At 65.7% G+C, this 57,671-nt stretch carries 51 protein-coding genes (1 of these 51 running past the window's edge); 32 read left to right on the plus strand and 19 right to left on the minus strand.

Translation table 11 applies throughout. The features are described 5' to 3' along the window. Nucleotides 1-133 precede the first annotated feature (133 nt). Nucleotides 134-313, plus strand: coding sequence for a hypothetical protein (locus ABEA50_RS17620; RefSeq protein WP_345496634.1), 180 nt, complete (start codon nt 134-136; stop codon nt 311-313). Next, nucleotides 310-684, plus strand: coding sequence for a PIN domain-containing protein (locus ABEA50_RS17625; protein ID WP_345496635.1), 375 nt, complete (start codon nt 310-312; stop codon nt 682-684). The genes ABEA50_RS17620 and ABEA50_RS17625 overlap by 4 nt, the downstream gene beginning before the upstream one ends. A 129-nt stretch (nt 685-813) precedes the next feature. Here ABEA50_RS17625 and ABEA50_RS17630 read toward each other — a convergent pair whose 3' ends face one another. Both ABEA50_RS17630 and ABEA50_RS17635 read right to left on the minus strand, forming a co-directional pair. Then, the gene (locus ABEA50_RS17630; RefSeq protein WP_345496636.1) at nt 814-1,266 is read right to left on the minus strand and encodes an ArsR/SmtB family transcription factor; all 453 of its coding nucleotides are present in this window, start codon (nt 1,264-1,266) and stop codon (nt 814-816) included. A 19-nt stretch (nt 1,267-1,285) separates the two neighbouring features. Beyond that, the gene (locus ABEA50_RS17635) at nt 1,286-2,308 is read right to left on the minus strand and encodes a serine hydrolase (protein ID WP_345496637.1); all 1,023 of its coding nucleotides are present in this window, start codon (nt 2,306-2,308) and stop codon (nt 1,286-1,288) included. A gap of 453 nt (nt 2,309-2,761) precedes the next feature. Here ABEA50_RS17635 and ABEA50_RS17640 point away from each other — a divergent pair, with 453 nt between their 5' ends. Further along, nucleotides 2,762-4,225 carry an MFS transporter gene (locus tag ABEA50_RS17640; RefSeq protein ID WP_345496638.1) on the plus strand — a complete coding sequence of 488 codons (1,464 nt, stop codon included), beginning with the start codon at nt 2,762-2,764 and terminating at the stop codon, nt 4,223-4,225. 218 nt (nt 4,226-4,443) lie between these two features. After that, nucleotides 4,444-7,215, plus strand: a complete 2,772-nt coding sequence (locus tag ABEA50_RS17645; protein ID WP_345496639.1) for an AAA domain-containing protein — start codon at nt 4,444-4,446, stop codon at nt 7,213-7,215. 157 nt (nt 7,216-7,372) lie between these two features. Here ABEA50_RS17645 and ABEA50_RS30995 read toward each other — a convergent pair whose 3' ends face one another. Next, a complete protein-coding gene (locus ABEA50_RS30995; protein ID WP_425577668.1) occupies nt 7,373-7,510 on the minus strand; it encodes a helix-turn-helix domain-containing protein in 138 nt (45 codons plus the stop codon). Between the two features lie 84 nt (nt 7,511-7,594). Then, nucleotides 7,595-8,527: a LysR family transcriptional regulator gene (locus ABEA50_RS17650; RefSeq protein ID WP_345497133.1), complete on the minus strand. Its 933-nt coding sequence runs from the start codon at nt 8,525-8,527 to the stop codon at nt 7,595-7,597. Nucleotides 8,528-8,693: 166 nt separating this feature from the next. On the opposite strand from ABEA50_RS17650, the gene ABEA50_RS17655 reads away from it, so the two are divergent. From ABEA50_RS17655 to ABEA50_RS17680, 6 genes are all read left to right on the plus strand, one after another. Next, nucleotides 8,694-9,248, plus strand: coding sequence for an NADPH-dependent F420 reductase (locus ABEA50_RS17655; protein ID WP_345496640.1), 555 nt, complete (start codon nt 8,694-8,696; stop codon nt 9,246-9,248). A gap of 76 nt (nt 9,249-9,324) precedes the next feature. Continuing rightward, nucleotides 9,325-10,395 (plus strand): LLM class flavin-dependent oxidoreductase, encoded by a 1,071-nt coding sequence (locus ABEA50_RS17660; RefSeq protein ID WP_345496641.1) that lies wholly within the window; start codon nt 9,325-9,327, stop codon nt 10,393-10,395. Between the two features lie 112 nt (nt 10,396-10,507). Further along, nucleotides 10,508-10,894, plus strand: a complete 387-nt coding sequence (locus ABEA50_RS17665) for a GNAT family N-acetyltransferase (protein WP_345496642.1) — start codon at nt 10,508-10,510, stop codon at nt 10,892-10,894. Nucleotides 10,895-10,998: 104 nt separating this feature from the next. After that, complete coding sequence (locus ABEA50_RS17670) at nt 10,999-12,285, plus strand: glutaminase (protein WP_345496643.1); 1,287 nt, start codon at nt 10,999-11,001, stop codon at nt 12,283-12,285. A 140-nt stretch (nt 12,286-12,425) separates the two neighbouring features. Beyond that, nucleotides 12,426-12,899: a carboxymuconolactone decarboxylase family protein gene (locus ABEA50_RS17675; protein ID WP_345496644.1), complete on the plus strand. Its 474-nt coding sequence runs from the start codon at nt 12,426-12,428 to the stop codon at nt 12,897-12,899. Further along, the gene (locus ABEA50_RS17680; RefSeq protein WP_345496645.1) at nt 12,896-13,891 is read left to right on the plus strand and encodes a pirin family protein; all 996 of its coding nucleotides are present in this window, start codon (nt 12,896-12,898) and stop codon (nt 13,889-13,891) included. Before ABEA50_RS17675 ends, ABEA50_RS17680 begins: the two co-directional genes overlap by 4 nt. Nucleotides 13,892-14,047: 156 nt before the next feature. Here the strand turns inward: ABEA50_RS17680 and ABEA50_RS17685 are convergent, their stop codons facing one another. Next, nucleotides 14,048-14,644, minus strand: a complete 597-nt coding sequence (locus tag ABEA50_RS17685) for a TetR/AcrR family transcriptional regulator (protein ID WP_345496646.1) — start codon at nt 14,642-14,644, stop codon at nt 14,048-14,050. A 100-nt stretch (nt 14,645-14,744) separates the two neighbouring features. On the opposite strand from ABEA50_RS17685, the gene ABEA50_RS17690 reads away from it, so the two are divergent. Next, nucleotides 14,745-15,065, plus strand: coding sequence for a hypothetical protein (locus tag ABEA50_RS17690; protein ID WP_345496647.1), 321 nt, complete (start codon nt 14,745-14,747; stop codon nt 15,063-15,065). 29 nt (nt 15,066-15,094) lie between these two features. Continuing rightward, nucleotides 15,095-15,358, plus strand: coding sequence for a transposase (locus ABEA50_RS31000; protein ID WP_425577657.1), 264 nt, complete (start codon nt 15,095-15,097; stop codon nt 15,356-15,358). A gap of 590 nt (nt 15,359-15,948) precedes the next feature. Here the strand turns inward: ABEA50_RS31000 and ABEA50_RS17695 are convergent. Continuing rightward, nucleotides 15,949-16,332, minus strand: coding sequence for a hypothetical protein (locus tag ABEA50_RS17695; protein ID WP_345497162.1), 384 nt, complete (start codon nt 16,330-16,332; stop codon nt 15,949-15,951). Between ABEA50_RS17695 and ABEA50_RS17700 the strand changes: the two genes are divergently transcribed. Together ABEA50_RS17700 and ABEA50_RS17705 are read left to right on the plus strand one after the other, a co-directional pair. Then, nucleotides 16,304-16,807: an LGFP repeat-containing protein gene (locus ABEA50_RS17700; protein ID WP_345496648.1), complete on the plus strand. Its 504-nt coding sequence runs from the start codon at nt 16,304-16,306 to the stop codon at nt 16,805-16,807. The two genes, ABEA50_RS17695 and ABEA50_RS17700, sit on opposite strands and share 29 nt — an antisense overlap. A gap of 33 nt (nt 16,808-16,840) precedes the next feature. Next, nucleotides 16,841-17,305 (plus strand): NUDIX hydrolase, encoded by a 465-nt coding sequence (locus ABEA50_RS17705; protein ID WP_345496649.1) that lies wholly within the window; start codon nt 16,841-16,843, stop codon nt 17,303-17,305. A 166-nt stretch (nt 17,306-17,471) separates the two neighbouring features. Here the strand turns inward: ABEA50_RS17705 and ABEA50_RS17710 are convergent, their stop codons facing one another. After that, nucleotides 17,472-17,648, minus strand: a complete 177-nt coding sequence (locus ABEA50_RS17710) for a hypothetical protein (protein ID WP_345496650.1) — start codon at nt 17,646-17,648, stop codon at nt 17,472-17,474. A gap of 383 nt (nt 17,649-18,031) precedes the next feature. On the opposite strand from ABEA50_RS17710, the gene ABEA50_RS17715 reads away from it, so the two are divergent. Genes ABEA50_RS17715 through ABEA50_RS17730 form a run of 4 tightly spaced genes read left to right on the plus strand, consistent with a single transcriptional unit; the run spans nt 18,032 to nt 21,939 of the window. Further along, complete coding sequence (locus ABEA50_RS17715; protein WP_345496651.1) at nt 18,032-18,658, plus strand: TetR/AcrR family transcriptional regulator; 627 nt, start codon at nt 18,032-18,034, stop codon at nt 18,656-18,658. After that, nucleotides 18,621-19,370 carry an ABC transporter ATP-binding protein gene (locus tag ABEA50_RS17720; RefSeq protein WP_345496652.1) on the plus strand — a complete coding sequence of 250 codons (750 nt, stop codon included), beginning with the start codon at nt 18,621-18,623 and terminating at the stop codon, nt 19,368-19,370. The genes ABEA50_RS17715 and ABEA50_RS17720 overlap by 38 nt, the downstream gene beginning before the upstream one ends. 5 nt (nt 19,371-19,375) lie before the next feature. Continuing rightward, complete coding sequence (locus ABEA50_RS17725) at nt 19,376-21,727, plus strand: ABC transporter permease (RefSeq protein ID WP_345497134.1); 2,352 nt, start codon at nt 19,376-19,378, stop codon at nt 21,725-21,727. 26 nt (nt 21,728-21,753) lie between these two features. After that, entirely contained in the window at nt 21,754-21,939 is a 186-nt protein-coding gene (locus tag ABEA50_RS17730) for a hypothetical protein (protein WP_345496653.1), read from the plus strand. Nucleotides 21,940-22,065: 126 nt separating this feature from the next. On the opposite strand, the gene ABEA50_RS17735 is transcribed toward ABEA50_RS17730, so the two are convergent. Then, nucleotides 22,066-23,403: an alpha/beta fold hydrolase gene (locus ABEA50_RS17735; protein ID WP_345496654.1), complete on the minus strand. Its 1,338-nt coding sequence runs from the start codon at nt 23,401-23,403 to the stop codon at nt 22,066-22,068. A gap of 182 nt (nt 23,404-23,585) precedes the next feature. Here ABEA50_RS17735 and ABEA50_RS17740 point away from each other — a divergent pair, with 182 nt between their 5' ends. The 4 genes from ABEA50_RS17740 to ABEA50_RS17755 all read left to right on the plus strand — a co-directional run bounded on the left by ABEA50_RS17740 (nt 23,586) and on the right by ABEA50_RS17755 (nt 28,334). Beyond that, complete coding sequence (locus tag ABEA50_RS17740; RefSeq protein WP_345496655.1) at nt 23,586-24,254, plus strand: TetR family transcriptional regulator; 669 nt, start codon at nt 23,586-23,588, stop codon at nt 24,252-24,254. A 64-nt stretch (nt 24,255-24,318) separates the two neighbouring features. After that, the gene (locus tag ABEA50_RS17745; protein WP_345496656.1) at nt 24,319-24,924 is read left to right on the plus strand and encodes a hypothetical protein; all 606 of its coding nucleotides are present in this window, start codon (nt 24,319-24,321) and stop codon (nt 24,922-24,924) included. 187 nt (nt 24,925-25,111) lie between these two features. After that, the gene (locus ABEA50_RS17750) at nt 25,112-25,666 is read left to right on the plus strand and encodes a hypothetical protein (RefSeq protein WP_345496657.1); all 555 of its coding nucleotides are present in this window, start codon (nt 25,112-25,114) and stop codon (nt 25,664-25,666) included. Between the two features lie 292 nt (nt 25,667-25,958). Next, nucleotides 25,959-28,334 carry an FdhF/YdeP family oxidoreductase gene (locus ABEA50_RS17755; RefSeq protein ID WP_345496658.1) on the plus strand — a complete coding sequence of 792 codons (2,376 nt, stop codon included), beginning with the start codon at nt 25,959-25,961 and terminating at the stop codon, nt 28,332-28,334. 37 nt (nt 28,335-28,371) lie between these two features. On the opposite strand, the gene ABEA50_RS17760 is transcribed toward ABEA50_RS17755, so the two are convergent. Together ABEA50_RS17760 and ABEA50_RS17765 are read right to left on the minus strand one after the other, a co-directional pair. After that, a complete protein-coding gene (locus ABEA50_RS17760) occupies nt 28,372-29,688 on the minus strand; it encodes an alpha/beta hydrolase-fold protein (RefSeq protein WP_345496659.1) in 1,317 nt (438 codons plus the stop codon). A 377-nt stretch (nt 29,689-30,065) separates the two neighbouring features. Then, the gene (locus tag ABEA50_RS17765) at nt 30,066-32,297 is read right to left on the minus strand and encodes an MMPL family transporter (RefSeq protein WP_345496660.1); all 2,232 of its coding nucleotides are present in this window, start codon (nt 32,295-32,297) and stop codon (nt 30,066-30,068) included. Between the two features lie 259 nt (nt 32,298-32,556). Here ABEA50_RS17765 and ABEA50_RS17770 point away from each other — a divergent pair, with 259 nt between their 5' ends. The 3 genes from ABEA50_RS17770 to ABEA50_RS17780 are packed head-to-tail and all read left to right on the plus strand — an operon-like array spanning nt 32,557 to nt 41,064. Beyond that, the gene (locus ABEA50_RS17770; RefSeq protein WP_345496661.1) at nt 32,557-38,955 is read left to right on the plus strand and encodes a type I polyketide synthase; all 6,399 of its coding nucleotides are present in this window, start codon (nt 32,557-32,559) and stop codon (nt 38,953-38,955) included. 28 nt (nt 38,956-38,983) lie between these two features. Continuing rightward, nucleotides 38,984-40,381 (plus strand): condensation domain-containing protein, encoded by a 1,398-nt coding sequence (locus ABEA50_RS17775; RefSeq protein WP_345496662.1) that lies wholly within the window; start codon nt 38,984-38,986, stop codon nt 40,379-40,381. Next, nucleotides 40,378-41,064: a hypothetical protein gene (locus ABEA50_RS17780; protein ID WP_345496663.1), complete on the plus strand. Its 687-nt coding sequence runs from the start codon at nt 40,378-40,380 to the stop codon at nt 41,062-41,064. Before ABEA50_RS17775 ends, ABEA50_RS17780 begins: the two co-directional genes overlap by 4 nt. A 96-nt stretch (nt 41,065-41,160) precedes the next feature. Here the strand turns inward: ABEA50_RS17780 and ABEA50_RS17785 are convergent, their stop codons facing one another. The 4 genes from ABEA50_RS17785 to ABEA50_RS17800 form a co-directional block, all read right to left on the minus strand. Then, nucleotides 41,161-41,364 (minus strand): cold-shock protein, encoded by a 204-nt coding sequence (locus ABEA50_RS17785; RefSeq protein ID WP_345496665.1) that lies wholly within the window; start codon nt 41,362-41,364, stop codon nt 41,161-41,163. A 188-nt stretch (nt 41,365-41,552) separates the two neighbouring features. Next, nucleotides 41,553-42,659, minus strand: coding sequence for a hypothetical protein (locus ABEA50_RS17790; protein ID WP_345496666.1), 1,107 nt, complete (start codon nt 42,657-42,659; stop codon nt 41,553-41,555). Nucleotides 42,660-42,661: 2 nt separating this feature from the next. Next, the gene (locus tag ABEA50_RS17795) at nt 42,662-43,819 is read right to left on the minus strand and encodes a phosphotransferase family protein (protein ID WP_345496667.1); all 1,158 of its coding nucleotides are present in this window, start codon (nt 43,817-43,819) and stop codon (nt 42,662-42,664) included. A gap of 159 nt (nt 43,820-43,978) precedes the next feature. Continuing rightward, nucleotides 43,979-44,941: a GlxA family transcriptional regulator gene (locus ABEA50_RS17800; protein ID WP_345496668.1), complete on the minus strand. Its 963-nt coding sequence runs from the start codon at nt 44,939-44,941 to the stop codon at nt 43,979-43,981. Nucleotides 44,942-44,950: 9 nt separating this feature from the next. Between ABEA50_RS17800 and ABEA50_RS17805 the strand changes: the two genes are divergently transcribed. The 5 genes from ABEA50_RS17805 (at nt 44,951) to ABEA50_RS17825 (ending at nt 48,779) form a co-directional block, all read left to right on the plus strand. Then, nucleotides 44,951-45,706, plus strand: coding sequence for a DJ-1/PfpI family protein (locus tag ABEA50_RS17805; protein WP_345496669.1), 756 nt, complete (start codon nt 44,951-44,953; stop codon nt 45,704-45,706). Between the two features lie 26 nt (nt 45,707-45,732). Then, nucleotides 45,733-46,314, plus strand: a complete 582-nt coding sequence (locus ABEA50_RS17810; RefSeq protein ID WP_345496670.1) for a TetR/AcrR family transcriptional regulator — start codon at nt 45,733-45,735, stop codon at nt 46,312-46,314. 82 nt (nt 46,315-46,396) lie between these two features. Beyond that, on the plus strand, nt 46,397-47,491 hold the full coding sequence (locus tag ABEA50_RS17815) for an ABC-2 transporter permease (RefSeq protein ID WP_345496671.1): 1,095 nt from the start codon (nt 46,397-46,399) through the stop codon (nt 47,489-47,491). Between the two features lie 135 nt (nt 47,492-47,626). Continuing rightward, complete coding sequence (locus ABEA50_RS17820) at nt 47,627-48,244, plus strand: TetR/AcrR family transcriptional regulator (protein WP_345496672.1); 618 nt, start codon at nt 47,627-47,629, stop codon at nt 48,242-48,244. Between the two features lie 28 nt (nt 48,245-48,272). Continuing rightward, nucleotides 48,273-48,779 carry a nitroreductase family deazaflavin-dependent oxidoreductase gene (locus ABEA50_RS17825; protein WP_345496673.1) on the plus strand — a complete coding sequence of 169 codons (507 nt, stop codon included), beginning with the start codon at nt 48,273-48,275 and terminating at the stop codon, nt 48,777-48,779. Between the two features lie 152 nt (nt 48,780-48,931). On the opposite strand, the gene ABEA50_RS17830 is transcribed toward ABEA50_RS17825, so the two are convergent. After that, nucleotides 48,932-49,861, minus strand: coding sequence for a MerR family transcriptional regulator (locus ABEA50_RS17830; RefSeq protein ID WP_345496674.1), 930 nt, complete (start codon nt 49,859-49,861; stop codon nt 48,932-48,934). A 69-nt stretch (nt 49,862-49,930) separates the two neighbouring features. Here ABEA50_RS17830 and ABEA50_RS17835 point away from each other — a divergent pair, with 69 nt between their 5' ends. Further along, nucleotides 49,931-50,581 (plus strand): maleylpyruvate isomerase family mycothiol-dependent enzyme, encoded by a 651-nt coding sequence (locus ABEA50_RS17835; protein ID WP_345496675.1) that lies wholly within the window; start codon nt 49,931-49,933, stop codon nt 50,579-50,581. 189 nt (nt 50,582-50,770) lie between these two features. Here the strand turns inward: ABEA50_RS17835 and ABEA50_RS17840 are convergent, their stop codons facing one another. From ABEA50_RS17840 to ABEA50_RS17855, 4 genes are read right to left on the minus strand one after another with little or no spacing between them, the layout of a single operon-like run. After that, nucleotides 50,771-51,649, minus strand: coding sequence for a potassium-transporting ATPase subunit C (locus ABEA50_RS17840; protein ID WP_345496676.1), 879 nt, complete (start codon nt 51,647-51,649; stop codon nt 50,771-50,773). A gap of 1 nt (nt 51,650) precedes the next feature. Then, nucleotides 51,651-53,795: a potassium-transporting ATPase subunit KdpB gene (gene kdpB / locus ABEA50_RS17845; RefSeq protein ID WP_345496677.1), complete on the minus strand. Its 2,145-nt coding sequence runs from the start codon at nt 53,793-53,795 to the stop codon at nt 51,651-51,653. Then, nucleotides 53,792-55,465 (minus strand): potassium-transporting ATPase subunit KdpA, encoded by a 1,674-nt coding sequence (gene kdpA, locus ABEA50_RS17850; protein WP_345496678.1) that lies wholly within the window; start codon nt 55,463-55,465, stop codon nt 53,792-53,794. Before kdpA ends, kdpB begins: the two co-directional genes overlap by 4 nt. After that, nucleotides 55,462-55,551, minus strand: coding sequence for a potassium-transporting ATPase subunit F (locus ABEA50_RS17855; RefSeq protein WP_345496679.1), 90 nt, complete (start codon nt 55,549-55,551; stop codon nt 55,462-55,464). The genes kdpA and ABEA50_RS17855 overlap by 4 nt, the downstream gene beginning before the upstream one ends. Nucleotides 55,552-56,054: 503 nt before the next feature. Between ABEA50_RS17855 and ABEA50_RS17860 the strand changes: the two genes are divergently transcribed. Then, nucleotides 56,055-57,671 carry the 5' portion of a sensor histidine kinase KdpD gene (locus tag ABEA50_RS17860; RefSeq protein ID WP_345496680.1) on the plus strand. It continues 927 nt past the right edge of the window, so only the first 1,617 of its 2,544 coding nucleotides appear in the window; it begins with the start codon at nt 56,055-56,057; its stop codon lies beyond the right edge, outside the window.

The following is a 57,671-nucleotide window of genomic DNA, read 5'->3' on the forward strand; positions in this document are numbered from 1 at the left end:
TCAACAAGGCAAAACACTGGCGTGGCGTCGCCACACGCTACGACAAACTCGCCCTGACCTACCGTGCGGGATTCGTCATGGCTCTTACCGTGGAATGGCTCAAACTATTGGGAGACGTGCCCTAGCGCCCTCCGTGTCGGCGTGGTTCGCCACCCTGGCCCAGCGCGAACCCGATTGGGCGACTGCCAGGGAGATCATCGCCGAGCTTGCCTCCGAGGCAGGTGTCACCGACGCTGACCGTCACGATGCGGATGCCGCTCTCGATGCCGCCGAGCGTGCGGCCGCCGACGAATCTCTCGGTGGAGCCGCATGATCGTCCTCGGCTCCGGGGCGTTGATCGGGCTGGAGAAGGGCAACCCGAAAGCCGTTGCCATCCTCGACCGAGCTCTGTCTCGGGAAAACGAGATCATTGTGCCCGCAACGGTTTTGGCGCAGTGCTGGCGCAACGACTCTCGGCAACACGCGCTCGCGCGGCTGCTGAAATCCCGCACGGTCCGCGTCGTCGACCTTACGGAAGCGCACGCCCGCGCGGTCGGTGTGCTGCTGGGTTCCGTCGGCGGTGCGGATGTGGTGGATGGTCATGTGGTGGTGCTGGCGCGGGCGCTGCGGGCAGCCCTGGTGGTCACCTCGGACCCCGACAACCTGGCGACGCTCGATCCGGCGGTACGGCTGTACGTGGTGTAGTCCGTCCGTTGTCGCCGCGATGGTCGCAGGCCAGGTGAGCCACACAGCATTTGACGCAGCCTGGTAAGTCGGCGCCGTACGAGGTCGTCGGGGAGCGGTGGGCCAGCCTTGCGGTGGAAGGTGGGCGCCTCAGCGCAGGGCTTCGGCGATATCGGCGGCCGCGGTCATGATGATCAGGATCGGGACCAGTTTCGGGGCCGGGATGTGGTAGGCGCCGCGGCCGTGTTGTTCGATCACTTTTGCCGATGTCAGTGCTCGCATGTGGTGATACAACTGCCCTTGGGATGTGAGGCCCACTGCCTGCGCGAGTTCCGAACCGGCGCGGGGGCCGTCGAGCAGGGCCTCGACCAATGCCCGCCGGACCGGGTGGCCCAGGGCCGCCAGCACGTCGACACGGTCTTGCGCGGGAAGATCGCGCACGGCGACCGCGCTGTAGCGGATCGTCCAGTCCACCGGTCCGCCGAAATCGACGCTGCCGCTGTATTCGACGAAGCCGCGCTCGCCGGGCTCGGCTCGTGCCGATCCCTCGAGCGCCGCGACCCGCACCTCGAGCGCGGCCAGCTCGGCGGCGATATCGGTCACGGCGCCGCAGGGGTATCGGTCATACGGCGCATGCTAGTCGGCGCGACATCTCCGGGTCGGTCATGGCCCCGAGCAGTACTTTCTGTTCGGTCAGTGTCGTCATCGCCTCCGCCCAGACGTCGAGGGGCATGCGATGGTTGAGCAACACGGCCGTGGCCACCGTGCCATCGGCGGCACGCAAATAGATGGCGTCGGCCAGTACCCCGGCGTAGGACCCGCCTTTGAAACCGATCGCCTCGTACCCGGGCGGGGGCTGTTGCCATTCCAGCTGTGCACGGGCGATATCGGCGCCGGCGCCGAATCCGCCGTCGGCGATGGCGCGGTGCATCGAGGCGAGCTGGCTGGCGGAAGCCGTGGCGGTGGTTTCGGCCCACCGCGTCTGCGCGTCTGCCGCGGGCAGCGGCCGCGACCGCAGATCTGCGCGGTATGCGGCGTCGTTCGCGTAGCGGCGGGCGGTCGCCCACTCGTCGCCGCCGGGATCGAGCATTCGGATGATCTCACCGAGCTTGCTCGAGGGCTTGTACCCCTCCCAACCACCGGCCGCCGCGGCGTTGATCAGCGCCTGGTCACCGAGGCGATCGCGCAGGTAATCGGGAGCCGCGTTGTCGCTTTCCCTGATCATCGCACTGACCAGCTGGTCCAAGGTCACGTCCTTCCCGCCGAGTCGGGCCAGCGCCTGATCGTGGGCTCCGCCATCGGTTCCGGGTAGATACCATCGCTCCCACTCGGCGAGCGGCACTCGCTGCTGTGGATCGAGTTCTCCGTCCGCGACCGCTCGCGCATAAGCCGCCAGCGCCACCACCTTGTTCGCCGACGCCACCGGTCGCGGCTCGTCGGCCCCCCGTTCCACGACATGCCCTCGCCCATCGTCCACGTGCACGGCAATGGTCTCGGGTTCCGCGGCGATACGCCCCAGCCAGCCATCGGTCGATGTGACGCCCGGCTCCGGCGTCGGCCCGCATGCCGCTGCCGCTGGCTGTGTTTCCGAACATCCCGTGGCCAGCGGGATCAGTATTGCGGCCACCATCATCCGAATCCGCATCATATTCTTTCTTATTCCGGAATTACGAAATTACGAACAAAGTCGACTGTACCTCGGACGTCGGCGCTACAACGACCGATCGCTGGCTGGGGCGTGACGCTCGCGGCGCGTGCCTCGAGATCCGGCTGGTGATCCGGTCCGACCACGGGAGCACCCGATGACCGTGAACCCCTTCGGAGCCGACCTGTGGTGCTTGCGCGTGACGGGGGTGAGCGGGCGTGCGCTCTCCTTGCGCCGACGCCGCGGTTCGCTTCGAACGCGACTGCCACGCCGCTGTCGCGGCGGCAGCACCGGAGGGTCGAATTGCCCGCTGTGGCAAGAGGGTTGGCGATGGTGTCTCGTACTATCCGATGACCGGTCCGGTGCCGGTGTTCGCGTCGACGTGAGAGGACTGAAGTAGTCCGGTATTTCGGGCGGGGATCCCGCTCCGCATGCCCAACGAGGTGCATTCTCATGAACAAGACGACGGCGCCGAACGAAGTGGCGGACAACCACGATCCGGTTTCCGGCGCGAAGACCCGCATCACCGCACGTGGAAAGGTGCGTCCGCGGCTGGTGCTGGCATCGCTCGTCCTCGCCATCGCGAGTTTTCAGCTGAACTCCACGATGCTGTCGCCCGCGATCGGTGACATGTCCGCTCGGCTCGGAACCTCGCCCGGTTTCATCGGGTGGAGCTCGACCGTTTTCCTCGCCGTCGCTGCCGCGTTGTCGATCCTGCTGCCGCCGTTCGCCGACCAGATCGGCCGCCGCAACGCGCTGCTCGGCTCCGTCGCGGTGATGATCGTCGGCACCGTGATCGCCCTGGTGTCGTCCGATGCCCTGTGGCTGCTCGTCGGCCGTGCGCTGCAAGGGTTCGTCGGCGCCGCGTTCGCGCTCTCGAATCTCACGCTGCGCTCGATCCTCGAACCCAGGAAGTACGGGAGCTATCTCGGCCTGATGGCGGCCGTGAACAGCGGAATCGCGGGTGTCGACACCCTGCTGGGCGGCATCATCGTCGACGCCGTCGGGTACAAGGGGATTCTGGCGGTGATCCTCGCGGTAGCGGTGTCGGCCATGGTGACGCTGTTCGCCTGGACGCCGGAAACCAGGATCGCCGAGACCGGACGTATGGACTGGTCGGGCGCACTCACCATGACCGGCGCACTGTGGGGGTTGAACATGGTGCTGACCCTGGGTTTCGGCACGGCGGGCTGGGCGAATCCGGTCACGGTGCTGTTCGCGGTCGGTGCGATCGGTTGTGGCGTGGGTTTCTGGTTCGCAGAGTCGAGGACGGCGCATCCGCTCATCCCGCTCGCGGTGCTGCGTCAGCGTCAGACGTGGGGTTTGCTCGTGACCACCTTCTGTACGCTCGCTTCGGCATTCGCCACCCTGCTGTTCACGCTTCCCGCGCTCTCCCAGGACGCGGACAACGGTTTCGGCATGACAGGAACCGCGTCGGCGTTGCTATACCTCACACCGTTCTCGCTGCTGGGCTGGATACTCGCGCCGCTCGCCGGAAAGGTGGCGCCACGCGTCGGCTACCGCCTGGTGCTGCGTTTCGGTTTGGCGGGAAGCCTGATCTGCCTCGTCGCAATGGTTTTCGCCACGCACGACCGCTGGCTGCTCTTCATACTCGCGCTCCTGATCGGTGCCACGTACTCGGCCGCGTCGAACACCACACTCAACGGGCTCGGCGTCCTCTACAGCACACAGCGGCGACCAGGCGTCCTGCCGGGTTTGAATTCGGCGGCATTCAACATGGGTGCGGCGGTGGGCATGGGACTCATGTCTTCCCTGGTCATTCGGGCGCAAGTCGATGGAGCCGCCGCACACGGCTATTCTCTCGCCTTGGTGGTCGGCGCGGTCTTCGCCCTTCTCGCACTGGTCTTTTCGTTTTTGCTCCCGGGTCGGACATCCGACAGCGCGGAAGTGATATGAGCGTTCGTCCCTACCGCCGCGATGCGCTCTGGGCCGCGGCGTAGCACGCGCTGTGAGCGGGCGGCCGAGGGAATTCCATGGCTCCGGCGTCCGCGGTGCTGCGCCAGCAGCGATTCTCGCCGTCTGATCGGCGACCGAAGGCAAAGTGCCGCAATGGAAGACGGGAGTTCCCGGAGCGGGTAGGGTCCTGATCCGACAGTATCGGGAGGGGGACCGTCATGCTGGACCCACGGGGCGTCGCGGTAGTGATTCTGAACAAGCAGGATCGGACACCGCAGGACAAGACGCTGGAGATCACCCAGCTCGAACCTCTGCCCGATCAGGTTCGGGTACGGTTCAGTGGGCCCAAGGATTATTGGTTCCGGTGGGATCGAATCACGATTCTTCAACAGTCCGAACATGTTTCGCTGGGGCGGCAGGCGAAGCTGCTCGTCGATGGCTCCCCCGTCGAGGCGACCGAGGCATATCGATTCGTCGGTCCGCCCGGGGTCGGCGCATGGTGGCACGTGTGGCAGGGACGATGGAAGGCACACAGCGACAGCGCGATCCGGGTGGTGCCCAACGCCGCGATCACTGCCCGATCCTCGAGTGCGCTGAGCTATTGGCGTGCGGTCGTCCAGTTGCAGACCGGCGATGCGGGCAAGGTGCTTCAGCGAAATTACCAGCGCCTGGACCATATCCATCGCGACAGCATCTTGCCTCGGATTCTCGAAGCCGGAGATATCGAGGCGCACCCGGACGAGCGGATCCCGCAGCCGCTGTACCCGTTCAAGACCAACATTTGCCAGAGCGCGGCGGTGGACAACGCGCTGAGGTACCCGATCTCGGTGATCGACGGTCCGCCAGGCACCGGTAAGACGGAGACGATCCTCAACATCATCGCCTCGGTGATCTGCCGACCGGGCGTGACGGTCGGACTGGTGTCGTTCAGCAACGCCGCCGTGGACAACGTCCGCGACAAGCTCGCAGAGAAGGGCTTCGGCCTGGTCGCGGCCAATCTGGGCCGCAAGGACAAGAAGGACAAGTTCTTCGACACGCAGGGGCCTCGGAACAACGCCGTCGATGCGATGCTCAGAGTGGCCGCCCCTTCGGACCCGAAAACCGCGACCGAACTCGCCAAGCTGAACGAGCGCATGGGCAGACTGCGCGAATTCGAACGCGAACGCGCGGTCGTGCAGCACAGGCTGAACGGATATCGCCTGGAACAACACCACTTTCAGGCACACTTCGAACGTCACGAAGTACCGGAGAACCTGCCCCTCCTGCACCGCTACAGTGCGAACAAGTTGCTCGACTTCGTCGCCGACACCGACCCGAGGTGGCTACGAGACCACGGCTGGGCACGGATCGAGGACGCTGTGAACCGCTACGTCAAATATCGGGCGCTGCGCAAGGTCGACGCCGACGATGTCGATGTCGTCCTCGGAATTCAACGCCTGTACTACGAGAAGAAGATCGCCGAACTCGAACGGCAGGTCGCACGACTGGACGGCACACTCGCACGCAAGAATTTCGACGACCTGTTGAACAAGCAGGCACGCTTGTCCCAGCAGATACTGCGTGACGCACTGTGCGCGCGTTACGCCTCGCTGCCGCGGACGACCTACGCGGGGCAGACATACCGAAAACAGTTCGGAAATTTCATGATCGACTACCCGTTGATCCTGAGTACCTGTCATTCGCTCCAGAACAGCATCGGCGAATCGGTTCTGCTGGACTACCTCATCATCGATGAAGCCTCACAGGTGGACCTGGTGACAGTGGCGCCCGCGCTGGCATGCGCGCGCAACCTCATCGTCGTCGGCGACCTTGAACAGTTGCCGCCGGTCACCACCGAATTGAGCGGCCTGCCAACGTCACCCGATCCAACCTTCGACCACGCGAACAGCATCCTGAATTTGATCGCCCGACAGTTCGGTGATCGCCTGCACCGGGTCATGTTGCGGGAGCACTATCGGTGCGATCCGGACATCATCGAGTTCTGCAATCGAAACTTCTACGGCGGCAAACTGATTCCGTACACGAGCAGCACGCCGGGATACGCCGCGATGACCGTGGTGCGCACGAAACCCGGTAATCACATGCGCCGTACGTACAAAGACGACGACCCGATGTCCAAGGGTCGCAGCAATCAGCGCGAACTCGACGTGATCCAGCACGAGGTGATCCCCTGGGTTGTCCCGAATATCGAACCCGAGGACATCGGTATCACCACACCGTATCGACGGCAGGCGAACAAGGCCGCCAAGGAGTTCGTCGACGCGATCGAGTCCGACACCGTGCACAAATTCCAAGGCAGACAGAAGGATGCGGTGATCATGACCACCGTCTTGGACGACTCGGACAGCGGTCGAGACGCCTTGGCATTCGCCGACGATCCGAAGTTGATCAATGTGGCGGTCTCCCGAGCAAAGCGGCTGTTCGTCCTGGTCACCCATCCATCCGAGCTGCCGAAGAGTCTCCACCTGCGCAACCTCATCGGCTACATCCGGTACCGGGACCCGAACCACGCGGTCGTGGACAGCGACATCGCCTCGATTTTCGACCTGCTGTACGCCGACTACGCGGAACGCAAACGCCGCAGAATCGGCGGGAAACGCACCGCGGTTCCCTCGGAAGACATCGTCCTGACCATGCTGGAAGACCTACTCGACGACCCCGCGTACCGTCACCTCGGAATACACCGGCAGGTCTCGTTGAAGAACGTATTCCAGGGCGGCTGGGACCAACTCACCGCCCGCCAACGCGAGTTCATGGAGCACCGTTCGACATCATTCGACTTCTTGTTGTACAACCGCATCACCAGCGCCAACCTCGGTGCGATCGAAGTCGACGGATTCCGTTACCACGAGGCGGACCCCGCGCAGCTCGCCCGCGACGAAATCAAGGACGGGATCTGCGCCCACTACGAGTTCCGCATACTCCGACTCCCCACTACCGGCAGTAACGAAGTCCCCGTGGTCCGAAGGTTTTTGGACCGAATGCGTTGAGCTCCTCGGAACCGGACCTGCCGCCTGCGACCGCTAGGTGGTCGAGCCGCGCGCTCGCATCCGGAGACAAAGCGAAGCGTGGATACGGTGACTGAAGGCCGTAAAACTGGTGGAGCAGATCAAGGCTCTCGCAGTTTCAGGCTGTCTTCGCATCGGTCTATAGGTCCTCGCGCAGTTGGCTCGGTGTGGTGTCGAAGCGTCGGCGGAAGGCTTTGTTGAAGCTGCTGGCCGAACCGAAACCCAGGTCCGAGGCGATATCGGTGATGCTGCGGCGCTGGTAGGCGGGGTTGCGCAGGTGCTCGTGCGCTGCTTGGCATTAGGCTGCGCGCTACCGCGGTTCGGGCCGCTGTGCCCGAAAGTTGTTTGTCGCCACCTTATATCACCGCGCGATCGGATCGCGCAGCCAACCGTTGCGTTCAGCGCATCGGCGCGCGGTGGTGAGGACACTCGCAATGGCGGGGGCGGGGTCGTTCGCGGGCCACAGCACCGAGAGTTCTGCCTGAATCGGCGGATCGACCAGGTCGCGATGAACGATGCCGGTGCCGGGTCGTGCCGCGTTTTCGGCGAATGACGCAGGGGCCAAACCGATGTCGCGTCCGCCGGCGACGCGGGCGAGCATGGCGTTCACCGGTGGTTCTTCGAACGCGCAGATGTCGGGGGAGAAGCCCGCTTCGTGGCATGCGGCGACGATGGCGTCGTAGTACGCGGGGGCGAGACGGCGTGGGAACAGCAGGAGGGTTTGGTCGCGCAATGCTTTTACCGGGACCGTCGGTTCGGCCGCGAGGTGGTGGCGGGTGCTCAGGAGCGCGGAGACGGGTTCTTTGCGGAGGGGCTCGCCGGCGACTCCGCTGATCGGTTGGGGTGAGAGGGCCAGGCCGATGTCCAGGTCGCCCGCGCAGAGAAGTTCGGGAATCTCGGCGCTGAAGTGTTCTCTGGCGTCGACGGTGAAACCGGGATGGTCTTCGTGGAGCGCGTTCATCAGCTTCGTGAGCGTGTCGAAGCTCGTCACCGGGGTGTAGCCGAGTCGGATCGTCGTCGCGACCCCTGCCCCGGCCAGTCGGGTGAGTTCCACGGCTTGGTCCAGGGCGGCCAGTGCGATCGGCGCCTCGCGAATCAGTGTCCTGCCCGCGGCGGTGAGCTGTACTCGGCGGCTCGAACGCACGAACAGTGCGGTGCCGAGGGTCTCCTCGAGCTTGCGGATCTGATGACTCAGCGACGGCTGGGTGATGTAGAGACGGGTTGCCGCGCGGCCGAAGTGGAGTTCCTCGGCGACGGCCACGAAATAGCGGAGAACCCTGGGGCTGATATCGATAGTCGAATTCTATCGTTGCGTGGACGAACAAGTCTTGGACGCCCGCCCGGCAGTCGCCGTACCGTCGTCCTCAGGACACGGGAGACGTGCTGAGCTGCCCAATCGCACCTGTTCGGAGCCGGTTGACTCCGCCTACATCGCATATCGGATCGGCAAGGAGCCAAGCATGAACATCACCGTGATCGGACGAGGCAACCTCGGCGGCGGGCTGGCCGACCTCTGGGAACGGGCCGGGCACCAGGTGGCGCGGCTGGGTCGAGACGGCGGCGCCGTCGGCGCCACGGAAACGGTGCTGCTCGCAGTCCCCGGAACCGAGGTTGCCTCGGCTCTGTCGTCGGTCACCGGCCTAAAAGGCAAGACGGTGCTCGACGCGACGAACCGCTACGGCGATGCCCAGCCGCCAGCCGGATTCTCCTCCAACGCCGAGTATGTGAAGTCGGTGACCGGCGGGCCGACGGCGAAGGCGTTCAGCACCAATTTCGCCGCTCTCTTCGGGCAGATCGCCGAGGCGAGGGTACGTCCGAGCAATCTGTGGTCCGGCGACGACGGCGCTAGAAGCGTTGTCGCGCAGCTCAGTATCGACGCGGGATACGACGCGGTCCGCTTGGGCGACCTGAGCATGGCGGCCACTCAGGAAGGCATGGCCGCGACGATGTTCGCGATCGCGCAGTCGGGGCTCGGCCAGTTCGTCTACCGGATGGCAGCACCCGAACAGCTCTGACTTTCGCCGCTGGCGCTGGTCGATAGCGACGGTGGCCGATAACCCAGCAACAACGCCTCGGAGGAATGGCACACACATGGATGTTTCGCAGCTCGAGTTCGGCATCGATAGCTTCGGCGACCGGCCGCGCGATGATCGGGGTGAGCTCGTCTCGCATGCGCAGGCGATCCGCGCCGCGGTGACCGAGGCGGTTCTGGCCGACGAGGTCGGCATCGATGTGGTCGCGTTGGGTGAGCATCACCGGCCGGAGTACGCGATCTCCAGCCCGGAGACGGTGCTGGCGGGAATCGCGACCGCCACGAAACGTATTCGGCTCGCTTCGGGTGTGACGGTGCTGTCCTCGGACGACCCGGTGCGGGTGTTCCAACGGTTCGCGACCGTGGACGCGCTGTCCAACGGTCGGGCGCAGGTGATCCTCGGACGCGGTTCGTTCACCGAGTCGTTCCCGCTGTTCGGGTACGACTTGAAGGATTACGACGTGCTGTTCGAGGAAAAGATCGACCTGTTCCACCGGTTGTTGGACGAGGTGCCGGTCACCTGGGAGGGGACCACCCGTGCCGCGCTCCAGGGCGCGGAGGTGTTCCCGAAGACGGAATCGGGGCGTCTGGATACCTGGGTCGGCGTCGGTGGATCACCACAGTCCGTACTCCGCACCGCGCACTACGGTTTTCGGCTCATGCTCGCCATCATCGGCGGCGCACCCGACCGGTTCGCTCCCTATGTCGAGCTGTACCGGCGGGCGCACGAGCAACTCGGCACCGCCGCGCAACCGGTCGGGATGCACTCGCCGGGGTTCGTCGCGGCGACCGACGCCGAGGCGAAAGCACTGTTCTACCCCGGCTTCAAGGAGACTCGCGACCGGATCGGGGTGTTGCGTGGCTGGCCGCCGATCAGCCGGGAAGAATTCGACGCCGAAGTGGAACACGGATCGCTGTATGTCGGGTCGGTCGAGACGGTCGCGAAGAAGATCGCCGAGGCGGTCCGGGTGTTGGATGCGGGGCGGTTCGACATGGTCTACTCGGCGGCGGGCACCGTGTCCGCCGATGCGCGGTTGCGTTCGGTCGAGCTGTACGGAACCCGGGTCATTCCTCGTGTCCGCGAGCTGCTCGCCGAAAAGTCCACTGCCACAGCGGGAGCGACGCAATGACCACGATTGTCGGCACCTCGACCGGCCGCGGAACCGTCACTGGCCTGTTCCGCGCTTCTCACACGACAACTCGTCAGCGCTGCCGCACCGCCACTCACGAAAGGACACCCAGATGGCCGAGGGATTGATCGACAAAACCGGCGCCGCCGTGACGGTCACGCTCGACGTCGGCGACCCGATCAGCGCCTACGTCGTGCGCCTCGCCGACGAATCACCCGCCGGTCGAGCTGAGTTCATCAACTCGCCAGCCGAGGAGCGGATCTTCTTCCACACCGAAGTAGACGAGGAGTTCGGTGGACGAGGTCTGGCCGGACTGCTGGTGCGGGAGGCGCTGGCGGACAGCATTCGCAAGAACCGCACCGTCGTGCCCGTGTGCCCGCTGTTCGCGCGTCATCTACGGACACACGGCGATGAATTCAGCGCGGACGGCGGTGCTTTCCGCCGCCCGACGCCTTCGGACATCGCGCTGGTTCAGCGTGCCACCGGAAGTGCGGCATAAGATTTGCGCACCCTCGCCTCGGCACCGTGACTCGGTGAGCGCCTCGAGATCTCCGCGCCGAGATGACCAATCAGAAGCTCGTCCCTCTGCGTGAAGGAGCACGAATGCGGTCGGTCGTCCCCGACTACCTGATCGAGGCGCTCGGCGATGCGCGGGCCGATACCTCCGGCGCGCTCGCGGCCTATATCCCCGAACTCGCGGCAGCCGACCCGGAGCGCCTCGGCGCGGTTTTCGCCACCGTCGACGGCGAGGTGTACGGCGCGGGCGATATCGATACCGAGTTCACGATCCAGTCGATCTCCAAGCCGTTCGCCTATGCGCTGGCATTGGCGGATCGCGGTTTCGACGCCGTGCTCGCCAAAGTCGGTGTCGAGCCGTCCGGGGAGGCGTTCAATCAGATCTCGTTGGAGAGCGATACCGGTCGTCCGCTCAATCCGATGATCAACGCCGGTGCGATCACCGCGCACTCACTGGCGGGTTCGGCGGAAATGACCGCGGCAGAGCGCGTGCAGCGCGTGGTCGACGGTCTTTCGGCGTTTGCCGGTCGTCAGCTGACGACCGATACGGCGGTGTGCGCGTCGGAGTTGGAGCACGCACACCGCAACCTCGCGATCGCGCACATGCTGCGCAGCCACGACATCCTCACCGAAGACCCGAGGACAGTCGTCGACGGTTACACCCGTCAGTGCTCGGTGCTCGTCACCACGCGAGATCTGGCGATGATGGCGGCGACATTGGCCAATCGCGGGATCAACCCTGTCTCGGGTGCGCGGGTGATCCACGAGCCGGTGGTGCGTCAGGTGTTGAGCGTCATGTCGACCTGCGGAATGTACGACGCGGCCGGTGACTGGGCCACCCAGGTCGGCATTCCGGCCAAGAGCGGCGTGGCCGGAGGGCTGATCGGTGCGCTGCCCGGTCAGATCGGCATCGCGACGTTCTCGCCGCGACTCGACCGCCATGGCAACAGCGTGCGCGGGGTGTCGCTGTTCGAGCGGTTCTCCTCCGATATGGGCCTGCATGTCATGGAGGTTCCGGCCGCCGCGCGCGCGGTCGTGCGATCCAACCATGTTGTCGGCGCTGGGCGGGATGCGATTCGGGTCCTCGAATTGCAGGGCGGGGTCGGCTTTTCGGCCGCCGAGCGAATCGTTCGAGAAGCAGTCGACACCGCACCCACCGAAGTCGGGGTGGCGTTGGACCTCACCATGGTCTATTCGATCGACGATGTGGGCCGGCGCATGCTGCTGGAGGTCGTGCGCCGACTCACGCTGGACGGCCACGAGGTCTACCTCGTCGACCCCGAAACGCTCGTGCCCGACCCCGATCCTGGCGATGGTGGTCGAGTCACCGTCGTGAAAACCCTTGAACAAGAACAGAATTCGAGCGATCGGTAGCCCGAGACGCCGACCGCGCTAGCAAGCCACCTGCGGGTCGTGGACGCAGCTCGATGTGATACGCCGCTGGCGTCGGACCAGATGGACTCGAGAGCGCACGACAGGGCTGCGCTGTCGCCGTGGGAAAAAGGAGACACAGAATGCGTCCGTCCTTGGACAAGGTCATGCCCGAGGCGTGGAAAGCCGCGGAAGCGTTCGCGTCCGCGATCCGCGAGACGGCGTCGCAGCGGGGACTCTCGGTCCAGGAGTCCGAGCTCATCAAGTTGCGTGTGTCGCAGATCAACGCGTGCGCGTTCTGCGTGGATCTGCACGCGCGCGCGGCGAGGCGAGCCGGGATAGCGCAACAGCGGCTGGACCTGCTACCCGCGTGGCGGGAGACCGAGTTGTTCGATGATCGGCAGCGGGCGGTGCTCGCGGTGGCCGAAGCCGCGACGCTGCTGCCCACCACCGATGAGTCTAATGCCGATCTCGTTGGCGCCCAATCGGTTCTCGGCGAGGAAGCATTCGTCGCGGCCGAATGGGTTGCGGTCACGATCAACGCGTTCAACCGCATCTCGATCCTCAGCCAGCATGCTGTGCGTCCCCGCGATACCGAAGGAAAGATCATTCGATGACCAACCTCGACACACACCCCGAACTGGAAGTGCTGGATCACGGGCAGCCGTGCACGGCGATCGAGATCCTCGAGCCGCGCCTCGTGCCCCTCGGCGGCGTGCGGGAGATGACCGTGTACCGGACCCTTCCGCAGCGTCAACGGTCGTTGGTGGGGGCCTGGTGCTTTCTCGATCACTATGGCCCCGACGATGTTTCGGTGACCGGTGGCATGGAGATGCCACGACACCCACATACCGGCCTCGCGACCGTGTCGTGGCTGTTCTCCGGCCGCGTCGAGCACCTCGACTCCGGCGGCAACGCGGCCTCGGTGGTCCCCGGCGAGCTGAACCTCATGATCGCCGGACGTGGCATCACCCATCAGGAGATCAGCGACCCCGAGACGCGCACGCTGCACGGTGTGCAGCTCTGGTACGCCCTGCCGGACGAAACTCGTTTCAGTGACAACGCATTCGCGCACTACGCCCCCGAGCCGGTGACACTGCCCGGCGTGCGGGCGCGGGTATTCCTCGGAACACTCCTCGGATCGACCTCCCCGGTCGACACCCGGACGCCCGACCTGCTCGGTGCCGAACTGGTCCTCGCCCCCGGTGCCTCGGCCCGGCTCACCGTACGGCCCGACTTCGAACACGCCGTCCTCGCGGAAAACACTGAGGTCACGGTGAATTCATCCATCACAGCCCAGCGCTCACTCGCCTACATCCCTCCCGGATCCGACACCTTGGTCATCACCGCAGCCGACACCGAAGCCCGAGTGATCCTACTGGGCGGCGTCCCGCTGGGGGAGCGGATCGTGATGTGGTGGAACTTCGTCGGCCGCGACCACGACGAGATCGCCGAGTACCGCCGCCGTTACCAAGCCGAACTCGGTTTAGCAGCACCCGACCCGAGCGACGCCGACAAGCCAGCCCTGTTCGGCGAATTCCCGCCGAACCAACTGCCACCCTTGCCTGCTCCACTGTTGCCGAACGCCAGGCTCGTTCCGCGCGAGTAGGGCGTGGCCTGGGTCGCGTTCGTGCCTGTTCAGTGCTGTCAACGGCGAATCTTGTCCCAGGTGACCCGCCCCGGTCGGCGGCATGCCCTACCTTCTCGAGAGCAATACCTCGGATGAGGTGGCCACTCTGGGCTGTCTCGGAATTCGCCTCCGAGTTCAGTCGGTGTCGCGTCCGTCGGGGGGCGACAGCAGCTTCAGTAGCGCGTCGAAGGTGGCGACCATGTCCAGGTCGGGGTCGAGCAGCCATTGGGTTTGTAGGCCGTCCATGACGGCGATCAATAGGTGGGCGAGCGCTTCGGTATCGATGTCTGAGGTGAGTTCCCCTGCCGCACGGGCACTTTCGATGCGTTCGGCGATGAATATCCGGGCGTGGCGGTAGCGGTCGGCGAAGTACTGGTGTGCGGGGTGGTCGGGGTCGGTGGCCTCGGCGGCGAGCGTGGTGAACAACTGGGTGAGGCCGCGGTCGCCCGCGCTGACGCTCACCTGGGCGCGGAGTCGGTCGGTGTGTGTCGAAGCCTCGCCGGTGTCGAGCGCGGCGCGGTCCTCGTCGCGGCGGCGCAGGACGGCGATGAGGAGTTGCTCCTTGCTGCCGAAATGGTGCAGCACACCTGCTTGGGTGAGGCCCGCCCGCTCGGCGATCTCGCGGAGCGAGCCGCCTCGGAACCCCTGTCGTCCGAAAACCTCCATGGCGATGTCGAGGATTTGCTGACGCCTACCTGCTGTCTTGGCGTACGGGCCACGGGGCTGGGACATGTGCCCATTCTAGAGTGGTGTCGACGAAAACCTAGTGGGTGTTTAGTTTTGGATATGGAGCGGGTGATTCGATGTCCGCGCCGAAAAGGGAGAGTGTCACGTGCGGTTTTCTCGACGGACGCTGGTGCACGGCTCGGCACTGGCCATCGCCGGCGCGGCGGTCGGCGGCGGTCGCGCGAAGGTCGCGCGTGCCCAAGGGATGCGGTTGCCGCAGGGTTTCCGGTGGGGTGTGGCCAGTCCAGGGTTTCAGTCGGAAGGGTATGCGCCCGACAGCAATTGGGTGCGCTACGGGGCGAGTTCGACGCGCCCGAAGCGGCTGTACCGCGACTCGGTCGACTTCTTCCGCCGTTTTCGTCAGGATGTCGAGTTGGCCGCGGGGTTGGGGGGTGGACCGTTCCCGGGTCGGTGGACACGGGGGTGAAAGTCGCTCGGTAGTACGGGAGTTCGTAGGTGGGTTCGACGCGGCGGAGTTTTACTGAGGAGTACAGGGCGCAGGCGGTAGCATTCGTTGTCTACGAGGGTCGGCCGGTGGCCGAGGTGGCACGCAATATCGGTGTGCACGAGATGACGTTGAGGAAATGGGTGGTCCGGCGGGCGACGTTCGACTGGATCGAGAACTACTACAACACCGATCGGAGGCATTCAGCGCTCAATTATTTGGCGCCACGAGAATATTCGTTAGGGTACAGAGAAATCAGTCAGATCGCGGCTTGAGCCCGTGTCCACTCAATCGGGGACGCTCCAGAAGATGTCGGGGAAAGCCGAGAAATAATATTATTTATGAAGAACGACAGCGAGTACCGACGAAACGGGGCATACGATGAAATGGTGAGTTTCTTTTACCACGTGAACCCACCCTTGCCTCCGCTTCGACGGTGAGTGCGCTGGCTATTGGCCGGATTCAGTCGGGTGAGAATCCGCCTAATTCGAAGCTAATTACGGCTGCGGTGAATCCTCCTCCAATTATCGCTGCTGCGAGTAGGTACCCGATAGCTACTCGGCGGGTACGCGGAATCACTGCCAAGATGAGTGTCGGTGCCAGCAGAACGCCGAGGGCGATCCCCCAGGAAATCCAGTAGGAAGTGGCGACTTCGGGCGGTTTGCTCCGGATATGCGCCGGGGTCGGATTGATCGGGGGAACGTCCATCACATGTTGGAGGTGGAAGGCTCCAGGGATGAAAGCGAAGAGCGCGATCAAGAACCCTGCGCCCACACCCCACGCCGCGCTCCACCGTGGTGACGTGCGTGCGTGGGGTGTGTTCACTTGGCTATCGCTTTCGTCTGACTGGCATTTTCGGTCGGTCCTACCGGATCCCGGTCCAGGACTTCACAGTTCCCGAACCGTAGTCCAAAAACGGTTTGGCAATGCCGAGTTGCTGGGCTTCGACCGCTATGTTGACGGCGTGCTGCGCGAGGTTGCCGTAGTCGTCGCCCGAGTGGAAATCGTACACGTCGTAAACGCGTGACTCCTGGCGAAGCTGAATGGGGTGCCCTCCGGCAGGTCCTGGCTGTGCGATTACTGCGGTGGTCGAACACAGGCTGTAGCGTCCGAGTGCCTGGACTTGGTCGGAGTTGTCACCTGCCACGACTTTCCATTCGGTACTGATGATCACCTTCGATTCCTGACCAGTGCGGTCGGCTTCGGCGATCGCCCGCGCGATGGCGTCCTCCCTGTTCGAATCAACCACCGTCGCCGGTGGTCAGGAATTCCAGCACTCGACGATCTATTGGTTCGCGTTGACCGGGGCACACAACGTTCAGGGTGCGATCCTGGGCCTGTTCAATGACACTGGCGCAGAGCAGGGACCGCTCGGCTATCCGGACGTCCTCGATGCGAGCACTGTGGACGCCTTCACACCAGGTCGCAACTTTTTTTGCGAACGCGACCTGCATCTTCAGCTCTGCGTTCTCCGCACTGCCGCCGGTGGTTGCTCCGAGGTACCCATCAGACGGACTCGTACCGGTGAAGAGCGGCGGAGCAGGCCGTTTCCGGCTGGGCTGGGTCTCCCAGGCGAGATGAGCGACCGGGTAGTCGGTCACGTGGTTCGGCCGACGCTATGTCCATCGATGGCGCAGCGGTATGCGTGGGGCGTATGGTCCGGTCCTGCGCCGATGAATAGGGTCGTTTCATTTCATCCGATTGTTCACGAATCCATGCAGTAGACCACCGTATCGAGGCGGAAGGTAGGTGTGCATATGAGCGTCGCGACAACATCTGGAGCGCGGACAAAACCCCAGCGGCACAGGGTAACTGGCGATGTTCACCTTGTCCTGCGCAGCGGTAAGGAGGTGTTGTTCGGTCAGCGTCGGAACACCGGTTTCAAAGACGGCTCTTGGCATCTGCCGTCTGGTCATCTCGAAGCCGATGAATCCGTGGTGGCCGCGCTGCTTCGCGAAGCCGAGGAAGAGATCGGCGTTGTCATTGCTGCCGATGACGTGCAGTTCAGCCACGTCATGCACAATTCATCGTCCGGGGGACGGATGGCGTTCTTCTTCACCGTCGACTCCTGGCAAGGAGAACCGAACAACCGCGAGCCCGACAAATGCGGCGAACTCCGGTGGTTCGCGATTGATGCGCTGCCCGACCATATGATCGGGTACTGCCACGCCGCGATGGCATATATCGCAGCAGGACAGCCATTTTCGGTCTACGGCTGGTAGTCAAATGACAGCTGCACGGATGGTTCCGTCGTCTGCGTCGGTTACCTCGCGCTCGCCGAATTCGGCGAGCGGGGCGCTTCGGTGCGCACGACACCAGAGCGCCCCACTCCCGACCCTGGCGGATCTCGAAGCGTTCATCGATGCTTATCAGTGGGATGCGGCTGGGTTAGAGCACATCCCATTCAGACAGGCGTGCGGTTAGTTCACGGAGCCGTTCCGGTGTCATTCGCTTCTGACGTGCCTGTTCCGCGGATTCTTGTCGGGCGCCGTACTGCCACCAGGCTTCTCCGGTCTTGCGGTCCATGACCAGGAACCGGTCCTTCACCGCTGGGCCGCGCACCACCAAGGAGACGGTATGTGGCTCGGCGCCAACGCCAGGTTCGCGGCGCTGGCCCGGCATCGCTGGACTCGGTGTGCCGCAGTGGCTGGACCGGTGCGGCCGACGCCCCGAGCCTGATGCCCGGATGATCGACCGAACCCGGACGAGACCGATGTCCCGCCCCGAGTTGATGTCGGCCAGGCACTGACCGTGCTCATCGGATCCCGTGTCATGGTCTCGGCTCGGGTCAGGCACCTACCCGGTAGCGGGTCGACCGGCCCTCCATCATGCGGGCGTCGACGTGGCCCGATGAATTGCCTATAGCAACTATTGCAGTGTGCCACTATTGGGGTTAGATTGGGCATACGCCCTAGGCGATTGTCCAATCGCTCGACGAGAGGGACGTGATGGTCACGGCAGCTGAGCAGGGCAAAGAGACCCGCGCGCGATTGATGGCGGCGGCGACCGACTCGATCGCCGAATTCGGCTGGGGTGCGGTGACCACGCGGATGGTGGCCGAACGCGCGGGATTACGCCCCGGGCTGGTGCACTATCACTTCCACTCGGTGACCGACCTGCTGATCGATGCGTCCTTACAGGTGGCACGCACCGAATACGCGAATGTAATGACCGGGGTATTCGCGGCGTCCGGACCGGCCGCGATGGCCCAGATCCTCGCCGCCATCGGCTCCTACACCGCGACCGATCCGACGACCGTCGCCATGAGCGAAATGATGCTGGCCGCCACACGGCACGAACGACTGCGCGACGAACTGCGCCGATTCGTCGTGGAAGCCAGGACCGCGCTGACGGATTGGTTCCGCGACCAGCGGCTCGTCACCGATCCGGAGGCCACCGCGACGGTGGTATTGGCGCTCATCGACGGACTGATAATGCACCGACTGATCGACCCCGCCCTGAGGTCGGTGGATGTGACGGGCCCATTGCTGCGGGCGACCGGGCTGACCGAAAGCGGTACGAGCGAAGGGAACTGCGATGCCCACACATCAGCAGGCAAGCGCAACCGCGACTGACCATGCCCGGGGCGGAATCACCCTGCGTGGAGTGTGCAAAACCTACGGTGCGGGCGAAGCCGCAGTGCACGCCCTCACCGATATCGACCTCGACATCGCACCAGGTGAACTGGTCGCGGTACTCGGGGCCAGCGGTTCGGGGAAAACAACCCTGCTCAATGTCGTCGGCGGTATCGAAGCCGCCGACAGCGGTTCGATAGTCGTTGCGGGTCAGGATATTTCAGGATCTCATCCGGCATCCCTCGGTGGATTCCGGCGCGCGCACGTCGGGTTCGTGTTCCAGTTCTTCAACCTGATCTCAACCCTCACCGCGCGCGAGAACGTGGAAGTGATCATGGAACTGACCGGTCGCGGTGACCGCCGCAAGGCGCCCGAACTATTGGCGGCGGTCGGATTATCAGACAGGGCCGAGCATTTCCCGGCGCAACTGTCGGGCGGACAGCAGCAGCGGGTGTCGATCGCGCGGGCATTGGCAACCGATCCGAATCTACTACTCGCCGACGAACCAACCGGCGCACTGGATGTCGCGACCGGCCGCGGAGTACTCGGACTCCTCCAACAAACCAGCCGTGCCGGACGCGGCGTGGTCATGGTCACCCACAACGAAGTCGCCGCGAAGATCGCCGACCGCGTCGTACGCATGCGCGACGGCCGGGTCGTATCCAGTGATGTCAATGCCGAACCCGCCGACGCGGCCACGATTCGGTGGTGAGTGCGATGTTGGCGCCTTCGAATCGGGTGCTCGACAAGAAGATTCTGCGTGACCTGCGGCGGCGCGTCGCGCAGGTGGCCGCGATCGCGGTGACGGTATTGCTCGGTGTGCTGTTGTATGTGGCGAGCTACGACTCGTTCCGCAACCTCGAAACCTCCTATCGACAAACCTATGACCGGCTGCACCTGGCCGACTACACCGCGCTCGGTGGTGACCCGACAGCCGTCGCCGCCGCGGTGCGCGCCGCCGACGGCGTGGACCGCGTCGCGGCGCGCACCCAGGCGGATGTGCCGATGTCGATCGGCGGCACCAAGCTGGTCGGTCGAGTCGTGGGACTCCCGGGAGCAGGGGCTGGCGGTGTCGACGACATCGATCTGACTGCGGGAACCGTGCCCGATCGGCCCGATCAGGTTGTCGTCGAGCACCATGCCGCCGAGACATTCGGCCTGACGCTCGGCAGTCGCTTGCAGGTCTTCGACGGCAGTGCCTGGCAGCAGGTGAGGGTCAGCGGAGTCGCACGATCGGCGGAGTACCTGTGGCCCGCCCGCAGCCGCCAGGACGTCCTCGGCGACCCACACGCATTCGCGGTCGTGTTCGCGCCACAGGCCCACGCACAGCGTCTGTCCGGACAACCACAGGCGAATCAGACGCTGGTCGAAATGTCCTCCACCGCAACGACCGCAGACCGGGACCGGGTGGTAGACATGCTGCGCTCGGCCGGTGCCGGTGCGGTAGAGCCGCAGGACGAGCAACCGTCCAACGCCGTGCTGCGTGAAGACCTCAATGGGTTCTCCGAAATCGCCGTCGGATTCCCGGCGATGTTCCTGGTGGCAGCGGCCATCGCCGAATACGTGCTGATCACCAGGCTGGTTCAGGCCGAACGCCCGCTCATCGGCACCCTGCTCGCGATGGGTGCGCGCCGCCGCGGCGTGATCGGCCACTACGTGCGCTATGGCCTCCTCATCACCGGCATCGGTGCCCTGATGGGAGTTCTCGGCGGCTTCCTCGCCACCTCCGCCGTTACTGCCGCTTACACCAAGGAAATCGGAATTCCCGACACCGTCGTCGACCACCGAATCCCCACCGCACTCATCGGATTCACGCTCGGACTGATCACCGGAGTCATCGCCGCCCTGGCCCCCGCCATTGCCGCCGCCCGCACCGCACCCGCGCAAGCGATGCGCGGCGACGGGTTGCAGTCCGCACAGGCGGGACGGCTCACCCGACTCTCGGCGCGCTGGCATCGCCTTCCGGTTGTAGGGCGGATGGCGTTGCGGTCGTTGATCAGAGGCAGGCGCCGCACGCTGGCGACCATGACGGGGACCGTGCTGGCGCTGGTGGTGATCCTGGCTTCGGTCGGCATGCTGACCAGCATGCGCACCATGCTCGACATCCAATTCGGGCAAGTACAACGTGAAGACGCCACCGTTCTCGTCGCATCCGGAACCGACGATCTCACCTCGCGACTTGCGGCGCTCCCCGCAGTCACCGGAGTCGAGCCGAGCACACTGCGGCCCGTCACCCTGACCGCAGGCGACCGGTCCTACACGACGACGCTGACAGGATTGCCACCGAAGACCACGATGCACGGCTTCCGAACCCCCGACGGCGACACACCGAGCCTGTCTGAGGACGGGATCCTCGCCGGGGCCCAATTGGCCACAAAACTCCGCGTCCGGATCGGCGATATCATCACCGTGACACCAACTTTCGGCACCCCCCACCCAGAACGTCTGGCCGGTTTCCTCGACGAACCACTCGGCACATTCGCCTACGCGACCGATACCACCGCACACGAGATCGGCGGGATAGCCCAAACCGGATACCTGCTCCGCTTCGACAATGGCGCCGACCGGAAGACTTTACGCGCCACCATCACCGATGAACCAGGCGTCGTCGCCTATACCGACACCCACGCCCTACAAGACCAAGTCGACAAATTTCTCGGACTGCTCTGGGTATTCATCGCGGTCATGCTGATCCTCGGCGCAACCCTCGCCTTCACCGTCATCTACGTGACGATGACCGTGAACCTCGCCGAACGCATCACCGAACTGGCCACCCTGCGCGCCGCGGGTGTCTCCGTGCGCCGACTCACCGCGGCACTGGCGATCGAAAACCTCGCCGCAACGCTGCTTGCCGTGCCCATAGGAATCGCCGCCGGAATTTTCGCCGCGTGGATGTTCCTGCGCTCATTCCGCAGCGACATGTTCGACATCAGCCTATCCATCGGCATAACACCACTGCTACTCGCCGCAGCAGCCGTGCTCGCGGCCGCCGCCCTCTCACAACTACCCGCCGCCCGTCTCGTCCAACGTATCGATATCGCCCGCGTCGTCCGCGAACGAGCCCAATGACCCAACTTCCCTCGCGGAGCAGCGACGTGACCGACATAAACCTCGCAACACGGATCGGCGCCCGCGTGTTGCAGACACGATGGCTGGTCCGCGCCCCGATCTGGCTTTACCGGGCCGGACTCGGATTCCTCGTCGACTCCCGCGGCGAGGGCGCGCTGAAGGTAACCATGCACCTTGTCGGACCGGCACCACAACCAGGACATTCCGCTTGATGTCCGGCAATTCGCTCCCGGTGCCGTGCTCACCCGGGGACGGCCTCGCTCGTGACGCACGGGTCTCGTCGTCCCGAGGGTAGACGAGACCCGCTGTGGCCGAATGCGACTGCGACCACCCGGCGGTCAGTCGAATGTGCAGCCGGGGCTGATCGGCTTGTCATCGAGCCGATCAACCAGGTAAGACACGGCGTTGTTTGTGCCGAAACCGTCGATGATTTCGGGGCCGAAGTGGTTGGCGATGGTGGTGCCGGGCAGGATCGGCGGCAGGGGGTTGGTGCGGAAGGTGACTGTCGCGTCCTTGGCGCACCAGTCTTCGGCCAGTTGCCTGGCCTGGCCGTAGGGGACGGTGTCGTCGTTGCGGCCGCTGGTGATCAGGACCGGAGCCTGCGGGCGCAGTGTGCCGATGCGTTGATCGGCAAGGATCTGCTGTGCTTCCGGGATGGCTTGCAGATGGTCGAGCAGCGGCCTGCCGTCGATGGTGAAGGAATTGGTGCGCAGGAATGGCTGTTTGAAGATGATGTCGCCGATGCACTCGGTGCCGATGGTGTCGAGGGTGGCGCGACCGGCGGGGGTGGTCAGCTCCTCGAGCGTTGCGCGCAGTGCGGGATAGCGTTCGACGAATCCGTTGATGGCGAAGCCGATGGCGCCGCCGATGAGGTTGCCGTCGATTTGGCGAACCACCTCGGTGAGATCGGCGGTGGGGCCGCCCGCCCATGTGCCCTTCAGGTTCAGTTCCGGCGCGTAGTCGGGTTGCAGTTCGGAGGCCGCGGCGGTCGCGCCACCGCCCTGCGAGTAACCCCACAGGACCAGCGGTGTGTCCGGGCCTGTGCCGGAAAGGTTTTCGGCGGCGCGGGCGGCGTCGAGTACCGCGTGTGCTTCCTCGACGCGGTTGACGTAGGTGTGGATACCCGGAGTGCCGAGTCCGATGTAGTCGGTGACGAGCACGCGCGCGCCGAGACTGTTCCACGCCGCGGCCGAAAGCGCCTCCTGATTCGCCGACACCGACGGCGGATCCGCCGACAAGGCGACGCCGGTGGAGAACGCGACCGATGCGGCGCACTGGTCGCCCTGTCCGGTGGTGCCGGGAGCGATGACGACCGTCGGCCGTGCTCCGGGGCCTTGCCACGGCTGGGTCGGTTCGAGGTAGGTGCCGCTCACCGCGACGGGCGACCCGTCCTGGGTGCGCGAGGTGTACATCACCAACTGTGCGGTCTGTGGCCACGCGCCGCCCGCGCCCGGTGGCGCCGCGAAGACCGGCATGGGTTGGGTCTTGACGATCGCGCCGGGCTCGGCGGGAAGGTCGGCGGGCGGAGTGTAGAACGCGCTCACCGGCGCCGCTTCGGCAGCGGGTGCCACGAGGCCGGTCGCGGCGAAGGTGACCGAACAGGCGATCGTTGCCAGCGTCGCGGTGCGGCGGCGTCGGGTTGCCGGATGGGGATGCTGGCGGGGCAGGTGTTGCATTGTCTTCTCTCCGTGCGGAATCCACTCGTGCATCGGTGCGCGAGTGCGATCGAGCGGTCCGACGCTTCCGACGATGGGTTCTCGCGTGGTCGCGTCCGTCCGCCGTCGTGCGAGCAACTGCTGTGCGTCTTTACTGCTCAGTAGTAACTCGGTAACTGCGATAACCGGGTTACCGTAGCGAAGTGGGTCGGATACGGGAAGAGGAATCGTCGAAACAGATCATCGCCGTTGTGCTCGAACTGTTGGAGTCCGACGGTTACGACGCCGTTCAGCTGCGCGAAGTGGCGCGCAGAGCGCGGGTTTCCATCGCGACGATCTACCAAAGATTCGGCGCGCGAGACGAGTTGATCGTCGCCGCGGTCGAGCAGTGGATGGCCACCAACACTTACGCCGCGGTGGAGCCGCCGAGCCGAGGTGAGTCGCTGCACGACGGATTGATGCGCATTCTGGGGTATGTGGTCGAGCCGTGGGAACGCCATCCGAGGATGCTCGAGGCCTACCACCGTGCGCGGACGGGGTCGGGTGGTCAGCGGCTCGACGAGCAGGGGGTCGGTGCGATCCTGCCCGCCGCCGCCGCGCTCTTCGCCGACGCGGACCCCGACTACGTGGCCGACATCGGGCTGGTCCTCGCCAACATGTTCTACGCACTGATCGGTCGGTTCGTCGATAGGAACCTCGCGATCACCGAGTTCCTGCCGATCCTGGAGCGCGCGGTGTTCCGATTGACCAGCGACAACGAATCACTCGCTGCCGCAGCATGTTCGGATGACTCCGCACGGCAGGGCGCTCCGGTCCGGCCGGTGGATCCCACGCTCGTCGGCCCGTACGGGCCGCGCGACCGACGGCGGTAAACCCGCCGCGGACGGCTGTTGTCAAGGGGTCCTTCGGCAAAATCTCAGGAAAAAACTATATTGCGTGGTTATTCCGGTAAACCCCCAGTTCGAGGTTGGTTTTCGGGCGGTATGTACCCCCGGTTGTTCGATTGACATTACCTTCTCTTTACTTAACATTGACTTTGTCATTGATTGCGTGCGAGCGCACGGACAAAGGGGCAATGAGGCCATGGGACAAGCACTTTCGGTTCGACGGACCGAGACGACCGCGAAGCGGCGAAGAGCGGGCGCCACCCGTTACGACAAGACCGGGGGTCATCGGAACCGGTGGCCCGCGGTGTTCACCATTCTGCCAGCGGCAGTGTTCGCGGCGACCACGGTGACGGCGGGAGTCGCGGTCGCCGAACCCGGCCGTCTCGACAGCGCGCGCAGCCAATCCGACCGCGATCGCGGCGACCGCGACAACACCGGCTGGCGCCATATCGACCCGCGCGGCCACCACCATTCCGATCCCGACCCGCGCCGTTCCGCCGAGTATCGCGACAACCGGCGTCGGTACTTCGATCAGCAACGCGAGTCCGCCGAAACGCCGCCGAACAGCGGCGAAGGCACGCAGACCTGGACGCGGCAGGCGCGACCGGACGGCGACGGCTGGACCGTCTGCAAGCCGCACGCGAAATTCTGCTGAGCCCAGCGCATTCGGCATGTCGCCGCGGTTCGCTTCGGTCGGCAATCGAGCCCGCATGCGGCCGGGCGAGTAGCACCACCCCGCGGGTACCGCACCGTCAGCTCGCGACCAGCGGACCTGAGCGATTCCTCGGGGTTCGCGCGGTCGCACCCATGTATTCCGGACACCGCCACGAAAGGCGAAGACGATGAACACCGGGACCAGAATCCATTCCCCGACCAGACGCCAGGCATCGAAAGCGCGGCAGACTGCCGTCGCGTTCATATCGGGCGCCGCGCTACTGACCGGCGCCATAGCGAGCGCAGGCACAGCCACCGCGAGCACCGGCCACCCTGCCCCGCCCTGCCTGTGGGCAGGAAACGCGCACGCGCCCGGCACCACCGTCTCGGCGGGCGGGTGGAGCTTCACCTGTGACACCGAGCGTCCCGACGCGCCGCGATGGGTCCGCGGCGGCCCCGTCGACGGCCCGAGCACGGTCGAAAACACCGGTGCCACCCGCAACCCCACCGGCCTGTTCAGCAGCGGCGCTTGGCAATTCGGCACCGACTACACCGACTACTGCGTCGGAAGCCAGCTGATCGAGGGACGCGAGGACGTGTACACCGTCGTCGTCGACGCGGCCGGCATGCACTACTGGAAAGCCGCTGCGCCGGTGAGTGATTGGCGTTTCGAGTCCGATGCCGAACAGCCGGGACCCTCGTGGCGCTCGGTAAGCCTGTGTGACGCGGGCAATCTTCTCTGACCATCTGACCACCCGTGACTTCTCCGGGGCGGCCATCGGTGCCGTATTGCGTGCGGGTGGTCGATTCCCTTCGGCCAAAAGCGACGAGCCGTTCGTCCACCCCATCGGCGGTGCACCCGTCGCCATGCGGACAGCGCGCGGCGCGCGGCGGAGAACCCGATCTGCGGCCAGCACGGCGAAATGCCGAGTTCCTGGGCAAACCGGCCTCGGCGTGGGAGGCTGAGGCTACGGAGCGCTGATGTCTGTATCACCGTTCGGCCGCGCGCCGGACGACTGAGGAGAGGTCACGGGTATGCGCGGAAACCACGAGAAGCGGGACTACGACGAGGCCGACCTGGAGGTCAGAGCCCCCAAGGATCACGCGGTGGGGGTGCCCGCGGTCGCGGTGTCGCTGACACGCTCGTTCGAGAGTATGGGTGTGGTTCGCTCCGCGGAGACGCTGCGCGAGCTGAACCAGGCCCACGGTTTCGACTGTATGAGCTGCGCGTGGCCGGACCCCGAACCCGGCGAACGTTCCTTCGCCGAGTTCTGTGAGAACGGTGCCAAGGCGGTCGCGGAAGAGGGCACGCGCACTCGCGCGACCCCTGATTTCTTCGCAAGACACAGCATCGCGGATCTCGACAGTCACACCGAGCACTGGCTCGGTCGACAGGGCCGCATCACCCACCCGATGGTCAAATGGCCAGGCGCCACGCACTACGTCCCGATCGGCTGGGACAGGGCGAGCGCGCTCATCGGTGCCCAATTGAACGCGCTGGAGCGCCCGGACCAGGCGATCTTCTACACCTCGGGCCGTGCGTCGAACGAGGCCGCGTTCACCTACCAACTGTTCGCGCGGGCGTTCGGCACGAACAATCTGCCCGACTGCTCGAACATGTGCCACGAATCCACGAGTATCGCGCTGGCCGAGTCGATCGGTATCGGCAAGGCCAGCGTGACGTTGGACGACGTCTACGCCGCGAAACTGATCGTTCTGCAAGGTCAGAACCCCGGCACCAATCACCCCAGAATGCTGACCGCGCTGGAGCAGGCCAAACGCAACGGCGCCAAAATCCTGACGATCAATCCGCTGCGTGAGGCCGGTCTGGTGCGGTTCAAGAACCCGCAGGCCGCGCGCGGTGTGATCGGTTCTGGCACCGACCTTTCCGATTTGCATCTTCCGATCGCGATCAACGGCGATCTCGCGTTGTTGCAGGCATTCGGCGCGCTGCTGGTGGAGTGGGACGCCCTCGACCACGAATTCCTCGACCGATACACCTCGGGATTCGAGCAGTGGCAGGCGCATGTTCGCGAGATCGACTGGGAGGTGGTTACCACCACGACCGGACTTTCGCGTCGGCGGATCACCGAAGCGGCACGCATGCTGCGCGATTCCGAGGCGACGGTGTTCTGCTGGGCGATGGGACTGACACAACACCGCAATTCGGTGGCGACGATCAAAGAGGTCACCAATATCGCACTGGCACAGGGCAATATAGGAAAGCCCGGTGCGGGTTTGCTGCCGGTGCGCGGGCATTCCAATGTGCAGGGCGATCGGACCATGGGCATCTGGGAGCGAGTGCCCCAACATTTCCTCGACGCCATCGAGCGGGAATTCGGATTCGACCCGCCTCGGGAAAACGGTTGTGACACCGTCGATTCCATTCGTTCGATGCGCGACGGTAGAGCGCAGTTCTTCCTCGGTCTCGGCGGCAACTTCGTGCAGGCGGCACCCGATACGGCCGTGACCACCTCGGCGCTGCGCAAGACGAAGATGACCGTGCACATCTCCACCAAACTCAATCGTTCGCACCTGGTCTGCGGGGAGACCGCGCTCATCCTGCCGACCAAGGGTAGGACCGAGCAGGATATTCAAGCCGGTGGGGCGCAATATATTTCGGTCGAGGACTCGACCTGCTCGGTACACGCGTCCCGAGGGCCGTTGACTCCCGCCAGTCCGCACCTGGAATCCGAGGTCGGCATCATCACCCGCATCGCGGAGGCGACGCTCGGTGATCGTTACGGCATCGATTGGCGGGGGATGCGCGCCGACTACGCCACCATCCGGGCACACATTTCGCGGGTGGTGCCCGGTTGCGAGGGGTACGAGGTCAATGTCCGTCGGCCCGGTGGTTTCGTTCTTCCGCACCCCCCGCGCGACTCGCGCACCTTCGAAACAGGTTCCGGTCGTGCCGAATTCGCGGTATCGCCGATCGAGGTGCTCCAGGTGCCTCCCGGCCACGTGATCTTGCAGACCTTCCGAAGTCACGACCAGTTCAACACCACCATCTACGGGTTGAGCGACCGCTACCGTGGCATCGAAGGTGGCCGCCGCGTGGTGTTCCTGCACCGCGACGACATCGCCGCCCTCGGCTTCGACGACGGCGACATGGTCAACCTGGTGACCAGATGGGATGGCGACACGTGTGTGCGCCGAGCGCCCTCGTTCAGAATCGTGGAATACGCCATCCCGCGCGGCTGCGCCGCCGCCTACTATCCGGAAACCAATCCCCTTGTGCCACTGGACTCCACCGCGATAGGCAGCAACTGTCCTACCTCGAAGTCGATCGTCGTCGCACTCGAACCCGTGGGCGCCGAGCACAGTCCCGCACCGGAAGAACTCGGCCAGAGCGACCTCGGCGCCGACTGGTCCCACAAATCGGTCCCGCAGCTACACCACCTGTCCTGAGCACTGCGCGAACTCGGGTGGCCGTCCGTGCCGCGCCTCAGCGCCGCAACAGAGCGGGAAGAGCGTGTTCGATCACTCGGTTCACGTTGACGAAGTCGTGCCCTCCCGGCTGCTCGCGATAGCCGACGAGGTCATATCCCTTGCGCAGGACGAGGTCACGGAAATTCCGGGCCGCCTTGATCATCGTCAGCGGCTCGGGACCTGGGACCGGGAGCGCAGAATTCTCCAGCAGGCCGACGGACACGAATAGGCGTACATCGACAGTCGGCTTGCTGGCGTAGCGACGGGTCAGCCACTGTGGCTGTTCGGGTTCTTCGTCAGGGGAGGTGGGTGCGGGCGCGAACCACAGCGATGGTGAGAGGGCCAGTGCGGCCCCGAAAGCGTCGGGCCGCTCCAACGCCAGCCAGGCCGAGGCCAAACCGCCGAAGCTCATCCCCGCGATGGTGACATCCTCGCGAGAAGCGCTGACCGCGTAGTTCTCGCGCAGCCACGGCAACAACTCGTCGGCGATGGCAGTCGGCAAGGCCGGGTCGCATGCCATCTCCGTCATGCGGGAGACGACCGTGAGATTGGCCCAGAACACCCCGATCACCGGTGGGATCGTCCCGTCCGCGATCATTCGGTCCAGCTGCTCGTCGAGGCGCCCCGACCGCAACGCCATCTCGCCGTCGAGCAGCACGACGACCGGCAACGCCGTCGAACCGTCGTATCCCGGAGGGGTGTAGACGCTCACGGTTCGCTCGCCCGGCAACGCCTGCGCGTTCAACGAATGGGTGTCGAGCTTGCCGCGCAGCGGCCCGCCGTCCAGGGAGGAAAAAGTTTCGGCGTCGGGCAGCGTCAGGACCGACTCCCACCGGTCCGCGGTGGCGACACCTTCGGGGTCGCCACCGAGCAGACCCGCCAACGGGTAGACGCGGTCGGGGTTGAAGGGGTCGGCTCGTCCGGAGTCGAAGGTCGCCTTCATGTATGCCGCGAACCCGGTCTCATCGCTCATGAGCGCGATGACCTGCGCCAAATCGGTGCCGATCGAGGGGGGATCCAACTGGAATTGGTAGGGCACGCTGTTGCGGGGGTCGGCGAGGATGCTCGCGTACCAGACGCCCGTGTCCTGGATTCGGCGCAGCTCTTCCACGATTTTGATGGGTGGGGACACCGGGAACAGCTGACAGGCCAACGACACCGAGTCGGCCTCCCCGATATAGACGAAGCTCACCCGCACCTGGTCGGTCCCCTCGACCTGCTCGACCAGAGGTCCCTGAGCCGCCCGCAGATCCGCGACCAGAGCGTCGAGCGCGGCCTCGGGGTCTCGTGCGTGCTCGGCGATGAACCGCTCGATACGTGGACTGTCGGCCATGGCCACTCCCGATGTCGTTGATCTGCGAACCGTGCACCCGCATGATGTGTCGCGCAAGCTCATACAGCTGTCGGACGACGCCGTATTACTCGGTGCTCCTCCGGAACTCTAGGCAAGGTCGGGGAGGGGCACCATAAGATGCCGACGGATCGGCCCGGTAGCTTGCCCGTGCTCTGCCACCGCAGACAGTTCCGCGTGCGGATCAGCCCCGCCAGTTCGACGGAGTCCAGGACGCGGGTTTCGCACGCGCTCACAGAATTTCCGCACGGTGCCGCTGCCACCGACGAAACCGTTCGCCATCTGTGCTGTGCTTATCCGAAGGCGGCAACCGACACCGACTGCCACTTGTTCCAGGTGGCGGCCGGTCGCGTCCCGTATTACCGGCGTCGACCCGTTTCGGCCAAGGGCTTGTTGTGTTTCTCGGCCGATTCGTCGGATTCCGCGCGGGGCGGCGGGGATTCGACTGTCTCGGTGGATGCTGTGGTGCGGCGTAAGAACCGTGGTGCCCACCAGGAGAAATCACCACACAGCCGCATGGTTGCCGGGACGAGGACCATGCGCAGGATGGTCGCGTCGATGAACAGGGCCGCGACCATGCCGATGGCGATGTATTGCATCATCACCAGGTCGGAGAGGGCGAAGGCGCCGCAGACCACGAGCAGGATGAGGGCGGCGGCGGTGATGATCCAGCCGGTGCGGGCGATGCCGGTGCGGACGGCGTCGGTGGTACTCGCGCCGTTGGCTCTCGCTTCGACGACGCGGGCCAGCAGGAACACCTGATAGTCGGTGGAAAGGCCGTAGATCACCGAGATGATCAGCACCAGAACGAGTGCCATGATCGGCTGCGGGGTGAAACCCAGCAGGTCCGCGCCGTGTCCGTCGACGAAGATCCAGGTGAGAATGCCGAGGGTGGAACCAAGGCCGAGCAGGTTCAACAACCCGGCTTGTAAGGGCAGGATCAGGGAACCGAAGGCCAGGATCATCAGCACCGTGGTGATCAGGAAGACCAGTGCGACGACCCACGGCATCCGGTTCAGCAACGCGTCGACGCTGTCGCGTTCGGCTGCGGGCTGGCCGCCGACCAGCGCGATCGCACCGTCGGGCAAGGGCATAGCGCGCAGATAGTCGATGGTCTCGCCCGCGTCGTGCGCGTCCGCGACCACGGTCGAGGTGGTGAACACGCCCAGTTGCGAGGGTGAAGCGAAGGCCGAGGGGAACGGTGCCTGTAGTCCCGGTGCCTGGTTGGCGGTATCGAGCACCGCGTCGATATCGGCGGAGGAACGGGTGATCACCACCAGATCGACCGGACTGATCTGACGCAGCGGGAAGGTTTCATCGAAGTGCTGTTGCGCCATCCGAGTCGGGTGGTCCGGGGGTAGGAAACGTTCGGAGATACCACCGAAGGCGACGTCACGGATCGGGGCGATGAGCAGCACCAGGATCGCCACCACCGGCACCGCGACGGTGATCGGCCGGCGCATGACCCAGCCCGCGACCCGCCCCCAGGGGTTGGCGCGTTGGTCGGTGTCCGCGCGGCGGGAATGGAACCGATTGAGCCCCAACCAGTCGACGCGTCGACCGAGGACAGCCAACATGGCGGGCAACACCGTCACCGAGATCACCGCCGCCAGCAGCACCGTCACCATCGCGCCGTAGGCGAACGAGCGCAGAAACCCCTGCGGGAACAGCAGAATCGCACCCGAGGCGACCACCACGATGGTCGCCGAGAACGCCACGGTGCGCCCCGCGGTCGCCACCGAACGCCGCACCGCCGCGGGTACCTCGTTGCCCGCGGCGAGTTCCTCGCGGAACCGGCTGACGATGAACAACCCGTAGTCGATCGCCAGGCCGAGGCCGATCATCGAAACCACGGGGGAGACGAAGGAGTTCACCTCCATGAAGGTGGTGAGGAAACGGACGACGCCCCACGCGCCGAGGACGGTGAGCCCGCCGACGATCAGCGGAAGTGCCGCCGCCACCACCCCGCCGAACAGGAAGAACAGCAGCACGGCCACGGCGGGGATCGCGACCAGTTCCATGCGAAGCTGGTCGTGGGCCATGGTGTCGTTGAGCGCGCGCGTCACCGGTTGTCCGCCCGCGATTTCCATGTCGACGCCGGGAATCGGCAGGCTCTCGGCGACATCGCGATAGTTGTCGAGCACCGTGGTGTCGTCGTTGCCGCGGATGGCTACCGAGGCGAAGGCTTGATCGCGTTGCTCGGTGCCGAAGATGTCCGGTACGGCCAGTCCGGTTTTCGTCTCCCAGTAGGTGCCGTTGATCCGTTCGATCTGGTCGGGGAACCGTTCGGGCAGGCTGTCGAGATGGTCCACGACGGTCGCCGCGAAGTCCGGGTCATCGATGGTTTTTCCGGCGGGCGCGTGGAACACGAGGAGTAGGTCGGCGACATGATCGGCGCCGAACGCCTGGTCGCGGAGTTGGGCAGCGCGCGCTGATTCCGAACCGGGGTCGTCCCATCCGCTGACGCTGAGGTGCTCACCCAGCCCCAGCCCGTAGCCGCCGAGCGCGAGCAGGCTCCCGACCACGACTATCAGGACGGTGAATCGCCGTCGGACAATCAGATCGATCCAACGGCTGAACTCGCCGAACACTGTCGTCCTCTCGATGGGAAATGCTGGCCGGGCACCGGGGTGCCGGACACCTGAACGTAAGCAATCGTCATCGATTACGCACAGAGATTGCTCGACAGTTCAATAATCCACAATCCTACTGTCGTGGATTTGTGAGTTGTCCGATCCATGTAGCGCGGATCTGAAACGCGCGTTTACGATGCGGTCTATCGGCGAATCTATATTCACGTGTCGCCGAAAAACTGTGGCGCACAATCTGATCCGGCTCGGGAGGAACTAGATGTCGGACATCGCAATTGTCGGGATAGGGTGTCGATACGCAGGCGGAATCGACTCGCCGGACTCGTTCTGGGACTTTGTCCTCGACAAACGTGACGGCGTGGTCGAGATGCCAGCCGATCGCTGGGACTACCGTCGCTACTACGACCCCGAACCCAGAACACCCGGCCGTAGCTACACCAAGCACGGCGCGTTCATGACCACCGATCCGTGGGAGTTCGACCCGGATTTCTTCGGCATCTCGCCGCGTGAGGCCACCGTGCTCGACCCGCAGCAGCGCTTGATGCTGGAGGTCACCTGGGAGGCCTTCGACGACGCCGGGATCGCGCGCAACGCGGCCGGTAGTTCCGTCGGTGTGTACGTGGGCGGTTTCGTGGTGGACCAGTCGGTGATCGGCGTGGTCGGACCCGCGCTGTTCCACACCGATATGCACACCCCCGCCAGTGCGTCCTACACGATGCTGTCGAACCGAATCGCGTACGCACTCAACCTGGTCGGTCCGGCCATCACGGTCGACACCGCGTGTTCGTCGTCGCTGGTCGCCTTCCACCTGGCCTGCCAGGGGCTGGCGAACGGCGACTGCGATGTGGCGATGGCGGGTGGCGTCAATGTGATGCTCCAGCCGGAGACCTTCGTCCTGATGTGCAAGGGTGGCTTCCTCGCCACCGACGGTCGTTGCAAGTCCTTCGACGCTTCCGCGGACGGTTACGGCCGTGGTGAGGGCGCGGGCATGGTCGCGTTGAAGCGGCTCGAGGACGCCGAACGCGACGGCGACCGCATCTACGCCGTGGTGAAGGCGACCGGTTCCAATCAGGACGGCCGCACCACCGCGATCACCGTGCCCAACGCGGATTCGCAGGAGTCGTTGGCGCGCGCGGTGTGTGTCAGGTCCGGTTTGCCGCCGGAGTCGATCACCTATGTCGAGGCGCACGGCACCGGAACCCTGGTCGGTGACCCGGTCGAATTGCGTGCGCTCGGTAAGGTTTTCGGGGCGCCTTCCGGTCGAACACAATCGTTGGGTGTCGGCTCGGTGAAGTCGACGATCGGTCATACCGAGGCCGCCGCGGGTATCGCGAGCGTGATCAAGGCCGCGCTGGCGATCCGGCATCGCACCATTCCACCGCAGGGTTGGATCGACAAGCCCAACCCGGATATTCCCTTCGACGAGTTGGGCCTGCACGTGCAGGTGGACGCCGAGCCGCTGGCCGAAGACGCCGCACCGATGTCGGTGGCGGTGAACGGTTTCGGCTACGGCGGCACCAACGCGCACGCCATCTTGCGGGAGTATCAGCCGAGCACGGTCGTCGAGGCCGCAAAGGAGCCGAAACACTATGGTGTGCTGCCGATCTCGGCACGCGGCACCGGTGCGGCCCGCGCGCTGGCCGGGCGGTTCGCCGATCTGATCACCGCGGGTGCGCAACCGGAGCGTCTGGCCGAGGCCGCGTGGACGCGGATGGCCCACCACCACTACCGCACCGGCATGCTGCTCGGTGACACCGACGACCTCCTGCACGAGTTGCGTGCCTTCGCCGGTGGCGAGGGGCGCGACGCGGTTCGCACCATCGTGGCGCGCACCACCGAGCCGGTGTTCGTGTTCTCCGGCATGGGCCCGCAGTGGTGGGGCATGGCGCGCGGATTGCTCACCACCGAAGGGGTTTTCGCCGACACCGCCAAGCTGATCGACGACGAGTTCCGCGCGGTCGCGGGTTGGTCGATCATCGAAGAACTGCGCAAGCCTGAAGAAGAGTCGCGGGTCACCAGCACCGAGGTGGCGCAGCCCGCGAACTTCCTGGTGCAGGTGGGATTGGTGCGCGTGCTCGCGCAGTACGGTGTGGAACCCGCGGCGATCGTCGGCCACAGTGTCGGCGAGGTGTCGGCGGCCTACATCGCGGGTGTGCTTTCGCTGAGTGACGCGGTGCTGGTGGCCTACCATCGTGCCCGGCTCCAGGCGACGACCGCGGGTACCGGCGGCATGCTCGCGGTGGGTATGTCGCCCGAGCAGGCGGGCGAACTCATCGCCGACGACGACCGAGTGGACATCGCCGCGATCAACAGCAAGAGCTCGCTGACGCTGTCCGGCGATATCGACCGGCTCGACGAGATCGCCGAAAAGCTCACCGAGGACGGCATTTTCGCACGCCGCCTGCGCGTCGAGGTGCCCTATCACAGCCGACTCATGGACCCCATCCTCGATGAGCTGCGCGAGGTACTCGCGAAACTGGATCCGCAGCCGCCGACCATTCCCCTGATGTCGTCGGTGACCGGCGCCGAGGTGACCGCGGGCGACTGGGACGCCGAATACTGGTGTGCCAACGTGCGCGAGCCGGTGCGTTTCGCCGACACCATCGTCGAGTTGAGCGCGCAACGTCGGGTCTTCCTGGAGGTCGGCCCGCACCCGGTGCTGTCGGGCAACATCAGGGAAACGCTGCTCGGTGCGGACGTCAACGGCACCACGGTGCCGACACTGGATCGCAAGCAGGAGGATGCCGACAGCGTGCGCCGCTCGCTGATCGGTCTGTACAGCGCGGGCGTACTCGACCTCGACACGCTGTTTCCCCCCGAGGATGGTGCCACCGCGCACGTACCGCTGCCGCGCTACCCGTGGCAGCGCACCAGGTTGCACTCACCGTTGCCGATGTTCGAACAGGCCAGGCTCGGCACGCCGGGCGGCTACGCCATGCTCGGCGACCCGGACATCGAGGGCAGACCGGATTGGTTGCTGCAGGTCGGCACCGAATTGCTGCCCTGGCTGGTCGATCACGTGGTCAACGGGGTCAAGATCATGCCGGGTGCGGCGTATCTGGACGCGGCGCTCAGCGCCGCCGCGAAACAACTCGGTGTCGAGCGCGTCGGATTGGAGCAGGTCCGTTTCGTCGCGCCGTTGATCATGGGCGCGCCCGATGTGCCGCTGGTCGCATTGACCGTGGAGGAGGCGAGTGGGCGCTTCCAGATCCGTTCCCGCTCGGCCACCGGCACCGCGTGGACCCTGCACGCGTCCGGGCGCACCTTGACCGGAAGCCACAAGCAGACCAAGGTCGCGCTCCCGGACATCGGTGCCGACGCGGGGATCGACGTCGACCCCAAGATGTTCTACACCGGCCTCGCCGCGGCCGGATTGCAGTACGGCCCGTCCTTCCAGCGCGTGCTCACCGCGCGGGTCGGCCAAGACGCGGTGATCGCGACGGTCGATGCCAGCATCGCCGTGGACTCCGGTCACCTCGCCCACCCGGCAGTGGTGGATGCCGCGATGCAGACCGCGGCCCTGCTGTTCGCCGAATCCCGGATCGACGAGGGCACTTTGGTGCCGGTCGGTGTGGGGGCGGTGCGGTTGGTCGCGCCGCTGCCCGAGCGGATCACCGTGGTCGCGCGGCGCGATCCCCGGGCGAAGCTGCGTGCCAACGTCGACCTGCTCGATGACGAACACAACCTCGTGATGCGGTTGAGCGGCCTACAGATCGGTGCGCTCACCCCCGGCCAGGACCCCCTGCGCCGGATGGCCGACTTCTTCTACACCGAGACCATGCAGCAGCGCGACCCGCTCGATCCCGCAGCGCTACCGCAGGATTCGGTGAGCACGGTGGTGGTCGCACTGGGCAGTGCCGAGGGTCGCGCGCAGGCGTTGGCCGAGGCTGTCCCCGGCGCCCGGCTGCACCTCGCGGGCCGAGCGGGCCAGGAACCGGCGGCGGGACTTACCGAGACGTTGACGGCCGCGAAGTCCGACGACACCGACCGCTTGCACGTCGTCGTGGTCGCGGGCGCCGTCACCGACGATGTCGCCGACCTGTGGACATTGGAGCAGGTCGCGGTCGCCATCGACGCGTTCGCGCACCCCGAAGCCCCCGAGCAGGGGCCGAAGGGCGTGTTCGAGGACGGCGAATGCCACGCGACGCTGGTCACCGAGCACGGATTCACGGTGCCCGACCACCCCGCCTCGGCCGACACGAAGCAGGCCGCATTGGTCGGCGCGCGTCGCGTGCTGCTCAACGAGCAGACCGCGCTGCGCTGGCGGCTGATCGACGTGGAGTCCGCGACGACGACGGCCGAACTGATCGCCGAACTCGCTGTGCCGGGCGCATTCTGGACCGACAACACCGATGAGGTGGCGTTGCGCTCCGGTGTCCGGTGGGCACCGTTGGTGACCAAGCCGCTACCCGACCGGCTGGAGGAATTGGATACCGCGCAACCGCTCGCCGACCCGGAGGTCAACTTCGAGATCGAGATGCCGCGCAGCAGGGTGCTTTCGGCGCTCGCATGGCGGCAGGCTGTGCGCCCCGATCCGGCACCGGGCCAGATCGAGGTGCGGATGAAGGTCGTCGGCCTGAACTACAAGGACCCACTGAAGGTCATCGGGTTGCTCGGTGAGCGTGAACTCGCGCCGACCTACTTCGGCACCGTCCCCGGTATGGAGGGTGTCGGCGAGGTCGTTCGCATCGGATCGGGTGTCACCGACATCGCGCTCGGTGACCAGGTCGCGATCGCCACCAAGGGCATGATGAAGCGCTTCGTGCTGGTCGATCGACCGCGCGCGATTCCGCTGCCGCCCGACATCGATCCGGGATACTGCACCAGCACCATCGCGTTCGGTACCGCCGAATACGCGCTGCACGATCTCGCTCGGCTGGAACCGGGGGAGACGGTGCTGATCCACGGTGCCGCCGGTGGTGTCGGCACGGCCGCGATCCAGGTCGCCAAGGAGCGGGGCGCGCGCATCATCGGCACCGCGAGTACCGACGAACGGCGTGCGCACGTGCTCTCGCTCGGCGCCGATTACGCGATCGACTCACGCTCGCTGAACTTCGTCGACGACGTGCTCGAGTTCACCGACGGCAAGGGCGTCGAGGTGGTGGTGAGTAGCGCGCCCGGCGAGATCCTGCGCCAGAACTTCAACGCCGTGGCCGAATTCGGTCGCATCGTCGAGGTCGGCAAGGCCGACATCTATACCGGCGGGCTGTTGGAGCTGGCCAACTTCGACAAGAACGTGGCGTACTTCTCCATGGACCTCGACCGCTTGGTGGCGGTCGACGCGCAGCGGTTGATCGCGTTGCTGCAGCGGGTCTACGAGAAGGTGTTGGCGGGCATCTACAAGCCGCTGCCGTTCCGGGCGTTCGAGACCGACGATGTGGCCACCGCGTTCGAGGAGACCATCCGCTCCACCGGTCTGACCAGGATCGCGCTGCGGATGGATTCGGCACTGCCCGCGGTCCGGCCGTCGTTGCCGGATGTCGAGATCGACAGCGCGGGAACATATCTGATCACCGGTGGTTTCGGTGGTTTCGGTATGGCCCTCGGACGCTGGCTGACGTTGCGCGGTGCGCGACGGCTGGTCCTGGTCTCGCGCAGCGGCGCGAACACCGAGGAGGCGCGACGGCAGGTGGAGGCTTGGCTGGCCAACGATGTCGAGGTGATCGAGGAGCGCGCCGACGTCACCGATCCGCAGGCGGTCGCGGCGCTGGTCGCTCGGGCGCACACTGCCGAGCATCCGTTGCGCGGGGTGTTCCACGCCGCGGGTTCGGTCGCCGATAATCGACTGGCCGCCATGACCTTCGAGGAACTCGACGTCGTCTACCGACCCAAGGTGCACGGTGCCAGGGTGCTGCACCAGGCGGTGGCCGACGCCGCAATCTCGCTGGACATGTTCGTGCTCTGCTCCTCCGGCGGTTCCATGTACGGCATCTACGGTCAGTACAACTACTGCGCCGCCAATATCGCGGTGGAGACCATGGCCCAGGAATGGGCGCGGGCCGGGGAGCGTGCGTTGTGTGTCGGATGGGGTCACCTCTCCGGTGCCAGCGGCGGCATGGCCGCCGACGAGACCGCGGTGAAGTATCTCGACCTGGTCGGCTTCGACCCGATCGACATGGGTGACGCCACCGCCTACCTGGAACAGGCGCTGCGCCTCGATGTTTCCCGCGCGGGCATCATCCCGACCGACTGGGCGAAGCTGACCGGTACCTTCCCGCAGCTCACCCGCACCGGTCGCACGATCGACCTCGCACAGGTTTCCGCCAAGGACACCTCGGAGCTGGCGCAGCTGCGTGCCGAGGTGGCCGCGATCGAGGAGGGCAAGCGCGGAACGTTCGTGGCACGCAAGATGGCCGAGGAATTGGCTGTTGTCATGGGTGTTCCGGTCGACTCGATCGACATGACGGTCCCGGTGCCGGAGTTGGGCCTGGACTCGTTGATGGCGGTGGAACTCGGTGCCCGCGTCACCAAGTCGCTCGGCATCGACCTGATGTCGCTGCAGATGGGCCGGTCGTTCAGCTTGGATCAGGCGGGTCCCAAGGTGGCCGAGTTGATCCTCGCCGCGGAATCCGCCAACGGTCATTCGGCGCCCGACCCGGCCGCGCTGATCGCCGACGCGTCCGCGACAGCGGCGGTGCCGGTGGGGGCCCCGGCGTGACCGACAGTCGTCGAAACGAGGTTGTGGCATGGTCGATTTCGGCCTGATCGATGAGTGGGAGCCGCCGCCCGGCCGCCTGACCAGCTGGGTGGCGTCCCAAGATTCGATCGCACGCGCGAGGTCGGCACCGGTGCACCCGGCGCCACCCTCGCACCAGCAGGAGCAGTACCTGCGGGCGGCCGCCCAGCATTCCGCCGCGGAGTTTCGATACTCCGGGTTGTGTCTGGTCACCGCCGAGATCCCCGGTGAGGTGAATCTGGAGGCGATGACCCGTGCGGTCAACGCGTTCGTCCTGCGGCACGACACTTTTCGTACGTGGTTTCGCCTCGGTTCGGAGGGCGAGGTCGAGCGTCATCTGGTTCCCGAAGCCGATGTCGAGTTCGTGCCGATCGAGCACGGCTGGGTCGATGACCCGGGCACCATCCGCGACCACGTGCAGAAGACGACGCCCGGCCTGTTCGATTGGGACTGTTTCACTTTCGGCGTGCTGGAGCGGGAGGAGTCGACCACGGTCTACCTCGCGATCGACCACCTGCACACCGACGGGTTCGGCCAGTACCTGTCCGGGTTCGATCTCGCGCTGCTCTACTCGCGCGAGGTCTGGGACGAGACGCCGGAGGTGTTGGAACCCACGGCCAGCTACCTCGACTACTGCACCAACGAGCGGGCATTCACCGCGCAGATGTCGCTGACCTCGCCGGGGGTGCAGAAGTGGCTGGAACTGATCCGCGGCAACGAGGGTCGACTGCCGTCGTTCCCGCTGGATCTGGGCAAGCGCACCGATGTCTACAACCGCAGTGCGCACCGCACGGTCACCCTGTTCGACGAGGATTCCGCGTCGCGGTTCGAGCGGCGGTGTCGTGCGAACGGCGCGGAGTTCGTCGGCGGCATCTTCGCGGCGGCGGCGATCACGGAAGCGGAGCTGGTCGACAGCGACTACTACTTCGGCATGACCGCGGTGACCACCAGGGCCACCGCGGCCGAGCGCGGCTCGGTGGGCTGGTACGCGACCTTGCTTCCCGTGGCGTTCCCGCTCGGTGCCACCTCGTTCGACCGGGTGGTGAAGCGAGCCCAACACGCCTACGAGAACGGGTTGCGGCTGACCCCGACCTCGTTCCAACGCGTGGTCGAATTGTTGCCCGCCGACTCGGATCTGGATCTGCAACCGGGCTGGTCGTGCCCGATGATCTCGTATGTGGATGCCAGGGAACTGCTCGGCAACGAGTTCTTCGACTCGGCGGAGATCGGCGTGTACGCGAATCGCGCGGCGTCCGAACAGGTGCTGATCTGGATCAACCGACTGGCGACGAAGACCACGCTGAGCGTCATCTACCCGGATACTCCGGTGGCGCATTCCTCGGTGGAACGCTATGTGACGCGGCTACGATCGATTTTCGACGCGGCCGCGCAGGAAGGGACCCGATGAGCGACACCGTCTTTCGCGATCCGGGCATCCCCGACGGGGAGAAGTCCGTCTACGCGGTGAGTATCGCCGACCAACGGCCGACCCTCGATCTGGTCAGCGTGATCGGCCACGACCGTGACGGGTACCGGTCGATCATCGAGGCGGGTTCGGGAGACGGCAATTTCTCGATCACCATCGAGCAGCGGTTCGAGCGTGCTGGCGATCGTCTCCTCGCGGCCAGCTACCGGGCCGAAACCCGTTCTCGTGCCACGGTGGTGAGCCGGGAGGAGGCCAATTTCCTCGGTACGGCGCACTTGCAGATCGGTGAGGGTGTCGCGCCCTTTCCCACCGATCTCATGCCGCTGGCGGGTGGTATCACGCTGTTGCGCGGCCTCGACCTGGTGGCGGGGGCCGAGGCGAATATCGCGATGTGGCTGGCATTCTCGGTGCACATTCCGCTCGACGTGAAGGTCGAGCATCGCGGCGTGATCGAAGTGCCCGCCGGCGGAATCGACTGTTGGCAGATTAGGCTGCGGCCGCGGCTTTCCGGGCTGAACAACATGCTGGCGAAGGTGCTCAGTGGATTCCTGCCGCCGGCGGTGGTGCACATCGAGGATGCCGCGCCGCACCGACTGGTTCGCTTCGCCTTCCCGACCGGTCCGATGCCGTGGGATCCGCGTGGCCAGATGGAACTGGTGACCTGAGTCTCGCGGAACGCGTTGCTACACAGAACTTGTTGCTACACAACGAGAAAGGCCCCGCACCGAAAGGTGCGGAGCCTTCTGCAAGTCACGCTGAGACTAGATGACGCGGACGTCCTGGGCCTGCGGACCCTTCTGGCCCTGGCCAACCTCGAACTCCACGCGCTGGCCCTCGTCGAGGGACTTGAAGCCGGTCCCGCCGATAGCCGAGTAATGCACGAAGACGTCAGGGCCGCCTCCGTCTTGGGCGATAAAGCCGAAGCCCTTTTCGCCGTTGAACCACTTCACACTGCCTTGAGCCATGTTTTTTACAACTTCTTTTCTGTAGGTGAGCCGCGCAAAATTCTTTGATAAGCCCGGTCTCGAAAGACCACTATGCCACGAATCCCGCAACTTGCCCACTCGACCGGGCCGGTCAGCGCACTTGCGGCAGTGTCCGTGGCCGGTCAGCGATGGCATGAGACTTCGGACACGTCCCCCGCGGCGGGGGTTCAGGGTGCCACGGCGGTCCAGTCGGCGAAGCCGGTGGGGTCGTGGCGGCCGAGGCTGGCGTGCTCGAACAGGCCCCAGCCCTCGGCGCCCTGGCAGCGGGCATGGGCGACGTGGTCGATGACGCCCCAGGGGATGCGGCCCGCGACGGCGGGTTCGGTGAGATCGTACGCGTCGCTGGCTGACCAGGCGGGGCCCTTCCATTGGCCGTGCCCCCAGTCCGGGTCGCCGCCGTAACCGCAGCCGATGTGTAGCGGGAGGTAGGTATGGGTGGTGATCTCCACCTCGAGTGGCTTGCCGTCGGGAGTGGTCAGAGTCAACCGAGCTGCGGTAGGAATTCTGGTGCCGCGGCGGTACTCGATGTGAATGCGCGGCCAACCGAGTTGCTCGACCCGACCGTCGGGCCACACCCGCACCGCGTCGTTGAGGGTGCGGTAACCGTCCGGGTTCTCCTGGGCGATCACCACGAGGGCGAAATCATCGAACCGCAGTGGCACGTACAACCACCAGAACCCGCCCGCACCTTCGGCATTGGCACGACCCGCCGGTTCGGTCTCGCCGACCGGACGAATACCCCACGAACGATCCCTGGTGCCGGTCCACACCTCAGGATCGACGGTGATGTCGGTGCCGTCCACACAGAGGGTGCCCGACCACGAACCGACCTGCGCGAACCGGGAGGCATCGATGATCGGTCGATTGCCCGCCAGAATCAGATGGGGTGGTTCCTGAACGGCGGGGAAGGCGCCGGTCCAGGTGAGGTCGATGCCGAGATCGTCGTGCTCGCACAGGATTCGGAGGCGGTGTAGCGGCTCGATGACTTCGATGCGATAGCCGCCGACCCGCTGGTGCAGGTCACGCTCGCGCAACGCGTCGGAGAAGCGCACCGCGCGCTGCGTGTCGCCGCGCCGGACGGCGGCGTACGCGTCGATCACACCCAGGTTCGGATACACCCCGAGCCCGGTGACCAGCATGGTTCCCCCGGTGCGGTCATGGGCGTTGAGGTAGCTGCGGTCGTAGAAGTTCCGGTCGCTGCTGGCGACGCGGGCCATCGACAGCGGCGTCTGATGGATGGGGAACTCATCGAGTGCTACCGGAGTGGTTGGCATGCTCAATCCTGTTCTCTGAGCGGTCGATCCCAGTCGTAGGTGCCCGCGAGCAAGGCCTCCAGGCTCGGCCGGTGCATCACGTAGTCGTCACGGTCGGGGGTGTCGGTGTCCTCCCCGAAATGGATCATCCGCCGCTTGATCCTCGCCATCACGATGCCGTGCCGCAGTGCGGCGTGCACCAGGTACCAATCCAGTTCGCGCACCGTGTATCCGGTGATTCGCTGATAGTGGTCGACGACGTCGTCGCGCCGCAGATAGTCGGGCAGGCCGGGTTGGTCGAAGCGGGTGGCGAGGTCCTGGAAGAAGCGGTGGATGAACACGATCCACGCGATGTCGAGTTCGCGCGGACCCAGAGTCGCCATTTCCCAGTCGAGCACGGCCGCAGGGGTGAAGCCGTCGTAGATGATGTTGCCCGGCCGTGCATCGCCCCAGCTGAGCACCTCCGGTCCCGAATCGGTCGGCCAATGGTGCTCCAGCCAGTCGAAGGCCCGCTCCAACAGCGGAATTCGGTAGCCGTCATCGGCCAGCGCCCACCGATACCAGGCGCGGTCGGCGTCCACACGACGCCGCAGCGCCGAACCCGTGCCGGGCCCGACCAGGATCGGGAATTTCGTCGCGGGCTCGGGAATGGCGTGGATCCTGGCGATGACGTCGACGGTCTCGTGGGTCAGCCGCAGTCGTTCGGCGGGAGTGGCATCGAACAACCACCCGAGGAACACATACGGCGGGTTGTCCTCGGGAATCCGACCCGCCACCCGACGCATGACGAAGAACGGCGTGCCGAGCACCGCGGCATCGGTCTCCAGCCAGCACAGCGGCGGAATCGGGACATCGGTGTGTGCGGCGACACCCGCCATCACCGCGTACTGCGCGGCGAGGTCGTAGGTTTCGAACACGGGGAACGAGCCCGGCTCCGGAGCCATACGCACCACGTAGGAGTCACGGTGTAGCTGCCCGTCCACCCGCCACGACACGTCGAGCAATACCGAGGAACTCGACATCCCCCCGGCCTGTGGGCGGGTCGGCGCGGAAATCCGAGGAGGGTCGTCGCCACCGAGTCGCGCGCCCAACCAGGGCGTGAGCCGCCGCGCGAGATCTTCGAGATCGAGCGCGCTGGTCGTCAGTTGCCGACGCTGTTCCGGGTCCGACTCGGCCGCCATGGTGACCTCCTGAACAGATGGAAGCGACTGTATGCCAACGCATTCCGTGGAGCTACGAGCTGAGCGCGGATGGGTGTGGTCAAAGAAATGTAACGCGTTCTAATAATGTCGGCAGGGAATTCGTCGATTCCGGGCCACCACGAATCGTGGCGAGGGGCGTCAGAAGCGCACAACGGTGAAGTTGCGGCGATATTCGCTGGGGGTGGTGCCGGTGCTGCGATGGAAATGGTGACGGAAATTCGCCGGGGTGCCGAGACCGCAGCGCCTGGCGACATTATCTACGGTGGCGTCGGTGGTCTCGAGCAGTTCCCGTGCCAGATCTACGCGCGCCGCGTTGAGCCACTTGTTCGGGGTGGCGCCGGTCGCTGCGACGAACACGCGCGCGAAGGTACGCAGGGGCAGTCGCGCGTGCGCGGCCATCGCGGCGACCGTCAGCGGCTGGTCGAGGCAGGTGAGGGCCCATTCGAGCGTCGCGCTGAGGTTCGTCTTGGTCGGCGGCGTCGGTGGCCGTTCGATGAACTGTGCTTGTCCGCCTTCCCGGTGCGGCGCGGCGACGATCTCGCGAGCCACCGTATTGGCCACCGCCGCACCGTGGTCACGGCGCAGCAGGTGCAGGCAGAGATCGATGCCGCTGGCCACGCCCGCGGAGGTGACGACATCGCCCGCGTCGACATAGAGCACGGTGGGGTCCACCTGAACCTTCGGATAGCGGCGCGCGAGTTCGTCCGCGCAGAGCCAGTGTGTTGTCGCGCGCTTACCGTCGAGCAATCCGGCGGAAGCGAGCGCGAACGCCCCGGTGCAGATCGAGGCGACGCGGCCACCCCGTTCGTGCGCCCGGCGCAGCGCGGCCACCGCGTCCTCGGGTGCGCCGTCCAGGTAGCCGCGAAAGGCCGGCACGATCACGGTGTCGGCACTGGCGACGGCGTCGAGGCCGTGTGTGGCGACGAGGGAGAAGCCGTTGTCCGCCTCGACGGGCCCTGCGGTGCGACCGCAGAGCATCAGTTCGTAGGGCAGGTCGGGTCCGTCGAAGATGGCGAACGGCATACCGACTTCCATCGCGACCACGTGGTCCAGCGCGAGCACGGCAATACGGTGCCGTCGAACCGGCTGCGCGGGTGTCACCGAGCCAGCATGGCAGAAATCTATCGAAGCGTGGGTTTTCTGCTACTCGCCGTGGCGGTGGTGGTCGCGCAGAATCGCAAGGACGAGGCGTTGTCCTGCCACGTTATGTGCTCTGCCAGAAGGGAACTGATGAGTTCGATGACAAGCCCACTGCCTTACCGGGTCGCCGTGTTGTTGTTCGACGGTGTCGAAGAATTGGATGCGGTTGGGCCGCAGGAGGCGCTGCGGCTCTGGCAAGAACTGACCGAGCGTGACGTGGTCGTCCGCACAGTGAGCCTCGACGGGCAACCGGTCCGATGCGGGCTCGGTTTGACGGTGACACCCGACGGCGCCATCGATGACGAGCCGAGGCCGGATCTTCTCGTCCACCCCGGTGGTGCGGGAATCGAGACCCTGCAAACCGACCAGGGGCACCTGTCACGCCTGCGGTCTTTCGCCGCCGACGGCACCCTCATGGCGTCGGTATGCAACGGCGCCTTGGTTTTCGCCGCGGCCGGGCTCCTCGCGGGACTTCCCGCCACCTCGCACTGGAGCGTCCTCGACGACCTCACCTCGCGATACCCGGACATCGAGGTCCGCACCGGGCAACGGTGGGTGGACGCGGGGTCCATCGTGACCAGCGCGGGCGTCGCCGCCGGAATCGACATGGCACTTCATCTCGTCGCCCGCCTCGAGAGCACCGACATGGCTCGTCTGGTGGCCCGGGTCATGGAGTACCCGTGGACGCCCGAGCCGGTCTCGGCGACGTCGGAGGCTAACGGTTAGTGTTTTGTATTTGATAGCATCACGCCGTGACCGTGCCGACCGGACGTCGCGAACGTAAGAAGGCCGCGACCCGCAGAACCATCGCCGACACCGCGCTGCGGCTGTTTCTGGAACGCGGATACGACGCGGTAGGTATTCGCGAGGTGGCCGCCGCGGCCGACGTCGCCGTCACCACGGTCTTCTCGCACTTCGCCTCGAAGGAGGCGCTGGTGTTCGAACAGGATGCGGACTTCGAGCGCGGCCTCACCGCGGCGGTCACCGAGCGGGCGCAGGGGGCCGCGATCATCCCCGCGCTGCGCCACGCGATGCTGACCATGGTGCGCCACTGTGCTGCGGAGGAGTCGGCGCCGATCTGGCGCATGATCGACGGGTCCGCCGAGTTGCGCAAATACGAGCACGCGATGCTGCTGCGTCACGCGGATTCGCTGGCGGGCGCGATCGCCGACGAGTGGGGGTTGCCGCAGCCGACCACGGCCTGCCGTGCGATCGCGCGATTCGTGGTCGACGCGCATCCGCTGGCCCGCACGGCCAACGACCCGGACGCCGCGGTGGCGGAGATCTTCCGGATGATCGATGCCGCTTGGGAGGCCGCTTTCGGCGTCGGGTGATCGTGGGCGCCCGAGGCGCTGTTCTTCGCGGGTCTCGGGCGGGTCGCCTTGGCGAACGACGGCTCGGTCCTAGGGTGTGCGTATGCCCGATAACGAGATCGAGCAGGCAAAACCCGACCCCGGTGCCGCGGGCGGTTCGGTAGCGCGGGGCGGACGATGGGATGCGTTCCGGCGATCACCGTTTCTCGCGGCGACGAACCTGGTGCTGATTCTCGCGGTCGCGGCAGGCTTGTTCGCGGGCTCCTACACCTACACCTTGGCCAATCCGACGCCCCATCACATTCCTGTCGCCGCGGTGCGATCGCACGCGGCGGTGCCAGGACAGGAGCAGGTGGTTCTGGACGGGATGAACAAGGCGCTCGACGGGTCGTTGGATGTCGGGGTCTATGACAGTCGGGTGGCCGCGCAGAATGCGGTGGAGGCGCAGCGGGTATTCGCGATCCTCGACGGCAGTGGCGGCGACCGAGTAACCGTCGCTGTCTCCGGTGCCTCGGGATCGTCTGTAGCACAGATGCTTTCGGAGGCCGCCGAGGCGGTGGGGCAGAAGGCGGGCGTGCCGGTGGCGATCACCGACGTCAATCCGCTGCAAGCGGGTGATCCACGCGGACTTGCCATTTTCTACATCACCCTCGCCGCGGTCATCATCGGTTTCGTCGGTGCCATTCAGTTGAATGTGCACGCGCGGGGATTGAATCCCTTGGAGCGGATCGCCTTCACCCTCGCCTACGCACTGCTGGGTGGATTGGTGATCGTGGGGGTGGTCGACTGGTGGTTGGGTGCCCTCGACCTGCCGTTTCCCGAGTCGTGGTTGATCCTGTCGTTGACGATGTTCACCTCCGGGATGATCAACACGATGTTCAGCGCCCTGTTCGGTCGGTGGGCGATGATCCCGACGTGGGGGCTGATGGTGTTGCTCGGGAACCCGTCCTCCGGTGGTGCGGTGTCCTGGCCCTTGCTGCCCTCGGTTCTCGGCAGCATCGGCCGCTGGCTGCCGCCCGGCGCGTCCGTCAACGCGCAGCACACCGCGGTGTACTTCGCCGGGCACCAGCACATGTTCCCGTTCTTGGTTCTCGCGGCGTGGGCGCTGGTGTCCATCGCGGTGTTCTGGATATGGCGCGGCAGGCACGTCGGTGGACGCGAAACCTCGTCCGATATCCCCACCGACCTGCACGCGTAGCAGTCTCTACTGCTGACTCATGGCTTGGTGTCAACGGCTCGAGCGGTCGAGATCATCTTGTCCGCCGTCGAATCCGCAGCCTGTCGGCGTCAGCGGTGGTTTGCGTGATGTGAACATCTGTTTACAATAGTAAACATGTGTTCACTCGAGAATGATCGGACAGCGCGGGCCAGGATTCGGGATGGTGCGCTCGCGTTGTTCGCCGAGCGTGGTGTCGAGGGGGTGACCGTGCGGGATATCGCCGGGGCCGTGGGTGTTTCGCCGGCGTTGGTGATGCGGCATTACGGGACCAAGGAAAATTTGCGCGGGGTTGTCGACGATCACGCGGCCGCCGTGTTCGAGTCTGTGCTCGAGCAAGTCACCGTGTCGGAGGCGGAGGAAGGCTCCGCGCAGTCGCGAGGCATGGCTGAGGCGGTATCGCGGCGGCTGCCTGCTGAATCGCCGATTCCCGCCTATCTGGGTCGAATGTTGTTGGGGAACAGCGCTGCTGGTGGCGAGCTGTTCGGAAAATTGTTCTCGGTGAGTCGTGCCGCATTGACGGAGATGAGTCGCACCGGAGCGGCCGAGGTCGGCGAGGATCCCGACGTGCGCGCGGCGTTTCTCTTGGTGAACGACCTCGCCGTGCTCACCTTGCGTCCACATATCGCGGCGGTGACGGGGGTGGATCCGCTGTCGAGGCAGGGGCTGCGGCGGTGGGGTGACGAGGTGTCGACGATCTACCGAAATGGGCTCGGCGGCCGGGGACATGAGTGAAACAGTTTGAGAGAAAAGGGGATTCATGATGACCGAACCCGTTTCGGTGCCATCGAGGACCACCGACCGGTTGGTCGCGGTGGCTACCCGCGCGTTGCGTAACCGTCACCTGATGCGGGCGCCGATCTGGATCTATCGCGCTCGCCTGGGTTTCCTGCTCGGGCCACGCGTGCTCATGCTCGAGCACGTCGGTCGCAAGTCGGGGGCTCGACGGTATGTGGTCCTCGAGGTCGTGGACCATCCGGAACCGGACAGCTACGTCGTGGTGTCCGGCTTCGGTACCGCCGCACAGTGGTTCCGAAACATCCAGGCGCAACCGGAGGTTCACCTGTGGGTGGGTCGTCACGGTCGCAGGGCCGCGACCGCATCGGTCCTCCCGCAAGACCGCGCCGCCGCGACGTTGCAGGACTACGCGGCTCGAAATGCTCGCGCGTGGGCGAAGATGAAGCCCGCCATCGAGAACACCCTCGGCGCCACCATCGATGAGGCAGACCCCGCGCTACCGATCATCGAACTCCGCCTCGCACACGGCTGACCGGATCGCGTGCGCCGCGATCCTGTTGTCGGCGCGATACTCATCGTGCTGCGGTTCACCGAGTACGGCCACTCGACGGTGGAGCAGTTGGTGACCGCGGTCCTCGGTCGCGAGACAGGGCGTCGGTGTGCGCCGAGGCCCGCGCGTGCTCGTCACGAAACGAGCGGTGCGTCCGTCGCGACGGAGACGGCGAGGGCGGTATCCAGCCAGGCGGCGGCGGTGCCGACGGTGGGGGTGGTGCGGAAGGTATCGGTGAGGGTCCAGTAACGGTCGACGCGGGGGTCGGGGTTGTCGAGGAGGAGTTGTCGACGGAGACGCGGGGTGTCGCGTTCGCCTCGGGCGGCGGCGTGTGCTGCGACGAACTGGTCGAGTTCGGTTCCTGGGCGGGGGTTTTCGTCGTCGAGGATGCGGAACGCGGCAGCTTCGTATGCCAGCGACATCTCGGCGAGCAGCGCGTGCCGGTGCGGTGCGGCGATGTGGTCGGATCGCCACACCTGACGTGCCATGGCGGTGGCGAACGCGGGATCGGCGACCAGGGCCACGATTTCGGCGTAGGCGACCACGTGGTGCACGGTCGGATCGGCGGGCGGATCCGGCAGGTTCATCGCCACGAAGTCGTCGAACATCGCCGAAGGGGCTGGCGCGAGCATGCGCCGCCAGAACGACGAGATCGCATCCGAGGCCGCACGTGGATCCTGCACCGCCGCGATCAGCTCCAGCCGGGCGGTGCGCTCAGTCGCGGGCGCGGACTCGACCGTCCGTAGGGCGGCACGTCGCCAGGTCAGCGCGTCGAGTTCGGTGTCGAGAGCGCGGCGTTGCGCGGCCAGCGCCTGCTCGAGTGAGATCGTGCCGTGCAGGACGTCCACGATCGGGGTCAGGCCGAGGCCGAGCGCGCGTAGCCGACGGACCAGCAGCAGTTGGTCGACCACCGTGGTCGGATCGAACACGCGGTGTCCGCCCGAGGTGCGTCGGGAATCGAGGACGCCCTCGTCGCAGTAGAAGCGGATTGTGCGAACCGGAACGCCGGTGCGCTGCGACAGCTCGCCGATACTCACCGAACCGGAATATGTGTTGTCCGTCACGCCTGCTTGCACCTCCACCTCGGTGGAGTTCTTACGGTACTCCGCACACCCACGAGCGAGGAGATCACCATGAACAAGGCGGCAACGATGAGCACCGACGAGATCTGGCGAGCTGTCGTCGCCGAGCGAACCAGCCTGATCGGCCTGCTCGAGACCTTGACAGAGTCCCAGTGGGAGCGGGCCTCGCTGTGTGCGGGCTGGCGGGTGCGTGATGTCGTCGCCCACATCGTCCAATCCTCGGACGCCTCGATCGGCTGGATTCTGCTGAACGTGATCCGCGCGCGCGGCAATTTCGACCGCGCGGTCCGCGACTCTGCCATCCGGCACGCGGACCAGGTGACGACGGCGCGGCTGCTGGACGAGCTGCGCGATCGTGTCGAGCTTCGTGTATCGCCAGGCCCCACGACCCCCGTCGACCGGTTGATGGATCTGCTCGTGCACGGCCAGGACATCGCCGGCCCACTCGGCATCGACCGCGACATGCCCGTCGATGCCGCGCGGTCGGCGATTGATCGGGTGTGGACATCGAGCGCTCCCTTCGGTGCGCGCAAGAAGTTCCGCAACTATCGACTTGTGGCGACGGACGTGGAGTGGACGGCCGGTGATGGTCTGCTCGTCGAAGGTCCGGTTTCCGCGCTGCTGCTGCTCGTCACGGGACGCCGAATCTCGCTCGGCAGTCTCGCTGGCGCTGGCGCTGCGGAATTGATCGCGGGTTCGTGAGACCGTCGCATCGGTGCTCGTTCACGCGAGTGCGGAGACCGAAAAACTTTGGGTAACTGTGGCTCTCACGCTGGTTGGTGTGCGGCAGCGATGATGCTGCTGAGCGCGTCGCAGTCCGATTCTCGGCGCGTGTAGGCGGGCGCGCAATCATCGAGGGCGAATCAGTATCGCCGCGCCAGCATACGGTGCTCATTCCGCCTGCCGCACCGGGTATTCGCGGTCGAGGGCGGTGTTGATGCCCAACACATTGACGTGGGGTTCGCCGAGGAAACCCAGGGTTCGTGTGGTGGTGTTCGCGTCCACCAGTTGCCGGACAGCTTGTTCGGAGATGTTGCGGGCCAGTGCTACTCGGCGTACTTGCAGGTCGGCGTAGGCGGGGGAGATGTGTGGGTCGAGGCCACTGGCGCCGGCGGTGACCGCGTCGGCGGGAATCGCGGGGGTGCGCGGTGCGTCGCCGACGATCGGTGTCAGGCGGCCGACGCGGTAATCGGCGGTGGGATCGGCACATTCGACCGCCACACCGCGATAGGTGGCGAGAAACGACTGTCGAGGGCACGGTTCGTTCACACTCACGACGCGCTCGGGACGGGGTATGTCGCCGTTGCTTTCGCGGGGGCCGATCACCGAGAGCACCGCGCCGACTCCCGAATCGGTGCAGTAGGGGCGGCGGCCGTCCACGCCTTCGCGCTCGCCGATCTCCTTGCCGCGCGCGCAGATCGTGCTGAGCAGGCTGGGCCGCGACGGGGTATCGAGAATGTCTTCGGGACCGAGGTTGCTCGCCGAACTGGCCGTGGGGTCGTACCCGTCCGACCCGGCCGAGGAGGCGCGACCCTGGAAATACTGTGGCAGCGCGGCGCCGGTGTCGTCGGTGTACGACTGGCCGATCAAGCTGCTGCCGACGATCCGGTCGCCGGAATAAGCCAGCGACCCATCGGCTTTGTCGTGCAGCATCGGCAGCTGCGCCACCGCGAGAACGGTGAGCGGGTAGGCCGATCCGGTGATCGCGGTCAATACGAGCAGTGCGCGCAGCGCGGCGAAATGTTGTCTGAGCCAGGTCGGCGTACGCATATCAGGACATCCCTGGGAGGAGGTGGACGACGAGATCGAGGAGTTTGATACCGACGAACGGGGCGAGGACGCCGCCGAGTCCGTACACGGTGAGGTTGCGTCCCAGCAGGCTCGATGCGCTACCGGGGCGGTAGCGAACACCGCGCAGCGCCAACGGAATCAGCGCGACGATGACGATCGCGTTGAAGATCACCGCCGAAAGGATCGCCGATTGCGGGCTGGCCAGGCGCATCACATTGAGGGTGTCGAGGCCGGGATAGAGCGAGACGAACAGTGCGGGAATGATCGCGAAGTACTTGGCGATGTCGTTGGCGATCGAAAACGTGGTCAGTGCGCCACGGGTGATGAGCAACTGTTTGCCGATCTCGACGATCTCGATCAGCTTGGTGGGATCGGAGTCGAGGTCGACCATATTGCCCGCCTCTTTAGCGGCCGAGGTTCCGGTGTTCATCGCCACCCCCACGTCGGCTTGCGCCAGCGCGGGAGCGTCGTTGGTACCGTCACCGGTCATCGCGACCAGTCGACCGCCGTCCTGTTCGTGGCGGATCATGGCGAGTTTGGCTTCCGGAGTGGCTTCGGCGAGAAAGTCGTCCACTCCGGCCTCGGCGGCGATCGCCGTGGCGGTGCGCGGATTGTCCCCGGTGACCATCACCGTGCGGATACCCATCCGCCGCATTTCCTCGAACCGTTGGCGCATACCGGGTTTCACGACGTCGTCCAGGCGAACCACCCCGAGGACACGAGCCACGCCGTCGACGTTCTCGCCGACGACCAACGGCGTACCGCCCGCACCGGAGATCTCGTCGACGGTCGCGTCCAGACCTTCCTGGAGGACGCCGTCGTGCGCGCGCACCCACGCGGTGACGGCACTGGCCGCGCCCTTGCGCAGACTGCGCCGGGGGAGATCGACACCGGACATCCTGGTCTGCGCGGTGAATTCGACCCAGATCGCCTCGGGAAGCTCGCCGGGTTCGCGTTCGGGCACGCCGAATGCCTGTCGGGCGTGCGCCACGATCGAGCGCCCTTCCGGTGTCTGATCGGCCAGGCTGGAAAGTGCTGCGGCATCGGTCAATTCGGCGATGCTGACGCCGGACATCGGGAGAAAGTCACGCGCCTGCCGATTGCCGAGGGTGATGGTCCCGGTTTTGTCGAGCAGCAGCGTGTTCACATCACCCGCGGCCTCGACGGCGCGACCGGACATGGCGAGCACATTGCGCCGCACCAGGCGATCCATGCCCGCGATCCCGATGGCCGACAGCAGCGCGCCGATCGTGGTCGGGATCAGGCAGATCAGCAGGGCGACCAGCACGACACCGGTGACACCGTGCATGTCCAATGCCGAATTATCCGGTACGCCAGGGCTGTTCGCCTTGGCGAAGATCGCCATCGGTTGCATGGCGGCGACGGTGACCACGAAGATGACGCTGAGCGCGGCGAGCAGGATCTCGAGCGCGATCTCGTTGGGGGTTTTCTGGCGGCTCGCGCCTTCGACCAGGGCGATCATCTTGTCGATGAAGCTGGCACCCGGCTGCTGGGTAATGCGCACGACGAGGCGATCGGACAGGACCGTCGTTCCGCCGGTGACGGCGCACCGGTCACCACCGGATTCGCGGATGACCGGCGCGGATTCACCGGTGATCGCGGACTCGTCGACCGAGGCGATGCCTTCGACCACGTCGCCGTCACCGGGAATCACCTCGCCCGCCTCGACGACCACGTGATCGCCGCGCCGTAATTCCGCGGCGCCGACCGAATCCCAGGTCGGTGTCGAGCCAGGATCCCAGTCGATGATGCGCCGAGCGATGGTGTCGGACTTCGTCTTTCGCAGTGAAGCCGCTTGCGCTTTCCCTCTTCCCTCGGCGAGGGATTCGGCGAGGTTGGCGAAGAGTACGGTCAGCCACAACCATCCGGTGACCCCGATGCTGAAGAAGCTCGGATCGGCGATCGTGAGCACAGTGGCCCAGAGTGCGCCTGCTTCGACCAGGAGCATGACGGGGTTGCGCCACAGCGTGCGTGGGTCGAACTTGCGTAGTGCCTCGGGTATCGCGGCGCGTACGAGCGCGGGGTCGATGATTTTCTTCGGTGCCCGCGTGGGTGATGCTGTGCGCGTGTGTTTTTCGGCGTCCAGCATGGTGGTGTCGGTCATGAGTGGAGTCCTTCGGCGAGCGGCCCGAGCGCGAGTGCGGGCAGGAAGGTGAGGGCGACCAGGATCACGGCGACGCCGATGACCATGCCGATGAACTGCGGTCGGTGAGTCGGCAGAGTTCCGGTCGTGGCGGGGGTAAAACCCTGTGCGGCAAGCGATCCCGCGAGGGCGAGCACGAGGATGATCGGCAGGAAGCGACCGAAGAGCATGGCGAGCCCGAGCGCGGTGTTGTACCACTCGGTATTGCCGGACAGTCCGGCGAACGCGGAGCCGTTGTTGGCGGTGGCGGAGGTGAAGGCGTAGAGCACCTCCGAGAACCCGTGCGGGCCGGTATTCAGCATGCTCGCGCGTTGACCGGGCATGGCCAGGGCCGTCGCGGTCCCTATCAGCACGATCAAGGGGCTGACCAGGAAATACAGTGCCGCCAGCTTGATTTCGCGCGGCGTGATCTTCTTGCCGAGGTACTCCGGCGTCCGCCCGACCATCAGCCCGGCGACGAACACGGTGATCACCGCGAGTATCAGGATGCCGTACAGACCCGACCCGACTCCGCCGGGCGCCACCTCACCCAACTGCATGTTGAACAGCAGCATCAGCCCACCGAGGCCGCTGTAGGAATCGTGTGCCGAACTGGTCGCGCCGGTGGAGGTCAGCGTGGTCGCGGCGGCGAAGGCGGCCGAATCGGCGACACCGAAGCGTTGCTCGACACCCTCCATCGACCCGCCGATCGCGGTGGCGACGGTGCCGCCTGGACGTGACTGGAACACGGTGGTGAGGGTGAGGCTGCCGAGCGCGATGATGCTCATAACGGCGGCGATGGCGACTCCCTGCTTACGGCTGCCGACCATCCGGCCGAAGGCGCGCGGCAGCGAGAACGCGATGAGCAGGATCAGGAAGATCTGCACCCAGTGCGTCCACGCCGTGGGGTTCTCGAACGGATGCGCGGAGTTGGCGTTGAAATAGCCGCCGCCATTGGTACCGAGCGTCTTGATGGTCTCCTGACTGGCGACCATTCCGCCGGGAAGCGTCTGCTGGCCATCCACGAGCGTGTGCGCGATCTGGTCGTAGACGTGCAGGTTCTGCACCACGCCGCCCGCGATGAGCACGATCGCGAAGACGAACGCGATCGGTAGCAGGATGCGCAGCGTCCCGCGCACCAGGTCGACCCAGAAATTGCCGAGGTCACCGTTGCGCTTGCGCGCGAATCCGCGCACCAGCGCGATCGCGACCGCCATGCCGACGGCCGCCGACACGAAGTTCTGCACGGCCAGGCCCGCCATCTGCACCAGATGTCCCTGGGTCGATTCCCCGGCGTAGTTCTGCCAATTGGTGTTGGTGACGAAGCTGACGGCGGTATTCCAGGCGAGTGCTGCGGTCATCTCGGTCCCGGGTTCGGTCAGATGCCAAGGCAGCCAGCCCTGCAGCAATTGGAACCCGAACAGGACCAGGACGCTCACCGCGGAGAAAGCGAGCACACTGCGCGCGTACACCGCCCAGTTCTGCTCGACTCCCGGGCGCACCCCGATCATCCGATACACCGCGCGCTCCACGCGGGAGTGCTTGTCCGCGTTGTATACCCGGTACATGTAGTCGCCGAGCGGCACGTGTACCGCTGCCAGTGCCACGACCAAACTGGCGGCGAAGAGCAGCCCGGCCGTTGTCGTGCTCACTGGAACCGCTCCGGGAACAGCAGTGCGACCACGAGCAAGCTGGTGAAGATAACCGCCAACACCAGGCCGACAATGTTCGCGATCACAGCCGCCCCACTGCCTGCTGTAGCGCACCGAGCGCGGCGAAGACCGCGACGGTTAGCAGTATGAACACCACGACTGACATAGAAACCACAACCTCCTCACCGCCCCGCTTGCCAGGACGGCATGTGCGAGTGAAGCCGCCCAGCGGGGCGGTGCGGGATTTCCTGACGGTTTATTGACGGAGTGGGTCTCGACATTTGCGTTCTGTTGACGTTCGCGTCGCACGTGTACGGACGCCGTAAATGTCGATGCGGTGAGCGTCAACACTCCGTAAAGATCGCCGAGTGTCGCCGCCGCAGGAGTAGAACTTTGGGTGCCGGTCGGTCCAGTCGGCATCGTCATCGCAGTGGAAAGGGTTCGCCGTGTCGGCTGTCGCGGTTGCTGTCGTGTTCGGATTTCTGTGTTGCGCACTCGCCGTGCGCGTCGTGGGTACGCGTGCGGAAAGGTCGCGGCACCAGCCGGTGCGCGTGCGCTCGTCCCCGGTCCGCGGGAGCGCGCGCGGCGCATGAAACGCGGCCGCCTGCGCATTTATCTCGGCGCCGCACCCGGTGTCGGCAAGACCTACGCGATGCTCGCGGAGGCGCACCGCCGACTCGGTCGTGGGCGCGAGGTGGTCGCCGCGGTGGTGCAGACGCACGGCCGCGCCAAGACCGCCGAACTGCTGGTCGGGATCGAACAGATCCCGCCGAGGATCATCGAGTATCGCGGTGCGGAAATCCCCGAACTCGACGTGGACGCGGTCCTCGCGCGGCGTCCAGCCGTAGCCCTCGTGGACGAGCTCGCGCACACGAATGCGCCGGGCAGCCGCAACGACAAGCGGTGGCGTGATGTCGAGGAGCTGCTCGACGCGGGCATCGACGTCGTGTCGACGGTGAATGTGCAGCACCTGGAAAGCCTCAACGACGTGGTCGAGCAGATCACCGGTGTGCGTCAGCGCGAGACCGTCCCCGACGCCGTCGTGCGGGCGGCCGAGCAGGTAGAGCTGGTCGACATAACTCCGGAGGCGTTGCGGCGCAGGATGTCTCACGGAAATATCTACGTCCCCGAGCGGGTCGACACCGCTCTGCGTCACTACTTTCGGCCGGGAAACCTCACGGCCTTGCGTGAGCTGGCCCTGGTGTGGCTGGCCGATCAGGTCGATACGGCGCTCACCGAATACCGCGCCTCGCACCGGATCGCCGAGCCGTGGGAGGCACGCGAACGCGTGGTGGTCGCGGTGACGGGCGGACAGGAATCGGAGACAGTGATTCGGCGTGCGGCCAGGATCGCGGTGAAGTCCAGCGCCGAATTGATCGTCGTGCACGTCCTGCGCGGTGACGGGTTGGCCGGGGTGTCGACCCACCGCCTCGCGCGCTTGCGTGAACTCGCCGGGGGATTGAACGCTTCGCTACACGTCATCACCGGTGACGATGTCCCGGCCGCGCTGTTGGAGTTCGCGCGGCAGGTCGAGGGAACCCAACTGGTGCTCGGCACCTCGCGGCGCACCCGGTGGGCGCGGATTTTCGATGAAGGTATCGGCTCGGCCGTCGTGCGCGACTCCGGGAAGATCGACGTGCACATGGTGACGCACGAGCGCGCGCACGGCGGTGGTCGCCCCGGCGGTCTCGTGCGAACTCGGCATCCGGTACTGGCCTGGGTGGCCGCGGGTTTCGTGCCGGTGCTGGTGTGCGCGCTCGGGGTCTGGGTGCTCGATGATGTGTTGCGGCTCGACGGGCTCAGCGCGTTGTTCGTGGTGGGTGTCCTCGGCGTGGCTCTGCTCGGTGGTGTGCTGCCCGCTGCGTTCTCCGCGTTGTTGGCCGGGCTGCTGTTGAACTGGTTTTTCGCCGATCCGCGCTACAGCCTCACCATCGCCGAGCCGGACAATTTCGTGGCGGTCGTGGTGTTGTTGATCGTCGCGGTCGCCGTGGCTGTCCTGGTCGATCGGGCGACCGTGCGCGCGCAGCAGGCACGGAAGGCTTCGCAGCAGGCCGAGTTGTTGACCACTTTCGCGGGCGCCGTACTCGGTGGAGCCGATCTGCCGAAGCTGCTGGAACAGGTGCGTGTCGTCTATCGGCAGCGCGCGGTGTCGCTGGTGGCCGAGGGACAGTCCCTCGCCGCGGTCGGTGCCGATCCGCCGCTTCGT

This window comes from Nocardia callitridis (genome assembly GCF_039543305.1).
Classification (GTDB): Bacteria; Actinomycetota; Actinomycetes; order Mycobacteriales; family Mycobacteriaceae; genus Nocardia; species Nocardia callitridis.

What these genes read in the sequence shown, in the direction of transcription:
- ABEA50_RS17665 (WP_345496642.1), top strand. Translation starts at nt 10,508, where the DNA reads ATGGCCGAGGGATTGATCGACAAAACCGGCGCCGCCGTGACGGTCACG.
- ABEA50_RS17805 (WP_345496669.1), top strand. Translation starts at nt 44,951, where the DNA reads ATGGCAGAAATCTATCGAAGCGTGGGTTTTCTGCTACTCGCCGTGGCG.
- ABEA50_RS17725 (WP_345497134.1), top strand. Translation starts at nt 19,376, where the DNA reads ATGTTGGCGCCTTCGAATCGGGTGCTCGACAAGAAGATTCTGCGTGAC.
- ABEA50_RS17835 (WP_345496675.1), top strand. Translation starts at nt 49,931, where the DNA reads ATGAACAAGGCGGCAACGATGAGCACCGACGAGATCTGGCGAGCTGTC.
- ABEA50_RS17755 (WP_345496658.1), top strand. Translation starts at nt 25,959, where the DNA reads ATGCGCGGAAACCACGAGAAGCGGGACTACGACGAGGCCGACCTGGAG.
- kdpB (WP_345496677.1), bottom strand. Translation starts at nt 53,795, where the DNA reads ATGACCGACACCACCATGCTGGACGCCGAAAAACACACGCGCACAGCA.
- ABEA50_RS17720 (WP_345496652.1), top strand. Translation starts at nt 18,621, where the DNA reads ATGCCCACACATCAGCAGGCAAGCGCAACCGCGACTGACCATGCCCGG.
- ABEA50_RS17705 (WP_345496649.1), top strand. Translation starts at nt 16,841, where the DNA reads ATGAGCGTCGCGACAACATCTGGAGCGCGGACAAAACCCCAGCGGCAC.
- ABEA50_RS17645 (WP_345496639.1), top strand. Translation starts at nt 4,444, where the DNA reads ATGCTGGACCCACGGGGCGTCGCGGTAGTGATTCTGAACAAGCAGGAT.
- ABEA50_RS17660 (WP_345496641.1), top strand. Translation starts at nt 9,325, where the DNA reads ATGGATGTTTCGCAGCTCGAGTTCGGCATCGATAGCTTCGGCGACCGG.
- ABEA50_RS17790 (WP_345496666.1), bottom strand. Translation starts at nt 42,659, where the DNA reads ATGCCAACCACTCCGGTAGCACTCGATGAGTTCCCCATCCATCAGACG.
- ABEA50_RS17735 (WP_345496654.1), bottom strand. Translation starts at nt 23,403, where the DNA reads ATGCAACACCTGCCCCGCCAGCATCCCCATCCGGCAACCCGACGCCGC.
- ABEA50_RS17795 (WP_345496667.1), bottom strand. Translation starts at nt 43,819, where the DNA reads ATGGCGGCCGAGTCGGACCCGGAACAGCGTCGGCAACTGACGACCAGC.
- ABEA50_RS17635 (WP_345496637.1), bottom strand. Translation starts at nt 2,308, where the DNA reads ATGCGGATTCGGATGATGGTGGCCGCAATACTGATCCCGCTGGCCACG.
- ABEA50_RS17625 (WP_345496635.1), top strand. Translation starts at nt 310, where the DNA reads ATGATCGTCCTCGGCTCCGGGGCGTTGATCGGGCTGGAGAAGGGCAAC.
- ABEA50_RS17700 (WP_345496648.1), top strand. Translation starts at nt 16,304, where the DNA reads ATGGCGTCCTCCCTGTTCGAATCAACCACCGTCGCCGGTGGTCAGGAA.
- ABEA50_RS17680 (WP_345496645.1), top strand. Translation starts at nt 12,896, where the DNA reads ATGACCAACCTCGACACACACCCCGAACTGGAAGTGCTGGATCACGGG.
- ABEA50_RS17770 (WP_345496661.1), top strand. Translation starts at nt 32,557, where the DNA reads ATGTCGGACATCGCAATTGTCGGGATAGGGTGTCGATACGCAGGCGGA.
- ABEA50_RS17675 (WP_345496644.1), top strand. Translation starts at nt 12,426, where the DNA reads ATGCGTCCGTCCTTGGACAAGGTCATGCCCGAGGCGTGGAAAGCCGCG.
- ABEA50_RS17760 (WP_345496659.1), bottom strand. Translation starts at nt 29,688, where the DNA reads ATGGCCGACAGTCCACGTATCGAGCGGTTCATCGCCGAGCACGCACGA.
- ABEA50_RS17640 (WP_345496638.1), top strand. Translation starts at nt 2,762, where the DNA reads ATGAACAAGACGACGGCGCCGAACGAAGTGGCGGACAACCACGATCCG.
- ABEA50_RS17840 (WP_345496676.1), bottom strand. Translation starts at nt 51,649, where the DNA reads ATGCGTACGCCGACCTGGCTCAGACAACATTTCGCCGCGCTGCGCGCA.
- ABEA50_RS17785 (WP_345496665.1), bottom strand. Translation starts at nt 41,364, where the DNA reads ATGGCTCAAGGCAGTGTGAAGTGGTTCAACGGCGAAAAGGGCTTCGGC.
- ABEA50_RS17685 (WP_345496646.1), bottom strand. Translation starts at nt 14,644, where the DNA reads ATGTCCCAGCCCCGTGGCCCGTACGCCAAGACAGCAGGTAGGCGTCAG.
- ABEA50_RS17780 (WP_345496663.1), top strand. Translation starts at nt 40,378, where the DNA reads ATGAGCGACACCGTCTTTCGCGATCCGGGCATCCCCGACGGGGAGAAG.
- ABEA50_RS17670 (WP_345496643.1), top strand. Translation starts at nt 10,999, where the DNA reads ATGCGGTCGGTCGTCCCCGACTACCTGATCGAGGCGCTCGGCGATGCG.
- ABEA50_RS17655 (WP_345496640.1), top strand. Translation starts at nt 8,694, where the DNA reads ATGAACATCACCGTGATCGGACGAGGCAACCTCGGCGGCGGGCTGGCC.
- ABEA50_RS17820 (WP_345496672.1), top strand. Translation starts at nt 47,627, where the DNA reads ATGTGTTCACTCGAGAATGATCGGACAGCGCGGGCCAGGATTCGGGAT.
- ABEA50_RS17825 (WP_345496673.1), top strand. Translation starts at nt 48,273, where the DNA reads ATGACCGAACCCGTTTCGGTGCCATCGAGGACCACCGACCGGTTGGTC.
- ABEA50_RS17715 (WP_345496651.1), top strand. Translation starts at nt 18,032, where the DNA reads ATGGTCACGGCAGCTGAGCAGGGCAAAGAGACCCGCGCGCGATTGATG.
- ABEA50_RS17750 (WP_345496657.1), top strand. Translation starts at nt 25,112, where the DNA reads ATGAACACCGGGACCAGAATCCATTCCCCGACCAGACGCCAGGCATCG.
- ABEA50_RS17775 (WP_345496662.1), top strand. Translation starts at nt 38,984, where the DNA reads ATGGTCGATTTCGGCCTGATCGATGAGTGGGAGCCGCCGCCCGGCCGC.
- ABEA50_RS17815 (WP_345496671.1), top strand. Translation starts at nt 46,397, where the DNA reads ATGCCCGATAACGAGATCGAGCAGGCAAAACCCGACCCCGGTGCCGCG.